This window comes from Sphingomonas sp. 22176 (genome assembly GCF_052045505.1).
In the GTDB taxonomy this organism is placed as follows: Bacteria; Pseudomonadota; Alphaproteobacteria; order Sphingomonadales; family Sphingomonadaceae; genus Sphingomonas.
Map to the genome: position 1 here is coordinate 786,111 of NZ_JBQEPL010000002.1, position 54,458 is coordinate 840,568.

59 protein-coding genes, 3 tRNA genes and 1 other annotated feature (2 of these 63 cut by a window edge) are annotated in these 54,458 nt (G+C 67.4%); of the genes, 32 read left to right on the forward strand and 30 right to left on the reverse strand.

What is annotated here, in order from left to right; translation table 11 throughout:
* From ACTJKY_RS11540 to pspA, 7 genes are all read right to left on the reverse strand, one after another.
* Positions 1-214: the 5' portion of a hypothetical protein gene (locus ACTJKY_RS11540; RefSeq protein WP_121078207.1), read on the reverse strand. The gene continues 65 nt to the left of window position 1, outside the view; 214 of the gene's 279 nt are visible here — the first part of the coding sequence; its start codon is at positions 212-214; its stop codon lies off the left edge, out of view.
* Positions 215-410: 196 nt separating this feature from the next.
* Complete coding sequence (locus tag ACTJKY_RS11545; RefSeq protein ID WP_313538314.1) at positions 411-677, reverse strand: hypothetical protein; 267 nt, start codon at positions 675-677, stop codon at positions 411-413.
* 13 nt (positions 678-690) lie between these two features.
* Complete coding sequence (locus tag ACTJKY_RS11550) at positions 691-1,017, reverse strand: hypothetical protein (protein WP_440846166.1); 327 nt, start codon at positions 1,015-1,017, stop codon at positions 691-693.
* A 12-nt stretch (positions 1,018-1,029) separates the two neighbouring features.
* Complete coding sequence (locus tag ACTJKY_RS11555) at positions 1,030-1,320, reverse strand: hypothetical protein (protein WP_440846168.1); 291 nt, start codon at positions 1,318-1,320, stop codon at positions 1,030-1,032.
* Positions 1,321-1,346: 26 nt separating this feature from the next.
* Positions 1,347-1,718 (reverse strand): envelope stress response membrane protein PspC, encoded by a 372-nt coding sequence (gene pspC, locus ACTJKY_RS11560; RefSeq protein WP_440846170.1) that lies wholly within the window; start codon positions 1,716-1,718, stop codon positions 1,347-1,349.
* Position 1,719: 1 nt separating this feature from the next.
* Complete coding sequence (gene pspB / locus ACTJKY_RS11565) at positions 1,720-1,992, reverse strand: envelope stress response membrane protein PspB (protein WP_440846172.1); 273 nt, start codon at positions 1,990-1,992, stop codon at positions 1,720-1,722.
* 3 nt (positions 1,993-1,995) lie between these two features.
* Positions 1,996-2,664: a phage shock protein PspA gene (gene pspA, locus ACTJKY_RS11570; RefSeq protein ID WP_440846173.1), complete on the reverse strand. Its 669-nt coding sequence runs from the start codon at positions 2,662-2,664 to the stop codon at positions 1,996-1,998.
* Between the two features lie 404 nt (positions 2,665-3,068).
* Between pspA and pspF the strand changes: the two genes are divergently transcribed.
* The gene (pspF, locus tag ACTJKY_RS11575) at positions 3,069-4,100 is read left to right on the forward strand and encodes a phage shock protein operon transcriptional activator (RefSeq protein ID WP_440846175.1); all 1,032 of its coding nucleotides are present in this window, start codon (positions 3,069-3,071) and stop codon (positions 4,098-4,100) included.
* A gap of 55 nt (positions 4,101-4,155) precedes the next feature.
* Here pspF and ACTJKY_RS11580 read toward each other — a convergent pair whose 3' ends face one another.
* On the reverse strand, positions 4,156-4,983 hold the full coding sequence (locus ACTJKY_RS11580) for an alpha/beta hydrolase family protein (protein ID WP_440846177.1): 828 nt from the start codon (positions 4,981-4,983) through the stop codon (positions 4,156-4,158).
* Between the two features lie 246 nt (positions 4,984-5,229).
* Between ACTJKY_RS11580 and ACTJKY_RS11585 the strand changes: the two genes are divergently transcribed.
* The gene (locus tag ACTJKY_RS11585) at positions 5,230-6,276 is read left to right on the forward strand and encodes an extracellular catalytic domain type 2 short-chain-length polyhydroxyalkanoate depolymerase (protein WP_440846179.1); all 1,047 of its coding nucleotides are present in this window, start codon (positions 5,230-5,232) and stop codon (positions 6,274-6,276) included.
* A gap of 9 nt (positions 6,277-6,285) precedes the next feature.
* Here the strand turns inward: ACTJKY_RS11585 and ACTJKY_RS11590 are convergent, their stop codons facing one another.
* Positions 6,286-6,678 (reverse strand): winged helix-turn-helix transcriptional regulator, encoded by a 393-nt coding sequence (locus ACTJKY_RS11590; protein ID WP_440846181.1) that lies wholly within the window; start codon positions 6,676-6,678, stop codon positions 6,286-6,288.
* 102 nt (positions 6,679-6,780) lie between these two features.
* On the opposite strand from ACTJKY_RS11590, the gene ACTJKY_RS11595 reads away from it, so the two are divergent.
* Positions 6,781-7,554, forward strand: coding sequence for an SDR family oxidoreductase (locus tag ACTJKY_RS11595; protein ID WP_440846183.1), 774 nt, complete (start codon positions 6,781-6,783; stop codon positions 7,552-7,554).
* A gap of 91 nt (positions 7,555-7,645) precedes the next feature.
* Here ACTJKY_RS11595 and ACTJKY_RS11600 read toward each other — a convergent pair whose 3' ends face one another.
* Both ACTJKY_RS11600 and ACTJKY_RS11605 read right to left on the reverse strand, forming a co-directional pair.
* Entirely contained in the window at positions 7,646-8,725 is a 1,080-nt protein-coding gene (locus ACTJKY_RS11600) for a 1,9-bis(guanidino)-5-aza-nonane synthase (RefSeq protein WP_121078186.1), read from the reverse strand.
* Between the two features lie 186 nt (positions 8,726-8,911).
* Positions 8,912-10,138: a type III PLP-dependent enzyme gene (locus tag ACTJKY_RS11605; protein WP_440846185.1), complete on the reverse strand. Its 1,227-nt coding sequence runs from the start codon at positions 10,136-10,138 to the stop codon at positions 8,912-8,914.
* Between the two features lie 154 nt (positions 10,139-10,292).
* Here ACTJKY_RS11605 and ACTJKY_RS11610 point away from each other — a divergent pair, with 154 nt between their 5' ends.
* The 4 genes from ACTJKY_RS11610 to ACTJKY_RS11625 all read left to right on the forward strand — a co-directional run bounded on the left by ACTJKY_RS11610 (position 10,293) and on the right by ACTJKY_RS11625 (position 12,648).
* Positions 10,293-11,261, forward strand: a complete 969-nt coding sequence (locus ACTJKY_RS11610; RefSeq protein WP_440846187.1) for a threonine ammonia-lyase — start codon at positions 10,293-10,295, stop codon at positions 11,259-11,261.
* Positions 11,233-11,445: a hypothetical protein gene (locus tag ACTJKY_RS11615; RefSeq protein WP_440846188.1), complete on the forward strand. Its 213-nt coding sequence runs from the start codon at positions 11,233-11,235 to the stop codon at positions 11,443-11,445. Before ACTJKY_RS11610 ends, ACTJKY_RS11615 begins: the two co-directional genes overlap by 29 nt.
* Complete coding sequence (locus ACTJKY_RS11620; protein ID WP_440846189.1) at positions 11,427-11,615, forward strand: hypothetical protein; 189 nt, start codon at positions 11,427-11,429, stop codon at positions 11,613-11,615. The genes ACTJKY_RS11615 and ACTJKY_RS11620 overlap by 19 nt, the downstream gene beginning before the upstream one ends.
* A 145-nt stretch (positions 11,616-11,760) precedes the next feature.
* Positions 11,761-12,648 (forward strand): alpha/beta hydrolase, encoded by an 888-nt coding sequence (locus tag ACTJKY_RS11625; RefSeq protein ID WP_440846190.1) that lies wholly within the window; start codon positions 11,761-11,763, stop codon positions 12,646-12,648.
* Positions 12,649-12,661: 13 nt separating this feature from the next.
* On the opposite strand, the gene ACTJKY_RS11630 is transcribed toward ACTJKY_RS11625, so the two are convergent.
* Positions 12,662-13,318 carry an alpha/beta hydrolase gene (locus ACTJKY_RS11630; protein WP_064313821.1) on the reverse strand — a complete coding sequence of 219 codons (657 nt, stop codon included), beginning with the start codon at positions 13,316-13,318 and terminating at the stop codon, positions 12,662-12,664.
* A 92-nt stretch (positions 13,319-13,410) separates the two neighbouring features.
* Here ACTJKY_RS11630 and ACTJKY_RS11635 point away from each other — a divergent pair, with 92 nt between their 5' ends.
* From ACTJKY_RS11635 to ACTJKY_RS11645, 3 genes are read left to right on the forward strand one after another with little or no spacing between them, the layout of a single operon-like run.
* A complete protein-coding gene (locus ACTJKY_RS11635) occupies positions 13,411-14,487 on the forward strand; it encodes a cysteine desulfurase family protein (protein ID WP_440846191.1) in 1,077 nt (358 codons plus the stop codon).
* Entirely contained in the window at positions 14,484-15,602 is a 1,119-nt protein-coding gene (locus ACTJKY_RS11640; protein WP_440846192.1) for a cysteine desulfurase family protein, read from the forward strand. The genes ACTJKY_RS11635 and ACTJKY_RS11640 overlap by 4 nt, the downstream gene beginning before the upstream one ends.
* Positions 15,599-15,931 carry a 2Fe-2S iron-sulfur cluster-binding protein gene (locus ACTJKY_RS11645; RefSeq protein WP_440846193.1) on the forward strand — a complete coding sequence of 111 codons (333 nt, stop codon included), beginning with the start codon at positions 15,599-15,601 and terminating at the stop codon, positions 15,929-15,931. Before ACTJKY_RS11640 ends, ACTJKY_RS11645 begins: the two co-directional genes overlap by 4 nt.
* Positions 15,932-15,934: 3 nt before the next feature.
* Here the strand turns inward: ACTJKY_RS11645 and ACTJKY_RS11650 are convergent, their stop codons facing one another.
* Complete coding sequence (locus ACTJKY_RS11650; RefSeq protein ID WP_440846195.1) at positions 15,935-16,126, reverse strand: hypothetical protein; 192 nt, start codon at positions 16,124-16,126, stop codon at positions 15,935-15,937.
* 73 nt (positions 16,127-16,199) lie between these two features.
* Here ACTJKY_RS11650 and ACTJKY_RS11655 point away from each other — a divergent pair, with 73 nt between their 5' ends.
* From ACTJKY_RS11655 to ACTJKY_RS11690, 8 genes are all read left to right on the forward strand, one after another.
* Positions 16,200-18,890 (forward strand): bifunctional [glutamine synthetase] adenylyltransferase/[glutamine synthetase]-adenylyl-L-tyrosine phosphorylase, encoded by a 2,691-nt coding sequence (locus tag ACTJKY_RS11655; RefSeq protein WP_440846197.1) that lies wholly within the window; start codon positions 16,200-16,202, stop codon positions 18,888-18,890.
* A gap of 10 nt (positions 18,891-18,900) precedes the next feature.
* Entirely contained in the window at positions 18,901-19,374 is a 474-nt protein-coding gene (locus tag ACTJKY_RS11660; protein ID WP_440846199.1) for a peroxiredoxin, read from the forward strand.
* A complete protein-coding gene (locus ACTJKY_RS11665; protein ID WP_440846201.1) occupies positions 19,371-20,174 on the forward strand; it encodes a ferritin-like domain-containing protein in 804 nt (267 codons plus the stop codon). The genes ACTJKY_RS11660 and ACTJKY_RS11665 overlap by 4 nt, the downstream gene beginning before the upstream one ends.
* Positions 20,175-20,297: 123 nt before the next feature.
* Positions 20,298-21,473: a M23 family metallopeptidase gene (locus ACTJKY_RS11670; RefSeq protein WP_440846203.1), complete on the forward strand. Its 1,176-nt coding sequence runs from the start codon at positions 20,298-20,300 to the stop codon at positions 21,471-21,473.
* 40 nt (positions 21,474-21,513) lie between these two features.
* Positions 21,514-21,858: an iron-sulfur cluster insertion protein ErpA gene (erpA, locus tag ACTJKY_RS11675; protein WP_440846205.1), complete on the forward strand. Its 345-nt coding sequence runs from the start codon at positions 21,514-21,516 to the stop codon at positions 21,856-21,858.
* 10 nt (positions 21,859-21,868) lie between these two features.
* Positions 21,869-22,639 carry an exodeoxyribonuclease III gene (gene xth / locus ACTJKY_RS11680; RefSeq protein WP_121078164.1) on the forward strand — a complete coding sequence of 257 codons (771 nt, stop codon included), beginning with the start codon at positions 21,869-21,871 and terminating at the stop codon, positions 22,637-22,639.
* 221 nt (positions 22,640-22,860) lie between these two features.
* On the forward strand, positions 22,861-23,139 hold the full coding sequence (locus ACTJKY_RS11685) for a hypothetical protein (protein ID WP_440846207.1): 279 nt from the start codon (positions 22,861-22,863) through the stop codon (positions 23,137-23,139).
* Positions 23,140-23,234: 95 nt separating this feature from the next.
* A complete protein-coding gene (locus ACTJKY_RS11690; RefSeq protein ID WP_440846208.1) occupies positions 23,235-23,498 on the forward strand; it encodes a hypothetical protein in 264 nt (87 codons plus the stop codon).
* 49 nt (positions 23,499-23,547) lie between these two features.
* Here ACTJKY_RS11690 and ACTJKY_RS11695 read toward each other — a convergent pair whose 3' ends face one another.
* On the reverse strand, positions 23,548-24,705 hold the full coding sequence (locus tag ACTJKY_RS11695) for an N-acetyltransferase (RefSeq protein ID WP_440846209.1): 1,158 nt from the start codon (positions 24,703-24,705) through the stop codon (positions 23,548-23,550).
* 151 nt (positions 24,706-24,856) lie between these two features.
* Between ACTJKY_RS11695 and ACTJKY_RS11700 the strand changes: the two genes are divergently transcribed.
* Together ACTJKY_RS11700 and ACTJKY_RS11705 are read left to right on the forward strand one after the other, a co-directional pair.
* Positions 24,857-25,963 (forward strand): fatty acid desaturase family protein, encoded by a 1,107-nt coding sequence (locus tag ACTJKY_RS11700; RefSeq protein WP_440846210.1) that lies wholly within the window; start codon positions 24,857-24,859, stop codon positions 25,961-25,963.
* Positions 25,964-26,089: 126 nt separating this feature from the next.
* Complete coding sequence (locus ACTJKY_RS11705; protein WP_440846211.1) at positions 26,090-26,875, forward strand: polysaccharide deacetylase family protein; 786 nt, start codon at positions 26,090-26,092, stop codon at positions 26,873-26,875.
* Positions 26,876-26,880: 5 nt separating this feature from the next.
* On the opposite strand, the gene ACTJKY_RS11710 is transcribed toward ACTJKY_RS11705, so the two are convergent.
* Genes ACTJKY_RS11710 through lptF form a run of 3 tightly spaced genes read right to left on the reverse strand, consistent with a single transcriptional unit; the run spans position 26,881 to position 30,317 of the window.
* Positions 26,881-27,975, reverse strand: a complete 1,095-nt coding sequence (locus ACTJKY_RS11710; protein ID WP_440846212.1) for a hypothetical protein — start codon at positions 27,973-27,975, stop codon at positions 26,881-26,883.
* Positions 27,976-28,008: 33 nt separating this feature from the next.
* Positions 28,009-29,106, reverse strand: a complete 1,098-nt coding sequence (gene lptG, locus ACTJKY_RS11715) for an LPS export ABC transporter permease LptG (RefSeq protein ID WP_440846213.1) — start codon at positions 29,104-29,106, stop codon at positions 28,009-28,011.
* Positions 29,103-30,317 (reverse strand): LPS export ABC transporter permease LptF, encoded by a 1,215-nt coding sequence (gene lptF, locus ACTJKY_RS11720; RefSeq protein WP_440846214.1) that lies wholly within the window; start codon positions 30,315-30,317, stop codon positions 29,103-29,105. Before lptF ends, lptG begins: the two co-directional genes overlap by 4 nt.
* Before the next feature lie 191 nt (positions 30,318-30,508).
* Here lptF and obgE point away from each other — a divergent pair, with 191 nt between their 5' ends.
* The 9 genes from obgE (at position 30,509) to ACTJKY_RS11765 (ending at position 41,238) form a co-directional block, all read left to right on the forward strand.
* Positions 30,509-31,564 carry a GTPase ObgE gene (obgE, locus tag ACTJKY_RS11725; RefSeq protein ID WP_440846216.1) on the forward strand — a complete coding sequence of 352 codons (1,056 nt, stop codon included), beginning with the start codon at positions 30,509-30,511 and terminating at the stop codon, positions 31,562-31,564.
* Between the two features lie 52 nt (positions 31,565-31,616).
* Positions 31,617-32,357: a hypothetical protein gene (locus tag ACTJKY_RS11730; RefSeq protein WP_440846218.1), complete on the forward strand. Its 741-nt coding sequence runs from the start codon at positions 31,617-31,619 to the stop codon at positions 32,355-32,357.
* A 42-nt stretch (positions 32,358-32,399) separates the two neighbouring features.
* Positions 32,400-33,545: a glutamate 5-kinase gene (proB, locus tag ACTJKY_RS11735; protein WP_440846219.1), complete on the forward strand. Its 1,146-nt coding sequence runs from the start codon at positions 32,400-32,402 to the stop codon at positions 33,543-33,545.
* Positions 33,542-34,447, forward strand: coding sequence for an NAD-dependent epimerase/dehydratase family protein (locus ACTJKY_RS11740; RefSeq protein ID WP_440846221.1), 906 nt, complete (start codon positions 33,542-33,544; stop codon positions 34,445-34,447). Before proB ends, ACTJKY_RS11740 begins: the two co-directional genes overlap by 4 nt.
* A gap of 35 nt (positions 34,448-34,482) precedes the next feature.
* Positions 34,483-36,036 (forward strand): hypothetical protein, encoded by a 1,554-nt coding sequence (locus tag ACTJKY_RS11745; protein WP_440846223.1) that lies wholly within the window; start codon positions 34,483-34,485, stop codon positions 36,034-36,036.
* An 83-nt stretch (positions 36,037-36,119) separates the two neighbouring features.
* Positions 36,120-36,362 (forward strand): acyl carrier protein, encoded by a 243-nt coding sequence (locus tag ACTJKY_RS11750; RefSeq protein ID WP_066720263.1) that lies wholly within the window; start codon positions 36,120-36,122, stop codon positions 36,360-36,362.
* Positions 36,363-36,367: 5 nt separating this feature from the next.
* A complete protein-coding gene (spt, locus tag ACTJKY_RS11755; protein ID WP_440846226.1) occupies positions 36,368-37,570 on the forward strand; it encodes a serine palmitoyltransferase in 1,203 nt (400 codons plus the stop codon).
* Between the two features lie 44 nt (positions 37,571-37,614).
* On the forward strand, positions 37,615-39,576 hold the full coding sequence (locus tag ACTJKY_RS11760; protein ID WP_440846228.1) for an ATP-binding protein: 1,962 nt from the start codon (positions 37,615-37,617) through the stop codon (positions 39,574-39,576).
* Positions 39,577-39,629: 53 nt separating this feature from the next.
* Positions 39,630-39,685 (forward strand) — a sequence feature (sul1 is cis-regulatory element that is thought to sense ions involved in sulfur or methionine metabolism; They are found in Alphaproteobacteria).
* Positions 39,686-39,741: 56 nt separating this feature from the next.
* Entirely contained in the window at positions 39,742-41,238 is a 1,497-nt protein-coding gene (locus ACTJKY_RS11765) for a SulP family inorganic anion transporter (protein ID WP_440846230.1), read from the forward strand.
* Between the two features lie 9 nt (positions 41,239-41,247).
* Here the strand turns inward: ACTJKY_RS11765 and ACTJKY_RS11770 are convergent, their stop codons facing one another.
* The 5 genes from ACTJKY_RS11770 to hspQ all read right to left on the reverse strand — a co-directional run bounded on the left by ACTJKY_RS11770 (position 41,248) and on the right by hspQ (position 43,774).
* Positions 41,248-41,835 carry a TetR/AcrR family transcriptional regulator gene (locus ACTJKY_RS11770; protein ID WP_440846232.1) on the reverse strand — a complete coding sequence of 196 codons (588 nt, stop codon included), beginning with the start codon at positions 41,833-41,835 and terminating at the stop codon, positions 41,248-41,250.
* 96 nt (positions 41,836-41,931) lie between these two features.
* Complete coding sequence (locus ACTJKY_RS11775) at positions 41,932-42,477, reverse strand: GNAT family N-acetyltransferase (RefSeq protein WP_440846233.1); 546 nt, start codon at positions 42,475-42,477, stop codon at positions 41,932-41,934.
* A 174-nt stretch (positions 42,478-42,651) separates the two neighbouring features.
* Positions 42,652-42,921, reverse strand: coding sequence for a 50S ribosomal protein L27 (gene rpmA, locus ACTJKY_RS11780; protein WP_064313800.1), 270 nt, complete (start codon positions 42,919-42,921; stop codon positions 42,652-42,654).
* 30 nt (positions 42,922-42,951) lie between these two features.
* Positions 42,952-43,257 (reverse strand): 50S ribosomal protein L21, encoded by a 306-nt coding sequence (gene rplU, locus ACTJKY_RS11785; protein ID WP_064313799.1) that lies wholly within the window; start codon positions 43,255-43,257, stop codon positions 42,952-42,954.
* A gap of 136 nt (positions 43,258-43,393) precedes the next feature.
* The gene (gene hspQ / locus ACTJKY_RS11790) at positions 43,394-43,774 is read right to left on the reverse strand and encodes a heat shock protein HspQ (RefSeq protein ID WP_093297460.1); all 381 of its coding nucleotides are present in this window, start codon (positions 43,772-43,774) and stop codon (positions 43,394-43,396) included.
* A gap of 215 nt (positions 43,775-43,989) precedes the next feature.
* Here hspQ and ACTJKY_RS11795 point away from each other — a divergent pair.
* Positions 43,990-44,079, forward strand: a tRNA-Ser gene (locus tag ACTJKY_RS11795).
* Positions 44,080-44,405: 326 nt separating this feature from the next.
* Positions 44,406-45,626: an NAD(P)/FAD-dependent oxidoreductase gene (locus ACTJKY_RS11800; protein ID WP_440846236.1), complete on the forward strand. Its 1,221-nt coding sequence runs from the start codon at positions 44,406-44,408 to the stop codon at positions 45,624-45,626.
* Between the two features lie 115 nt (positions 45,627-45,741).
* Here ACTJKY_RS11800 and ACTJKY_RS11805 read toward each other — a convergent pair whose 3' ends face one another.
* From ACTJKY_RS11805 to ACTJKY_RS11840, 8 genes are all read right to left on the reverse strand, one after another.
* On the reverse strand, positions 45,742-46,947 hold the full coding sequence (locus ACTJKY_RS11805; protein ID WP_440846238.1) for a DUF2252 family protein: 1,206 nt from the start codon (positions 46,945-46,947) through the stop codon (positions 45,742-45,744).
* Positions 46,948-47,087: 140 nt separating this feature from the next.
* Positions 47,088-47,163: transfer RNA gene (locus tag ACTJKY_RS11810), tRNA-Lys, on the reverse strand.
* A 30-nt stretch (positions 47,164-47,193) separates the two neighbouring features.
* Positions 47,194-47,269, reverse strand: a tRNA-Lys gene (locus ACTJKY_RS11815).
* A gap of 99 nt (positions 47,270-47,368) precedes the next feature.
* Positions 47,369-48,487 carry a rod shape-determining protein RodA gene (rodA, locus tag ACTJKY_RS11820; RefSeq protein WP_440846240.1) on the reverse strand — a complete coding sequence of 373 codons (1,119 nt, stop codon included), beginning with the start codon at positions 48,485-48,487 and terminating at the stop codon, positions 47,369-47,371.
* Positions 48,487-50,514, reverse strand: coding sequence for a penicillin-binding protein 2 (gene mrdA / locus ACTJKY_RS11825; RefSeq protein WP_440846242.1), 2,028 nt, complete (start codon positions 50,512-50,514; stop codon positions 48,487-48,489). The genes rodA and mrdA overlap by 1 nt, the downstream gene beginning before the upstream one ends.
* A 3-nt stretch (positions 50,515-50,517) precedes the next feature.
* Positions 50,518-51,027 carry a rod shape-determining protein MreD gene (gene mreD, locus ACTJKY_RS11830; RefSeq protein WP_440846244.1) on the reverse strand — a complete coding sequence of 170 codons (510 nt, stop codon included), beginning with the start codon at positions 51,025-51,027 and terminating at the stop codon, positions 50,518-50,520.
* A complete protein-coding gene (mreC, locus tag ACTJKY_RS11835) occupies positions 51,027-51,926 on the reverse strand; it encodes a rod shape-determining protein MreC (protein WP_440846246.1) in 900 nt (299 codons plus the stop codon). The genes mreD and mreC overlap by 1 nt, the downstream gene beginning before the upstream one ends.
* Positions 51,927-51,942: 16 nt before the next feature.
* Positions 51,943-52,983, reverse strand: coding sequence for a rod shape-determining protein (locus ACTJKY_RS11840; RefSeq protein WP_440846248.1), 1,041 nt, complete (start codon positions 52,981-52,983; stop codon positions 51,943-51,945).
* A gap of 152 nt (positions 52,984-53,135) precedes the next feature.
* Between ACTJKY_RS11840 and mutL the strand changes: the two genes are divergently transcribed.
* A protein-coding gene (gene mutL, locus ACTJKY_RS11845; RefSeq protein WP_440846250.1) for a DNA mismatch repair endonuclease MutL crosses the window boundary here: on the forward strand, positions 53,136-54,458 show its 5' portion. 519 nt of this gene lie beyond the right edge of the window; 1,323 of the gene's 1,842 nt are visible here — the first part of the coding sequence; it begins with the start codon at positions 53,136-53,138; its stop codon lies beyond the right edge, outside the window.

Genomic DNA, 54,458 nt, shown 5'->3' on the forward strand with positions numbered 1-54,458 from the left:
CGGTGATGACGCGCTCGAGCACCTGGACGCGCTCCTTGAGGGCGCGGATCTCGTCGCGGAGGCGGTCGGCCTCGAACTTCTCGGCGGGATCGCGGCTTGCCAGGCCTTCCATCCTGTCGCCCCGGCCCCCCTTGATCACGCCGTAGCGCGCCTGGAGAACCTTGCCGATCGTGATCACGACGATGATGGCCACGACCATTTCGAACGGGTTCATTGCACCTTACTCCCCTAACCGGCGCGCGTGGCGCCTTAATTCCCTGCTTGCGATGCCTGGGCGGCGCGGAGGGCGCGGCGGCGGGGGCGATCGCGGCTTTCAGCGAGGGCAATAGCTCCCCCGCACAGTGCGGCAAGCACTGCGAGCATGACAATCATCACAATTTCCTTGCTTAGAAGAAGGTGGAAAGGTTTCTTCAGTTCAGCGGCGCGTCGCGCAGCTTCTCGATTTCTTCGGAAAGACCCATGCCGCGATCGGTGATGATCCGTTCGAGGACCTGAACCCGCTGTTCGAGCCGAGCGGTCTGGGCGGCATATTGCGCGGCCTTTTCCGCGGTCATCTGGGCCTCGATTTCCATGCGGCGCTCCCAGAGCTTGAACAGCGGGCGGAAGAATACGCCGCCGATGATCGCCACGAGGCCGCAGCTGATGCCGAGGATCGGGATGAGAATGGGGGAAATCATGGGTCGGGCTCCTTCAGTTCGAGCGGCGCAGCGCGTCGATCTCGCGATCGAGCTGGTGGGCGCCGTCGGTCACGATGCGCTCGACATTGGCCAGGCGGTCCTTCACCGCGCCCAGCTCGGCGCGCAGCTGGCCGTTTTCCTGGCTGAGCAGCCTGACCCGCTCGATCGTCTCGTCGTTGCGCTGGGGATAGACCGACTTGCCCCAGGCATTTTCCAGCGGATAGCCGTGCTTGATGCGGAGCCACTGGTTGAAGATGGCCGCGGCGATCCCGAAGAACCCCAGCGAGATGCCCAAGAGGATGATCCAGGGCAGAAAAGGGGCGAGCGCTAGTTCGATCATCGGTCTTACTCCTCAGCGCAGCGCGTCGATGGCGCGGGCGGTCCGCTCGGCGGGATCGGTGGCGATCCGTTCGAGCACCGAAATCCGGTCTTCCAGCCGGCTGATCTGGCCTGCGAGCCGTTCGTTCTCGGCTGCGAGCAGGTCGATCTTGCGATTGGCGTCTGGGTGGACCCGGTGGATATTCTCGCCGTGATCGTCGCTGATCGAATAGCCATGCTTGGCGCGGATCCAGTTATTGGCGAGCCACCCGAAGGTGGAGAGCGCCATCAGCGCGATCACGAATTCGGGACCACCCCAGTTCATCGTCCTGCCTCCTTGTTGCCTGCGCCTCAGCGCAGGCTTTCGATCTCGTCGGCCAGCCGGGTGTTGCGGCTGGTGTAGAACATCTCGATGTCGGCGAGCCGGCGATCGATATCGCGGAACTTCGAGCGGACCTCAGCGGTGGAGCGCTTGGGGCTGGAGCGGACGCCCTGCCAGAAGCGCTCGTCCTCCGGCGTGTCGTACAGGCCCACCGGCTTGGGGTTGGCGAGCCAGGCGATCACGAAATAGCCCAGCGCGACCCAGCCCGTGGCGACGGTGAGCAGCACGGTGGCCACCCGCACCCAAGTCACGTCGATACCCGTGTAATCCGCCAGGCCGGCGCAGACGCCCATGAACTTGCGATTCTGGCGATCGAGATAGAATTTGGTGCGAGCGGACATCTCAGTTCCTCCGTGAAGGATCGTAGGGGGCCGGCTCAGCGCGCTGCGCCGAGTGCGGCCGATAGTCGGGGTTGTCGGCGGCGATGATGCGTTCGACCGTCATCAGCCGGTCTTCGAGCATGCGCGCCGTGCGGTAGAGGTCGTCGAGCAGGTTCTCGTCTTCCCGGGTGATGGTCCCGGCCTGCTTCCACTTGGTTACGTAGTGGAAGACGATCCAGGGCAGCCCGAGGAAGAGGATGGCACAGACGAAGACCGGGATGAGGAAGTCGTTCACGCGTCAGGCTCCCTTGTTGAGACGAGCCTTCAGCGCTTCGAGTTCGGCATCGACCTTTTCCGACGAGCGGAGTTCGGCGATTTCCTCTTCGAGCGTCTTCGGATTGCCGCCCAGGCCCATCGCATCGGCACGGCCTTCGGCCAGATCGACGCGGCGTTCCAGGATGTCGAAGCGCGAGAAAGCGTCCTGCATCTTCGACCCGTTGGTCATTTCCCGCAAGCGGGCGCGGTTGTTCGCGCTTTCCAGGCGGGCGACGACCGAGTTCTGGCGGACGCGGGCTTCGCGCAGCTTGTTCTGCAGCTTGTTGATGTCCTCTTCCGAAGCGCGGAGCGCCTCATCGAGCACGGCAATTTCCTGCTGCAGCTGGTCGCACATGTCGGCGGCCTTCTGGCGTTCGACCAGGGCGGCCTTGGCGAGGTCCTCGCGGTCCTTGGACAGGGCCAGCTCGGCCTTTTCGGTCCAGCTTTCCTGGAGCTTTTCCAGCTTCGCGATGTGGCGGCGCATTTCCTTCTGATCGGCGATCGTCCGAGCGGCGCTGGCGCGAACCTCGACCAGGGTTTCCTCCATCTCGAGGATGATCATGCGGATCATCTTCGCCGGATCTTCGGCCTTATCGAGCAGGTCGGTAACGTTGGCGGCGATGATGTCGCGGGTTCGCGAGAAGATACCCATGATATTGCGCTCCTTCGACTGTTCTTTGGGGGTGCCGCCGGAAGGGATGGGGGCCCTTCCGGCGGCCCCGGCACCTCCGAGGGAGGCGGTGCCGGGGAGACCTCGTGTGCCCGCTTCAGGCGATCGCCGGGGCCACCGCGCCGGCGGTGAGAACCACGCTGGCGAGGAAGGCGAAGGAAACCGCCACGAAGGCGTTGCGGAGGGTGTGGATCTGGTGGGTCATGATCGTGTTCCTGAACCTTGGTAGGTTGAAGTTGGTGCCCGTCATCGGGCTTGCCTCCATCTTTGCAGGAGGCGTGCCAGTTTTTGAAAACGGCAGAAAACCACCATTTCCTGTTTGACTACAAATGTAGTTTCGCAAATTGCACTTGCTAACAGTTGGGAAAATTCGCCAAGCTTGGGGAATGGAGCGGATCACCCAAGTTATCGGCCAGTCTTCGGCCTTTCTCGACGCGCTGGAACAGGCGAGCCGGGCTGCGGCGCTCGATCGCCCGGTGCTGGTGATCGGGGAGCGCGGCACCGGCAAGGAGCTGGTCGCCGAGCGTCTCCACCGCCTGAGCCCGCGCTGGGACCAGCCGCTCGTCACGATGAACTGTGCAGCACTGCCCGAGACGCTGATCGAAGCCGAATTGTTCGGCCACGAGGCGGGCGCCTTCACCGGCGCCACCAAGGCGCGCACCGGGCGCTTCGAGGAGGCCGATGGCGGTACCTTGTTCCTCGACGAACTGGGCACGCTCTCGATGGGCGCGCAGGAGCGGCTGCTGCGCGCAGTGGAATATGGCGAGATCACCCGGATCGGTTCCTCGCGCCCCGTGCGGGTCGACGTGCGCATCGTCGCGGCGACCAACGAGCATCTGCCGGACCGGGTGGAGAAGGGCACCTTCCGCGCCGACTTGCTCGATCGCCTGAGTTTCGAGGTGGTGACCTTGCCGCCGCTACGCCACCGCGGGGGTGACGTGGAGGTGCTCGCGGAGTTCTACGGCCGGCGCATGGCCTCAGAGCTGGGCTGGCAGGATTGGCCCGGCTGGGGGCCGCATGCGCTCGACGCGCTGCTTTCCTATGACTGGCCGGGCAATGTCCGCGAGCTGCGCAACGTGGTCGAGCGCGGGGTCTATCGCTGGGATCGCGGCGGGCCGATCGACCGGATCGAGATCGACCCGTTCGCTTCGCCCTATCGGCCTCGTCCGATGGCATCCTCGATGAGCCCGGTGGAGAAGCCGGCCGAGCCCGCCGCGCCGCCGCCCGCGCCGTCGACACCCCCGGATCTCGGCGGCGACTTCAAGACGCGGGTTTCGCGGTTCGAAAAGCAGCTTCTGTCGCAGGCGCTGGCCGAGCATCGCTTCAACCAGCGCGCGACCGCCGAGGCGCTGGGGCTGACCTATGACCAGCTGCGCCACGCCTTGCGACGGCACGATCTGCTGGGGGCAGGGGGGTGATTATTGCGAACCGCTCGCGATATTGTTGCGAGCGGTTAGCGATAAGGCGGCGCTATCAGTCGCCAAACGCCTGCGCCGCGATGAAATCCGCCACCTGCTTCCCCTGCGGCGTATCGGGCAGAAGGACGTTGCGGTGATCCGCCCCGCCGGGGGCGAGCTTCACCACCGTGTCGCCCGAGGCGAGCGCCGCCTGCACATAGGGCGCCATCTGCGCGGCCAACGCACCGACGACGATCAACTGGTGGACGCCGAGCGGCAGATGGTCCTGCGGACTGGCGAGCGCATAGGCGGCCGGCTTTTCCGCCGGCGTGCCGCCCATGAAGCGAACCACTGCCGGGCCGCCGCAAAGCGTCGCATCGGCGTCAGGGAGCGGCGCCAGCGTACCCGGGCCGTCGATCGCCACCGCCGTCACCGGATTGACCGCCATCCTGCCGGCGATCGGACCCCCGAGCTTCGGCCGGGCGGCGATCCACAGCGCCAGCTGCGCGCCCACGTCATGTCCCACCACGGCGACATGGCCGAGGTCGAGCGGCTGGGTTCGGGCGAGTACCGCCAGATAATCGGTTGCGGCGGCCATGTCCTCGAAGGTGCCCGGCCAGCCGCCGCCGGGATTACCGGTGCGGCGATAGTCGATGTTCCAGGTCGCGATTCCGCGCGCCGCCAGCGCTGCGGCGAGCGGCGCGGTGTCGCGCAGGTCGCCCTGTGTCGCGCTCCAGCAGCCGCCATGGACCAGCACCGCGACGGGGAAGGGTCCCTTGCCCTGCGGCAGTCGCAGCTCGCCCCGCTGTAGCGGATCAGCGCCATAGCGGGCGACCAGCGTCGGTGCGGACGCCTCCCCCAGTCGTTCGGGGACTTCGCCTTGCGCGCGTGCAGGAGCTGCCATGGTTAACAGCAGCAGCGGAAGCAACGGGCGAAGCATCGGGGGATCCTGTTCTTGGCGGTTGCGTCGGAACCGCGGGGAGGCTCTATAGCGCCGCACCGGGCGGCTGGCGAGCGGCGCGTCTGCAGGGCCCTTTTGACTTCGCGGCTGCAGCGGATCATGATACAAGCAGGCCAGGTCGCACCTGTGTCCAGCGATAGCCGGGGAGCCGTCGCGGCGCGGATCATCATAGTCACCGGGGGGTGAAAGATGCGCGCCTTTTCCTTGCTGCTTTCGCTGCTTGCCTTGTGCTGGGGCCCTTTTGTCACCGCCCAGGAACTACCGGCGCTGGGGGCCGATCGCACCCAAGTCTCCGTCTCGGGACTTTCCTCGGGCGGCTTCATGGCGGTGCAATATTCGGTCGCCTGGTCCAGCGAGGTGATGGGCGTCGGCGTAGTGGCGGGCGGGCTGTACAATTGCGGCGCGCGGTTCGCCGGGTTGGGCGCTCCGGCCGTGATTGCCAACTGCATGGATCGGGCGTGGTCCGCGGAGGATAGTTGGCGCGCGGTAACCGGCTTCGCACGCGATCGGGTGATCGACCCAGTGTCCAACATCGCCCGTCAACGCGTTTATCTGTTCAGCGGCAGCCATGACTCGGTCGTCGTGCCCGCAGTGGTGCGTTCCGTGTTCGACTTCTACAGGCTTGCCCGAGTGCCTGGTTCGGCGCTGCGCTATGTCGACTCGCTGCCGGCAAGCCATGCCTTCGTCTCTGCGACGGTGGGCGGACCCTGCGAGCAGAAAACGTCGATCTATGTCGTGCAATGTGTCGACAACGGCCGGAATTACGACCAACCCTTTGAGATATTGAACCATATCTATGGACTGAGGGGCGCGCCCGCCGCGCCGCTTTCGGCCCGCCCGATCGCGTTCGACCAGCGCCTATATGGCAGCGGCTTCGCAGCGATGGCGAACACGGGCTATGCCTATGTCCCCGAGGAGTGTCGCCGCCGATCCGGCTGCCGGGTGCATGTGGTCTTCCATGGCTGCGTGCAGAGCGTCGATTCGCTGGGCGGCAGCGACGTCATCTATGCGCAGCTCGGCTATAACCGCTGGGCCGACAACAACCGGATTATCCTGCTCTACCCGCAGGTCGACAAGTCGCCGACCTGGGCGGGCATGCCACTGACCTGGCAGGTCAATCCCTTCGGCTGCTGGGACTGGTGGGGCTATAGCCAGACCTTCGGCTTCCAGCTGCGCCACGGGCTGCAGATCGACTCGGTGCGGCGAATGGTCGCAAGGCTCGAGCAGCAGCCCTGACCGGGAAGGTCACGCCTTGGCGGCGCGCGCGTCGAACGCCGCCCGTGCGGCCTCGATCCGATCCAGATTGGCCGCGGCCCAGAGCCACACGCCGCAGAATGCCTCGGCCAGCGTGCCGCCCAGATCGGTGAGGCGACAGTCGACGCGCGGTGGGATGACGGCATGGATGGTGCGGGTCACCAGCCCGTCGCGCTCCATCTGGCGCAGCGTTTGGGTGAGCATCTTCTGGCTGATGCCGGGCACCGCCTTGCCGATCTGGGTGAAGCGCAACTCGCCCTGCTCGATCAGCGTCTCCAGGATCAGCATCGTCCACTTGTCGGCAACACGGCCGATCACCTCGGTGACCAGCGCTTCGACGCGCGGATCGACGTCGGCATGGGGCGTGGGGGCGGGGGCGGACATCACGTCACTCTCTTTCGGGTGCGTATAAATCTTTCGGGTGCCTTCTTTCGTTGGGAGCCTAGCGGCGTACATCGCCGCCAGCAATCAGCACTGGAGGCTATGATGAAGACCAGCGGCAACACGATCCTGATCACCGGCGGCGGCTCGGGCATCGGCGAAGCGCTCGCGCGCCGGTTCCACGACGCGGGCAACACGGTGATCGTTGCAGGGCGGCGGCTAGAGGCGCTGCAGGCGGCGTGCGAGGGGCGGGCGAACCTGCATGCGATGACGCTCGACGTGGAAAGCGCGGAGGGCGTTGCGGACTTTGCCGGCCGGCTGCTCGCGGCGCATCCGGGGCTCAACGTGCTGATCAACAATGCCGGGATCATGCGGTTCGAGGCGCTCGACGCGAAGCGCGACCTCGCCGGCGCAGAGGCGACGATCACCACCAATTTGCTCGGCCCCATCCGGCTGATCGACGCGCTGGTCGAGCATCTGGCGGCAACGCCCGACGCGGCGATCGTCAACGTCACCTCGGGGCTGGCCTTCGTGCCGCTGGTGACCACGCCGACCTACAACGCCACCAAGGCGGCGATGCACAGCTACACCGTCTCGCTGCGCGCGGTGCTGGAAGGCAAGGTCGAGGTGATCGAACTGGCGCCGCCGGCAGTGCAGACCGAGCTTACCCCGGGCCAGAGCCAGCGCCCGGGCTACCAGCCGCTCGACGACTTCGCCGACGAGGTGATGGCGCTGTTCGGTCAGGTGCCGACCCCGAAGGAAGTGCTGGTCGAACGGGTAAAGGGTCTGCGTTTCGCCCAGCGCGAGGACCGGTTCGACGAGGCGCTGGCGCAGCTGACCGCGATGGCGAAGGCGGCGCGGGAAGCGGTGGAGGGGTGATCCCTAAGATCCTCCCCGTGCCGGGGAGGATCGCATAGCAAAACGGCCGGGGATCGCTCCCCGGCCGTTTCGTTTGTTGGTCCCGAAAGGCTCAGGCGAACAGCTTCGCCCAGCCGCGCTTGGCGCGGTCCTTCCAGTAGCCGCGGTGGTACGCGTCAGATGCCAGCAGCGGCATCACCGAACCGGCTTCCGCGAACACCATCTGCTCGATGCCGGTGTTCACCTTGCCCCAGCTGGCGGCTTCCTGCAGCGTCGAGGACGAGCAGGCGCCGTCGCGCACGTCGGCAACGGTGATCTGCACCGCGTACTTGTGCACTTCCACATCCTCGTGGCCGAGGATCTCGGCGCAGACCACGGTGTCCTGGATGAAGTTCTTCGGCACACCGCCGCCGATCATCAGCAGGCCGGTGGTGCCCGCCTGGATCTTGATCTCGGTCAGCTCGCGGAAGTCTGCGACGGCGTCGATCATCAGGTACGGCTTGCCCGCCTTCATCTGGTCGACCTGGTGCTTGACTAGGCCGAAGCCGGCCGAGCTGTCGACGAACGCCGGGCAGAAGATCGGCACGTCATGCTCATAGGCGAGCTTGACGAGGCTGTTTTCCTTCTTGCCGTGCTCCGACAGATACTTGCCCATCTCGCGGATGAAGGCGCGGCTCGAATAGGCACGCGGCTCCAGCTCGTTCGCGATCTTGTTGATCGTGAAGTCGCAGTCCTGGAGCTGCTCCTCGTCGATGTACGTGTCGTAGATGCGGTCGATGTAGAGCGAGCGCAGCGTGTCGTCGTCGGGGATCTCGAGCGCCTGATAGTGCTTGTGGCCCAGGCCCTCGAAGAAATCCATGTCGACGATGGTCGCGCCGGTGGCGACGATCACGTCGACCATGTTGTTGCGCACCAGGTCCGCATAGAGATCCATGCAGCCGCCGGCCGAGGTCGAGCCCGCGATGACGAGGCAGACCGTGCAGTCCTTGTCGGCCAGCATGTCGTTGTAGATCTTGGTCGCGCGGCCGAGGTCGCGGCTGGTGAAGCTCATATCGGCCATCGCATCGACGATCGGACGCGCGTCGAAGCTCTTGATGTCGATGTGCTTGACCTGCTTGGAAAGCAGCTCGGCCTTGCGGTTGTCGTTGATCGGGGCGTTGGCCGCCGCGGTCTTGGTGAGGCTGTCGGACATGGGAACTCCCATTTTCACATGGCCGCCGTCATTCAAAGGGGACGCGGAAACCCATCAATTCCCCTTCCGCTTGCGGGAGGGGTTAGGGGAGGGGCTGTTCGGCCGCTCCCAACCTGGAATACGCCATGCCCTCCCCCGACCCCTCCCGCAAGCGGGAGGGGAGCGAGGTCGGATAGGCCGTGTAGATTACAGCTTGACGACGTTCGAGGAAACCTCGGCGGCCTCGTCTTCGCCGGTGTAGAGCGAGACCATCGGCTCGTCGTCGACGATCACCGTGTCGCCGGCGGTGAAGCCGTTGAAGCCGGTACGCATCGCCGCACCATAGGCGCCGAGCATGCCGATCTCGATATAGTCGCCTGCCTGCATGTCGGCCGGCAGCTCGAACGGGCCCGCCATGCGATCCATGTCGTCGCAGGTGGGGCCGTAGAAGCTGAAGCCCATGTCCTTGGCATTCGAATCCGGCTCGCGAAGGAGACGGACCGGGAAGCGCCAGCCGATATGCGCCGCATCGAACAGCGCGCCGTACGCGCCGTCGTTGATGTACAGCTCATCGCCGCGACGACGCTCGACGCGCACGATCAGCGAGCTGTATTCGGCGCACAGCGCACGGCCCGGCTCGGCCCACAGCTCTGCCGAATAGGAAATCGGCAGGCTTTCGAAGGCGCGGTGGATTGTCGCGAAATAGCGCTCGAGCGGCGGCGGCTCCATGCCGGGATAGCTGGACGGGAACCCGCCGCCGACATCGACGACGTCCACGGTAACGCCGGCCTCGACGATGGCGGCGCGGGCGCGCTCCATCGCATTGGCATAGGCTTCCGGCGACATCGCCTGGCTGCCGACATGGAAGCAGATGCCCAGGGCATCCGCCACCTGGCGAACCGCGATCAGCAGGTCCTTGCTCTCGCCCGGGCCGACGCCGAACTTCGACGCGAGGCTCAGCTTCGAGTGATCCGACGAAACGCGGAGGCGTACGCACAGCGTGAGATCGGTGGCGCCCTTGGTGGCGCGGACGATCTTGTCCAGCTCTTCCATGCTGTCCAGGCTGAAGACGCGAACACCGTACTCGAAATACGCCTCGGCGATGGCTTCCTCAGCCTTTACCGGGTGCATGAAGCACAGGGTTGCTTCCGGCGCGACACCGGCGACGAGGCGAACCTCGGCGATCGATGCGACGTCGAAATGCGTGATTCCGCTCTCCCACAGGATCTGGATCAGATCCGGCGAGGGATTGGCCTTCACGGCATACATCGAGCGACCCGGAAACTTCTCGGCGAAGAAACGGGCCGCACGCGATGCGGCGTGCGGGCGGACGAGCGTTACCGGTTGGACCGGACGAAGCTTAGCGATGTCGGCAACACGGGCGGTGCCGATCTGGGTGGTCGCTAACCCCAGCGCGCGATGATGCTTGTGCAACTCAAGGGACCTCCAAATGCCGCGAGGCAAACATTGACGAAAAGCTGCCTTGCGGTTGGAAGTCCCATGGGGCAGCGGAGGAGCGCACATATGCGCGTCGGACCCCCGTGTAAAGTGATTCCAGGGTCCGTTTTTTCACGGTGAGGGATACCCTGTGACGATTCTGCGACAGCCTACCCGTGCAGGAGTCCGCGATGCCGCCGCCAAGGTGGCTGCGATCCTGCCGCCGACGCCTTTGCTGGTGCAGGAGGTGCGCGGCGTGCCCGTGGCGTTCAAGGCGGAAAGCCTGCAGCCGATCGGCGCGTTCAAGATCCGCGGCGCCTGGCACCGGCTGACCGCACTCGACGAACGGGTGCGTGACAAGGGCGTGGTCGCCTTCTCTTCGGGCAACCATGCCCAGGGCGTGGCCTGGGCGGCGAAGCGGCTGGGCATACCGGCGGTGATCGTGATGCCGGCCGACGCGCCCAAGGTGAAGCTGGAGGCGACGCTGGCGCTGGGGGCTGAGGTTGTTCGCTATGATCGCAAGACCGAAAGCCGCGAGAAGATCGCCGAGCAGCTCGCGCATGCCCGCGGCGCGGCGCTGGTGCCGAGCTTCGACGACCCCTGGATCATCGAGGGGCAGGGGAGCGCCGGGATCGAGGCGGCCAGGCAGATGGCCGAGGCGGGTCTGGACGGCCCGGCGCGGGTGCTGGTGCCCTGCGGCGGCGGCGGGCTCTCCTCCGGAATCGCGCTGGCGCTGCCGGAGGCCGAGATCTTCCCGGTGGAGCCCGAGGGCTGGGACGACATGCGCCGAAGTCTCGAAGCCGGTTGGATCGAACCGGTCGGAGACAATCCGCCGCCTACGGCGTGCGATTCGCTACAGACGCAGCGGGTTTCTTCACTTACCTTCGAGGTGCTTGCGCGGCGCGGTGCCACCGGCATCGCAGTCAGTGAGCGGGAGATCAGAACAGCACAGCGCTGGGCAGCGGCAAAGTTGCGCCTGGTGGTGGAGCCGGGGGGCGCAGCGGGAATCGCCGCGCTGCTCGCAGGCAAGATCGCGGCGGAACCCGGCACCCTGGTGGTCGTTTCGGGCGGGAACGTCGACCAGGAGGATTATGCGCGCGCGCTCGGGGGAACGGAATGACCGCGGCAACCCACTCGGCGGGGCGATTGCTCTGGTCGCCAGCATCGGTACGCTCGCGCTCGGCCATTTCCTCTGGTTCGCGCTGCGCATCGTCTATCGCAGCGATCCCAAGCTGGCGGCGGCCGCGGCCTGCTGCTGCGTCTGCCTCGTCACCGGCGTGACCGTATGGGCAGTAGTAACCTGAACGGACTTTCCGGCTTCTATCCGCTGACGATGGGCATCGCCATGCTGGCAGTGCTGGCGCTCGCCTGGGGCGGCGTGACCGTGCTCCGTCGCGGCGACCGGCAGCGCGGCGTGCTGATGCTGGTCGCCGCGCTGGTGATTTTGGGCAATGTGCTGATCTGGACGATATAGGGCGCGGCCTCCCAAGCTGCGCTCTCCTCCCGCTTGCGGGAGGGGAGCTCTCACTGTCGCGAGATCGTTACATCTTGCGACCTATTTCGAGTCGCCGGCGCTTGCCCATCTGCGATATCCTGCCGCCCGCAGCAGGAGAGCCAGGATGCGCGCGATCGGGTGGGTGGTAGCCGGACTGTTCCTCGCGGGTCCGCCCGTGCTCGCCCAGCAGCAGGTCGAGCCGGCGGCGCCCTCGGCCTTCGCGCCGAAGCGCAACCTCGCTTATGGCACCGCGCCCGAGCAGAAGCTCGATTACTACCCGCCGACCGTCTTCACCCGTAGCGCGCCGCCGTTGGTCGTCTTCGTCCACGGCGGCGGCTGGGAGCATGGCTCCAAGGACAATGCGACGGGCGCAGCCAAGATCCGGCATTTCACCGGCAACGGCTATGCCTTCGCCACGATAGACTATCGGCTCGTGCCCGGCGCTACCGTCGAGCAGCAGGCGCAGGACGTGGCCGCATCGCTCGCCTTGCTGGTGGCGCATGCCCGCGAACTCGGCTTCAACCCGAACCGCATGGTGCTGATGGGGCATAGCGCCGGCGCGCATCTCGCCGCGCTGGTCGCCACCGATCCGCGCTACATGCATGCGCAGGACCTGATGCTGGACCAGCTGCGTGGCGTGGTGCTGCTCGACGGCGCGGCCTATGACGTGCCCGCGCAGATAGCCGAGGCCGGGCGTTTCATGCGGCCGATCTATACCGAGGCGTTCGGCACCGATCCGACACGACAGCGCGCCTTGTCGCCGATCGCGCATACCAAGGGGCCGAACGTGCTGTCGTTCCTGATCCTCCACGTCCAGCGCGAGGACGGCACGCGCCAGTCCGAAGCGCTCGCCAAGGCGCTGCGTGCGGAAGGATCGAAGGTGCGGGTGGAGAGCATCGAGGGGCAGGGGCTGCGCGGGCATGTTGCGCTGAACCGCCGACTGGGCGAGGCAGACTATCCTGCCACCGCCATTGTGGACCGCTGGCTCGGCGACACCTTAATGGGCCGCTGAGCCAGCGTCGATCTCAGCGGATCGGGCAGTTGGGGTCGAGCCGCATGTCGAGATAGCGGTCAACCGAGCCCATCAGCTGATCCATCTCGTGCTCGAAGAAATGGTTCGCGCCCGGGATGGTGTCGTGGTGGATGGTGATGTGCTTCTGGGTGCGCAGCTTGTCGACCAGCTTCTGCACCGCTCCGGGGGTGACCACCTCGTCCTGCTCGCCCTGGATGATGATGCCCGAGCTGGGGCAGGGCGCGAGGAAGGTGAAGTCGAACATGTTCGCCGGCGGCGCGACCGAGATGAAGCCGCGGATTTCCGGGCGGCGCATCAGCAGCTGCATGCCGATCCAGGCGCCGAAGCCGAAGCCGGCGACCCAGGTGGACGAGGCCTCGGGGTGGAAGCTCTGCACCCAGTCGAGCGCGCTGGCGGCGTCCGAGAGCTCGCCGATGCCGTTGTCGAAGGTGCCCTGGCTCTTGCCGACGCCGCGGAAGTTGAAGCGCAGCGTCGCGAAGCCGCGGCGCTGGAAGGTCTTGTAGAGATCCTGGACGATGCGGTTGTTCATCGTGCCGCCCGCATTGGGATGCGGGTGGAGGATCATCGCAACCGGGGCGCGCGGGCGCGGGGCGGGGGCGAAGCGGCCCTCGAGGCGGCCTTCGGGTCCGGGGAAAATGACTTCGGGCAAGGCGGATCCTGTTCAATAGGGAGATGCGCGGTGGAGCGCAGGAACATGGTCGCTATATAGGCAGCGGGTCCCTTCACGCAATTGGAACGCCATTGGCCGCTAGACTCTATCTGGATCACGCCGCGACGACCCCGATGCTGCCGGAAGCGGTGGCGGCGGTGATGGAGGGTATGACGCGCTGGGCAAACCCCTCGTCCCCGCATGGCGACGGGCGCGCGGCGCGGGCTGCGCTGGAGGATGCGCGGCGGCGGATCGCCGCAGCCTATGGCTGGGCGCACGAATTGCTGCTGACCAGCGGGGCCAGCGAATCGCTGGCGATTGCGATGGGCCGTAGCGTTGCCGCGCGGCGGCTGATCACCGCTGTGGAGCACGATGCGGTGCTGCGGCTGGGCGAGGGCGCGGCGGTGCTGCCGGTGACGGCGGGCGGCGTGCTGAACCCGGAAGCGCTGGCGGCCGCGCTGCAGGGCGAGGGCCGGACGCTGGTGTGCGTACAATGGGCGAACAGCGAGACCGGGGTGCGCCAGCCGATCGCGGCGATCGCCGACATCGTCCAAGGCGCGGGCGGGCTGCTGCTGGTCGACGCCGCCCAGATGCCGGCGCATGCCGATGTCGACGTGCTGCGCCATGCCGATCTGGTCGCGGTCTCCGCCCACAAGCGCGGCGGGCCGCCGGGGATCGGGGCGCTGCTGGTGCGCGATCTGGGCGTGTTGCTGCCGACCGGCGGGCAGGAAAAGGGCTATCGCGCAGGTACCGAGAACCTGCCCGGCGCGCTCGGCTATGCCGCTGCGGTGGCGGTGCCCGAGGATCTCGCGGCGATGGCGCGGCTTCGGGCGCGGCTGGAAGCGGCGATCCTTGCGGCTGGCGGCGAAGTGGTGGGGGCGGAGAGCCCGCGCAGCCCGCTGATCGGCGCCTATCGGATGCCGCGCGTGTCTTCGGCAGCGCAGCTGATCCGCTTCGATCTGGCGGGTGTCGCGGTGTCGGCGGGCAGCGCCTGTTCCTCGGGCAGCATGCGGCCCAGCCATGTACTGACCGCCATGGGCTGGGCCGAGCCTGCGCTGCGCGAAGTGGTGCGGGTGAGCTTCGGGCGGAGCACCACGGAGGCCGATGTCAACCGTTTCGCCGAGCTGTGGCGCGCGACCTTCGAGGACGCGCGGGCGCGGGCGGCATGATCTATCTCGACTATCAGGCGACCACGCCGCTTGCCCCCGAGGCCCTGGCCGCGATGCTGCCCTGGCTGGAGTCGCAGCACGCCAATCCGCATTCGCCTCATGCGCCAGGCCGGGCGGCGCGGGCGGCGGTAGAGGTCGCGCGGGCGCAGGTGGGGGCGCTGCTGCCAGCGCGGGGAAGCCTCGCCTTCACCAGCGGCGCGACCGAGGCGCTCAACTGGGCGATCAAGGGCACCAGCGGACCTATCGCCACGCTGGCCACCGAACATGCGGCGGTGCTGGACACGGTGGCGGCGAGCGGGCGGCCGGCGACGGTGCTGCCGGTGGGCGCCGACGGGCTGGTGGATCTGGAGGCCGCCCGGGTGGCGATCTTGCCGGGCACCGGGCTGGTGGCGGCGATGTTGGTCAACAACGAGATCGGCGTGGTCCAGCCGATCGCCGAACTGGCCGAGATCGCCGATCAAGCAGGCGCGCTGTTCCTGTGCGATGCGGTGCAGGGCTATGGCCGGGTCTCGATCCCGGTGGTCTGCGATCTGGTCGCGATCTCCGCGCACAAGATCCATGGGCCTAAGGGCATCGGTGCGCTGTGGGTGCGCGAAGGGGTGACGCTGGCACCGCTGCTCCATGGCGGGGGGCAGGAAGCGCTCGGGCGCTCGGGGACGCTGTCGCCGGCACTGTGTGCCGGGTTCGGGGCTGCGGCGAAGATCGCGGCGATGCGAACCGAGGCCGACGCAGCCCATGTCGCCCGTTTGTTCGCACTGGCCGCCGAGCGCCTCCAACTATCCCCTCTACCTCCCGCAAGCGGGAGGGGGAATTTAGGCTGGACCCTCAACGGCTCCGCCACCCACCGCTACCACGGCAATCTCAACCTCCGCCGCGAGGGCCTCGACGTCGCGCGGCTGATGTCCGACCTGCGCGACATCGCCTTTTCTGCCGGCTCGGCCTGCGCCAGCGGCTCGGGCCGGCCGAGTCATGTGCTGCGCGCGCTGGGCCTTTCGGACGCCCAGGCGCGTTCCAGTATCCGTATCGGCTTCGGCCGAATGACCACCGAGGAGGAATTGATGACCGCACTCGACCGCATTTGCGCCGCCGCCGACGCCCAGCGGGTCGCCGCATGATCCGGGTGCGGTTCGAGGCGGCGAGCGGTGCGGCGCAGGAAGTGCAGGCGCCGCCCGGCGCCCGGCTGCTCGAAGTGGCGCAGAATGCCGGTCAGCCGCTGGAAGGCACCTGCGAGGGGCAGATGGCATGCTCGACCTGCCACGTGATTGTCGCGCCGGGCGATTTCGAGCGGCTGCCGCCGGCGAGCGAGTCGGAAGAGGATATGCTCGATCTCGCGATGGGCGCGGTGCGTACCAGCCGGCTGGCCTGCCAGATCCTGCTTACCGAGTCGCTGGACGGGCTGACCGTGCGCATGCCGCGCGCGCACCGGGACATGCAGGGGCGGTGACGCCTACCAGGTGCAGCGGGGATCGCGGTCGTTCAGCTTGGCGAGCAGCACTGCCATGTCCTGCGGCAGACCGAGGTCGCGCGCATAGGCATTGGCGATCGCCCGACCGATCCCGTCACATGCACGCGGCGGCTCGATGCGACAGGGAGTCGCTGAGTCTGCCGCCTGGGCCTTGGAGGGGATTGTATGAACCACGCTGCCCCAACGGCCCTGGGGCGCTTTCGTTGCTTGCCATAGTTGCGTTTCATCGCAGATTTACGGTTTTTGGATGATAGATTTCCGCGTGACAGATTCCGATATCTCCGCTGCGCTGGCGCGTATTGCCGAGCATTCTCCGTTTCTTGGCCTGGTGGCGGGACGCGAGCACGATATCGTAGAGGCACCCGGCCCGGCGCTCGCCGACCCGATTGGTGTCTCGGCCGTCCCGACCCAGGACATGGCCGAGCCGCGGGCGCTGCGCATCCACCGGCGGCGGTTGGCGCTGATCGCGGCGATCGGCGATCTTTCCGGTGCCTATGATTTCGGCCGCACCACGCGCCTGCTCAGCGATTTTGCCGACAATGCACTCGACCGCGCCATCCGCGCCGCGATCCGCGAGCGTACCCCGGATGCCGAACCGCAGGGCTTCGCCGCGATCGCGCTCGGCAAGCAGGGCAGCCGCGAGCTCAATTACTCGTCGGACATCGACCCCATCCTGATCTTCGATCCCGTGACGCTGCCCTGCCGTCCGCGCGAAGTGCCCGAGGAAGCAGCGGTGCGGATCGCCCGCCGGGTATTGGAGATCCTCCAGTCGCGCGACGGCGACGGCTATGTGCTGCGTGTCGACCTGCGGCTGCGGCCCTCGCCCGAGGTGACGCCGATCGCGCTGCCGGTGGAGGCGGCGATCAGCTATTATGAAAGCCAGGCGCTGCCCTGGGAGCGGGCCGCCTTCATCCGCGCACGCGTCGCGGGAGGCGATGTCGCGCTCGGCGAAAGCTTCCTCGATGCGATCCGTCCCTTCGTGTGGCGGCGCGCGCTCGACTATGGCACGATCCGCGAGATCCAGGAGATTTCGCGTCGCATCCGCGATCATTATCAGCAGGGCCAGCGCTTTGGTCCGGGCTACGACCTCAAGCGGGGCAGGGGCGGCATCCGCGAGGTCGAGTTCTTCGCGCAGATCCACCAGCTGATCCATGGCGGCCGTGATCCGGCGCTGCGCGTGGCCGCCACCCGCGACGCGCTCGCGGCGCTGGCGGCGGCGGGGCGGATCGATGCGGGGGAGGCGGCGGCGCTCGACGAGGCCTATGTCCTGCTCCGCACGATCGAGCATCGCCTGCAGATGATCGACGATCGCCAGACGCATACGCTGCCGAGCGATCCTGCCGCGCTCGACCATGTCGCGCGGCTGCACGGGCTGAACGATGGCCCTGCGCTGATCACGCTGCTTCAGCCGCATGTCGAGCGGGTCGGCCGCATCTATGACGCGCTGGCCGAGGCGGGCGGCAGCGGCTTGCCGAGCGATCCCGATACGCTGGGCGAGCGACTCGCAGAGGCGGGGTTTCCCGACGCCGAAATCGCCCGCCGCGTGGTGGAGGGCTGGCGGGGCGCCACTTATCCGGCGCTGCGCAGCCCGGCGGCGCAGAGCGCGCTCGAGGCGGTGCTGCCGACGCTGATGACCGGCTTCGGCGGCGCGCCCGATCCGCAGCATGCGATCACGCGTTTCGACGCGATGCTCAAGCGGCTGCCCAGCGCGGTGAACATCTTCCGCCTGCTGGAGGCGCAGCCGGCGCTCACCCGGCTGCTCAGCGCGATCCTCAGCCATGCGCCGACACTGGCCGAGCAGCTCGGCCGCCGCGCGGAACTGCTCGACGGGTTGATCGACGCCAGCGCGCTGGCGCCGGTGGGGGACGTGCCCGAGCTGGTGAAGACGATGGCGGCGGCCGAGCGCGGGGCGGATTATCAGTGGCGGCTCGAACATGTCCGCCGCATCGTCAATGAGAAGCGCTTTGCGCTGGGCGCGCAGATCGTCGCCGGGGCAAGCGACCCGCTCGACGTATCAGCCGGCTATGCCCGCGTCGCCGAGGCGGCAATCGAGGTGCTGACGGCCGCCACGATAGAGGAGTTCGCCAGCCAGCATGGCCGGGTGCCGGGCAGCGAGCTGGTGATCCTCGCGCTCGGGCGGATGGGCGGCGGTGCGCTCACCCATGCCTCGGACCTCGACTTGATCTACCTGTTCAGCGGCGACTATGCGGCGGAATCGGACGGGCGACGGCCGCTCGGCGCGGTGACCTATTACAACCGGCTGGCGCAGCGGGTGACGGCCGCGCTTTCGGTGCCTACCGCCGCCGGTCCGCTTTACGAAGTTGATACCCGGCTGCGCCCCTCGGGCACCCAGGGGCCCTTGTCGGTGTCGCTGGAAGGCTTTGCGAACTATCAGGAAAAGGACGCCTGGACCTGGGAGCATATGGCGCTCACCCGCGCACGGCCGGTGTTCGGCTCTGCGGAGGCGCGGGCGCAGGTGCAGGCGATCATTACCCGCGTTCTCCGAGGCGCCCGGCCTGAGCGCGACATCCTCGCCGATGCCGCCAAGATGCGCGCCGACATGGCCGCGCACAAGCCGCCGGCGGGGCCGCTCGATGCCAAGCTGCTCGACGGCGGGCTGGTCGACCTGGAGTTCGCGGTGCACGTCCAGCAGCTGTGCCACCGTACCGGCTTCGATCCGCAGCTGGGCAAGGCGATCGAAGCGCTGGCGGGGCAGGGGATCGTGCCTCCGGCGCTGCGCCCGGCGCATGACTTCCTCACCCGGCTGCTCGTGACGCTGCGGCTGGTCGCCCCCGATGCGCAGCCGCCGGGCGAGCGCACCCGCGCGCTGATCGCCCGCGCGCTCGGCCTGCCCGATTGGGAAGCGGTGGTTGCGACGCTCGATGCAACGCGGCAGGAGGTGCGCGACTGCTGGGCCAGCATCCAGGCCGGCAACTGACGGAGACCAGATGATGAGCATCGAGCAGGGCGACGCGCTCCCCAAGAACGCACTGGTAGCGGCGGACGGCAGCGCGCTGGCGCTTCCCGAATGGGGCGCAGGCGCACCGTTCGTTCTCTATTTCTATCCCAAGGACGACACCTCGGGCTGCACCCGCGAGGCGCAGGACTTCACCGCGCTGATGCCGGAGTTCGACGCGCTCGGCGTGAAGCTCCTCGGCATCTCGAAGGACCCGCCCGCCAAGCACCAGAAGTTCACCGCCAAATACGACCTCACCGTGCCGCTCGCCACCGACGAGAACGGCGCGCTGATGGAGGCGCTGGGGGTGTGGGTCGAGAAGTCGATGTACGGGAAGAAGTATATGGGCATCGAGCGCTCGACCTTCCTGTTCGACGCCGCGGGCACGCTGGTCCGCGCCTGGCGCAAGGTGAAGGTGCCCGGCCATGCCGCCGAGGTGCTGGAAGCCGCAAAGGCGCTCGGGTGAGCGAAAAGCGCAGCGTGGGCGCGGCGGTGCGGGCGGTGCTCGACGCCGCCGATCCGACCGACAAGGTGATGCGGGCCCGTGCCGCCGCGCGCGACTGGCGGCTGGGCCGTCTCGACTTCCGCTTCGACGTCGCGATGCCCGATCGCCCCGCGCGCCCGGACGCGCCCGAGCTGCTGCCGCCCAACCGCATGCCCAAGCGCGGGCGGGGCGGCTCCGAAAGGGGCCGGATCGCGCTGATCCACGCGCTCGCGCATATCGAATTCGTCGCGATCGACCTGGCCTTCGACCTGATCGGCCGGTTCGGCGCGCTATTCCCGACCGGCTTCACCGACGACTGGATGCGCGTCGGTGCCGACGAGGCGATGCATTTCGCGCTGCTCGACCGGCGGCTGCGCAGCCTCGGTAGCCATTATGGTGCGCTGCCCGCGCATGATGGTCTGTGGGATGCCGCCAGCGAAACCGCACACGATGTCAATGCACGTTTGGCGGTTGTGCCAATGGTGCTAGAAGCGCGCGGACTGGATGTCACGCCGGCCACGATCGAGCGGTTCGACGCGGCCGGCGACACGGTCACATCGAAGATTCTGACCCGCATCGTCACCGATGAGGTACGTCACGTAAGGGCTGGTACGGAGTGGTTTGAGTCGGCCTGCAAGGCCGCTGGTTGCACCCCCGAAACGACCTGGCACGCGCTGGTCCGTACCCATTTTCGCGGGGCCGTTAAGCCTCCGTTCAACGACTCGGCGCGCGAAGCAGCCGGTCTGACGCGGGATTACTATCAAGCGCTTGCCGCTGGCTGATTATTCTCCAAAAGAGTCCCCAAGCGGGACGGCGAGGTCAGGGGCTGCCCAATCCGTCCGCATCATCCTGAAGTAGAGTGTCGGATCGGTCCGACTTCGCTTCCATGAATGCGCCGGGGACTCATGGCTGTACCGTCTGAACGCAAGAACGACGATTTCGCACGCAAGTTCCGGGACTTCTTCACCACCCGCGATGTGATTCTCCACGAAGGCGGCAAGCTGCGCCGCTTCAGCGTCGGCGGCCGTTCGCAGGCGCTGTTCGCCACCGCCGCAACGCTGACCGTGCTCTTCTCCGGCTATGGCATGTCGCAGGCGATGGCGGGCGCGATCGCCTATACCGCGCCGGTTGCCGGTTCGCCCGAGGCACAGGTCGCCGCGATGCGCGCCGAGGTTGCCCGGATGCGCGCCGAAGTCGCGGCCGCCAAGGATGCCGCCAAGCTCCAGGCCGCCAAGATCGAGCAGCGCCAGGCGGTGCTGAACGCGGTCGTCTCGGGCAAGGCCGATCGTTCGGTGCTCGAAGCCGATCTCAAGGCCGTGCCGCAGCAGACCAGCGCGCTGACCGACGAGATCGTCGCACCGCTGCGCAAGGTCGAGGCGCGCCAGGTCGCGCTGGCGGCGCAGGCCCAGAAGGCCGGCGAGGCGCGGGTACGCCAGGCCTCCGCCCACATCCAGCATCTCGGCCTCGCGCCCAATCGCTTCGTCAAGGTCAATGCCGCGATGGGCGGCCCGTACGAACCGGTCAGCGACGAGGACGCCGCTGCGGCAACCAGCGCCGATGCCGACGCGCAGTTCCGCTCGTTGTTCGAGACCTGGAAGAAGCTCGACTCGATCGAATCGAGCACCATCTCGATCCCGTCGATGCAGCCGGTGCAGCATGTCAGCTTCACCTCGCATTACGGCGTCCGCTCGGATCCGTTCCGCGGCACCGCGGCGATGCATGCCGGAGTCGACATTCCCGGCCAGATGGGCACTCCGATCTACGCAACTGCGGACGGCGTCGTCTCGCACGCCGGTCGCCAGGGCGGCTATGGCAATATGGTCGAGATCAACCACGGCCATGGCATGGAAACCCGCTACGGCCATCTTTCCAAGATCCTGGTGGCGGACAACACCCGCGTTCATCGCGGCCAGATCATCGGCCTGATGGGCTCGACCGGCCGCTCGACCGGCACGCACCTCCATTACGAGGTCCGTCTCGACGGCCGCGCGATCAACCCGATCCCGTTCATCCAGTCGGGCGAGTATATCGCCCAGGCGCCGGTCGCCGGCGGCGTCGGCGGTCCGCGCGGCCAGCGCTGAGCGCATTGCCGGACGGGCATGGGCGCATTATCTGACGCCCATGACGACGACCATCGACCAGCCCACCATCGCGTTGACGCCCGCCGCTGCGGCGCGCGTCGCCGCGATCGCCGCCAAGCAGGCCAAGCCCGCCATCCTGCGGCTTTCGGTGGAAGGCGGCGGCTGTTCGGGCTTCCAGTATCGCTTCGGCATGGCCGAGGGGGTGGAAGCCGATGACAGCGTCGCCGAGGTGGATGGCGTGAAGCTGGTGGTCGACTCGGTCAGCCTCGACCTGGTCCGCGGCGCGCAGGTGGATTTCATCGACAATCTCGGCGGCGCGCATTTCGCGGTGACCAACCCCAACGCGGCATCCGGTTGCGGCTGCGGCACCAGCTTCTCGATCTGAGCGCAGCCCTTTGAAAATCGTCAGCTACAACGTCAACGGCATCAAGGCGCGCATTGACCGCCTGGTCGAGTATCTCACCGAGCAGCAGCCGGACATCGTGTGCCTGCAGGAGCTGAAGAGCTCCGACGACACGCTGCCGGTGGCTGCCATCGAAGCCGCCGGGTACGGCGCGGTATGGCACGGGCAGAAGGGCTTCAACGGCGTCGCCATCCTCGCCAAAGGCCAGCAGCCGGTCGAGCGCCAGCGTGGTCTCGCGGGCGATCCCGAGGATGCCCATAGCCGCTATATTGAGGCCGAGGTCGGCGATCTGATCGTCGGCGGGCTGTATCTGCCCAACGGCAATCCGCAGCCCGGGCCGAAGTTCGACTATAAGCTGCGCTGGATGGACCGCCTGTACGACCGCGCGGCGCAGCTGCTCGCCGAGGAGCGTCCGGCGATTCTCGCGGGAGACTTCAACGTCATTCCGAACGACGACGACACCTTCTCGGTACGCGCCATGGCCGAGGATGCGCTGATGCAGCCGGAATCGCGCGAGCGCTATCGCATGCTGCTGGCGCAAGGCTGGACCGACGCGCTGCGCACCCGCTTCCCGAAGGGCGGCGTGTGGACCTTCTGGGACTATCAGGCGGGCGCCTGGCAGCGCGACGCGGGCTTCCGCATCGATCATCTGCTGCTCAGCCCGCAGGCCGCCGACCGCTTCACCGGCGCCGGCGTCGACAAGGACTATCGCGGCCGTGAAAAGGCCAGCGATCACGCGCCGACCTGGGTGACGCTGCGCTAGGCGCAGCGCGACTGCATTATTTTTGCGAAGTTGGCGCAATGGTTGGCGCGACGCGCCAACTCTCGGCTGAAAATGCTGTATTGTGGCGTTATGACACTTCAGCGAATTTAGCTAAGTCATTGAAATTACAGGCCAGTGAAAACTGGCACGGGTCCTGCAATACTTCGAGGTACCGGCGAAAGCGAAGGAGCGTCGGCCCTTAAAGCAGACAGGAACCTGACATGAGCGCAATTCGCACACCCAAAATCCTCGGCCTGATACCGGCCGCCGTGCTGCTCGCCACGACCCTGACCGCTGCTGCGTCGGCCCAGGCCGCAGCGGAGCCGGAGCAGACCCAGGCGGCCGCGAAGAAGGATCTTCGCACGCTGGACCCGATCGCCCGACGCCTCGTCTGGTGCGTCGAGCGCAAGGCGGCCGACGGCACCGACAAGAAGATCAAGCAGTGCAAGACTCGCGAGGCGTGGATCCGCGAAGGCAACGACCCCTTCCGCGAATACTGATCGCCCGCAACCCCCTCTGGCATTTCACGAAGCGTACCAACCCCCGCATCGCGTGCGGCGGAACGATCCCGCACGCTTTTTTCAGGAGAAGAGACATGACCAACTTCGCTCGTACTGCTCGCATCGGCGCCACCCTGTTCGGCGCGTGCGCCCTGGTCGCTGTCGCCGCCGTTCCGGCCAGCGCCGCATCCGAGAAGGAAAAGCGCGTCGCAAGTGCCGCAAAGACGGAAGCCGGATCGGTCCGGGTGTGCGTGCAGTACGAAGCACCGACCGGCAGCCGCATCGCGCCGCGCCGCCAGTGCAAGACCCGCGATCAGTGGATCCAGGAAACCGGCATCGATCCCCTGGCGACCCGCTAAGCCGTCGGCCGGCAGCGGGCGGGGGGACCGTCCGCTGCCACCGCCGACCTTACAGCGGCTTCTGGTAGATCAGATATTCGCGGTTGATCTTGCTGTCGATCGCATCGGCGATCGCGATCATCCCCTGGTTGTCGTCGAGGATCCAGCCGATCTCGCCCCGGCTCGCGCCATAGTTGGCCACCGACGCGCGGCGGATATATTCGATCATCATGAAGGCCAGCTGGCTCGCCATGCGCGAGCTCTGCAGCCGCTTTACCACGCCCATCAGCGGCACGCGCATCGTCCGTGCCTTGGGGCGACGCAGCCACAGCAGCAGCTTGACCCAGCCGAACGGCAGCAGCGATCCCTTGAGCGGCTTCAGCGGCTCGTTGAGGTCGGGCAGGGTGACCATGAACGCCACCGGCTCGCCGTCATATTCGGCGATGCGGATCAGGTCGTTGAACACCAGCGGCTTCAGCTTCTTGCCGACATCGTCCACCTCGGGCTGGGTGAGCGGCACGAAGCCCCAATTGTCTCCCCAGGCATCGTTGAGGATGGCGAGAATGATCGCCGCTTCCTCGGCGAACTTGGCCTTGTTCACCTCACGGATGCGGATGCGGGCATTCTTCTCGCCGGCGGCGACGATGCGCTGCACGATCGGCGGGAATTCCTTGCTGATATCCAGCTCGTAGGTGACCAGCTTTTTGGCGGGGCCATAGCCCTGCGCCTCGATCCAGCCCTGGTAGCGCACGGGATGGTGGCCCATCAGCACGGTTGGCGAATGGTCGTGACCCTTCACCAGCAGGCCGGGCTCTTCCCAGATCGACAGGCTCACCGGGCCCAGTGCCTTGGTCATCCCCTTGGCGCGCAGCCACTCCTCGGCCTGCGCGATCACCGCCGCGGCGACCTGGGCGTCTTCCGCCTCGAACAGCCCCCAGAAGCCGGTGCCGGGGCCGAAGCCCTGCTCGGGCGGCATCTGCAGCGCCAGCGTGTCGATATGCGCCGAGATGCGGCCGACGACCTTGCCGCCCCGCTCGGCGAGGAACAGCTGGCCTTCGGCATGGCTGAACCAGCCATTCTTCTTCGGGCTGATCGTTCCCGCCACTTCGTCGCGGAGCGGTGCGACCCAATTGGGATCGTCGCCGTTCAGGCGGTAGGCGAGTTCGATGAACGCCTTGGTGTCGGCCTTGCCCGAAACGGGCCGGACCTTGAGATCGGCACTAGCCACGCGGAGTCCCCCAGAAATTCTTGACACGGCGCAATGCAGTCTTGCGTCCGAAGGCGCCTGTCAAGCCATAGGCGGCAGTGCAGCGGCTTGCCCCTTTCGGTGCCCTGTAATGCCACCATGTAGCCACTATCTAAGGCCAATGGCACTACCTATGACCCAATCGCTAGCCTTCGATCATCCGGACGCCCCGGACGCCGAAATCTCGGCGACGATCGCGCGTATCCGGCTGTCGGGCGTTCCGGACGACCGCGCCATGCTGCGCGCCGCCGCGGAGCTTACCCGCGATCTCCACACGCCGAGCAAGGCGATGTACTGGACCGACTGCTTCCTTTCGGCGGCGATCGGCTATGCCGGCATGGCGACCGCGATGTTCGCGGCCTCGCCTTGGGTGGCGGTGATCGGCGGCATCGTCGCGGTGCTCGCGCTGTACCGCGCCGAGCTGTTCATCCACGAAATCACCCATCTCAAGCATTCGCTGCTGCCGGGCTTCCGAACCGCGTGGAACATGTTCGTCGGCGTGCCGCTGCTGCTGCCGTCGTTCATGTATGAGGGCATCCACACGATTCACCATGCCCGTACCCGCTACGGCACCGATCAGGATCCGGAATATCTGCCGCTGGCGCTGATGAAGCCGTGGACGCTGCCGCTGTTCCTGCTCGTCTCGGTGCTGATGCCGATCGGGCTGCTGCTCCGCTTCGCGGTGCTGGCGCCGCTGTCGCTCTTCTCGCCGAAGCTGCGCCGCCTGGTCGTGGCGCGCTATTCGGGGCTGCAGATCAACCCGAAGTTCGAGCGCCGCGCACCCGAGGGCGAATTCCGCCGCCAGTGGTTCTGGCAGGAACTGGGCGCGAGCCTGTTCGCCATGACCCTGATCGGCATTACCGTGGCGGGCATCCTGCCGCTGCGCGCCTTCTTGGTGTACATCGCGATCGTGGCCTGCTCGGCGGTGATCAACCAGGTCCGAACGCTGGTCGCGCACCTGTGGGAGAATGAAGGCGAGCCGCTGACCGTGACCGCCCAGTATCTCGACAGCGTCAACGTGCCGGAGCCGGGCATCCTGCCATATCTCTGGGCGCCGGTAGGCCTGCGCTACCACGCGCTGCACCACCTGCTTCCGGCGGTGCCGTACCATGCGCTGGGCACGGCGCATCGCCGCCTGGTTGCCGCGCTGTCCACCGACTCGGTCTATCACCAGGCCAATTACCCGACGCTCTCGGGGCTGGTGGTGAAGCTGGCGCAGGGCACGCTGCGCCAGCGCTGATCGGCGCGGGCGACGAACGAGGGGCCGGGCACCAGACGGTGCGCCGGCCCTTTTCGTTTTCAGGCGTCGTCCCTTGCCTGTGCATCGCGCAAGGCTAGGCTGGCGCCGGGATCACAGGAGAGGATGATGCGGCGGCTTTTCGCAGCGGCGGTGCTTTGCGCGTGGATGGTGGTGCCGGCAGCGGCGCAGACGCGCTGGCCGAACGGCGCCAAGGCAGCGGTGGTGCTCACCTATGACGATGCGCTGGATTCACAGCTGGATCACGCCGTGCCGGCGCTCGATGCCGCGGGGCTGAAAGGCACCTTCTTCCTCGCCAATGTGAAGGAAGCCGATGTCGATCGCTGGCGCGCCGTGGCTCGGCAGGGCCATGAGCTCGCCAATCACACGATCTTCCATCCCTGCACGCACGACGTGTACCCCGCCGATCCGCGCTATGTGAGCGAGGCCTATACGAGCGCCAGCATGCTCCGCGAGATCGCGCAGCAGAACGTGCTGCTCCGCGCGCTGGACGGCAAGGATCGCCACGGCTTCGCCACGCCCTGTGGCCAAAGCCTGGCGGGCGGCAAGGACTATCTGGAGGATCTGCGCAAGGCCGGGCTCGTCACCTATGTGCGGGGTGCCGTCGACACGCCCGCCGACGCCCGTGCCGATGTCGCCAAGGCCGATCCGATGCACGTTCCCTCGCGGCCGTTCGGCGAGGGCGCCACGGCGGAGAAGATGATCGCCTATGTCCGCCAGGCCGAGCAGGGCGGCGGCTGGGCGGTGTTCCTGTTCCACGGTGTCGGCGGGGATTATTCGGCCGTCCTCGATGCCGAGCATCGCGCCTTCATCGCCTGGCTGGCGCAGCATCGCGGCGAGCTATGGGTGACGACGCTGCAGGGCGCGCTCGATTGGGCCAAGGCGCACCCCTGAGCGCGCTAGGGGCGTTCGCCCGGCTTCAGCCCTAGCGCGGGCCAGGGGAGGATCGCCCAGTCGGGTGCGTCGCAGGCACGCTGGACGCGGGCGAAATAGGCGCCGAGCCACAGGCCCTTTTCGGAGAGCGCCCAGCCGGGGAAGTCCCACACCTCGGGATCCGAATAGTCGCAGCCATCCTCGTCCCCCTCGGCCGGCTTCGCCATCTCCGCGGGATGGTAGCGTTTGAGCAGCGCCACCACGGCCGGCGCGAAGCGCTTGCTGCGATAGCTGTACCAGGCGTCGCTGTCTTCCGCAGGCACCGGTGTCGATCCGAAATGGAGCAGCGCGTCGAGCGTGAGTTCCCGGCCGGTCCGCATATCGAAGCTGTACCCGGTGGTGCCGAAGTCCGGATGCGCAGCGCCGGCGCAGCTCCAGCTCGCATTCCAGACATAGCTCACATGGTTCGCACCCAGCCAGGGCTTCTGCGCTTCGGCGGTGTCGATGCCGGGCCCGCCCTCATAGCCGGTGCAGGCGAACCAGGCCGACACGTCCTGCCACTGGTTGCGGGCGAGCGCGTGGTTGACTGCCGCCATCGCCGGCGCCGCATAGCCGCTCTCGATGCGGAACAGGCGGATGCCGGACAGCGGCTCGCGATACCAGCGGATCGTCTTGCCGCCGATCGTCTCCGCCTGCTGCTGGGTGAACTGGAGGCCGGCGAGGTGCCAGCGCTCATAGGCGCTCAGCTTGGGCGGGAGATCGGCAGGGAGCCCTTCCGGCGCGCCCGCGGGGCGCAGGCTTACCGGCAGGCGCTTCGCCTTGGCGGTGGTCAGCGTGCCGCTGAGCGTCGCGCCGCTGCGGGTCAGATGCAGCTTGTCGCCGGTCACCCGCGATTCGAGATCGAGCGTCTCGCCGCGAACGCTCCCCGAAAGGTCAATATCGAGCCGCGACGTGCGATAGAAATATTGGCCCGAGACCTCGGCTTTGTCCTCGCTGAGCGTCATCACGATCCGCGCCGTGCCGACGGTGCCCGCATATAGCTGCTCCGGCGCCGCCCGGGCGGTTGCAGGGGCAAGCGCCAAGACGGTGGCGAGGAAGCGGGCAGTGAAGCGGTGCATCATAGCGGCCTCAGGCGGGTGTCGCTGCCGGATAGCCTATTCCTCGGTCCGCAGCATCACCGCCTCGCCGATCATCAGGAACAGGAGGAAGGGCGCCCAAGCGGCGAGGAAGGGCGGGTAGGCGCCCAGATTGCCCATCGCCAGCGCGAAATTATCCGCGACGAAGTAGAGGAAGCCCAGCGCCATCCCGATCACCACGCGCACGAACAGCTTGCCCGAGCGCGCCAGGCCGAACGCCGATACGCCGCCGAGCAGCGGCATCAGGAACGCCGAGAGCGGGCCGGACAGCTTGTGCCACAGCGATCCCTCGAGCGCCTTGGTCGGGCGGCCGGCGGCCTTCAGCTCGCCGATGGCGACGCTCAGATCGGCGAAGGAATTGGAGTCCGGATCGACATGGGCGAGCGTGAACTGGTCCGGCCGCACGCCCTGCGCGATGATCGTGTCACCGATCGGAGTCAGCGTGGCGCTCGCGACGTCGAAGCGCTTGACCCCGTCCACGCGCCAGCCGTCACCCGCGCGCACGCCGTGCTTGGCCGTTAGGATCGAGGCGAGCGAACCCTTTTCGCGCTGATAGACGGTGATGTCGTACAGATGGGCGGCCGGGCCCTTGCCCTTGATCTGCTGGACGTTGATCAGATTGCCGTTCGCCTGCACCCACACATTGGCGCGGTCGCCCCGATCGACGGGCAGGGGCGCGAATTCCACCTTCTTCCACTGCTCCAGCGTCGCGGTGGCGCGGCTGACGATGCGGTCGTTGAACGCGAAGGACAGCCCGGCGACGATCAGGCCCGAGACCATCAGCGGCGCAAGCACCTGGTGCGCCGAAAGCCCACCCGACTTGAGCGCGATGATCTCGCTGTTCTGGTTGAGCTGGGCCAGCGTGAAGATTGCGCCGCCCAGCACCGAATAGGGCAGGAAGGTGGAGATGATCTGCGGTACGCGCAGCGTGACGTAGCGCAGGATCTCGGCATTGCCGTTGCCGGGATGCGCGAGGATCGCCGCGCTTTCGGTCAGCAGGTCGAGCGAGGTCAGCACCAGCACCAGCGCGCCGAGCAGCGCGAAGGTCCGCAGCACGAACAGCCGCGCCATGTACAGCGAGATGGTGGGCGAGGGGAACAGCGCGCGCAGGCTCATCGTGCGGCCTCCGCGGCGCGGCGGCGGCGCCGGCGGCTACCGGGTATCAGCCGGCCGATCAGCTTGCCGATCTTGGCGAAGACGCGTTCCAGCGCGCCGATCGGCTGCCCGCCGGGCACATAGGCGACGGTATAGTACATCCAGACGGTAAGCCCCGCGAAGATCGAGAACGGCACCCATAGCGCAATGATCGGATCGATCAGCCCCAGGCTGCCCACGCCCTGCGCATATTCGTTCACCTTGTGATAGGTGACGATCATCAGGATCGACAGGAACACGCCGAGCATCGAGGTGGAGCGCTTGGGCGGGATCGCCAGCGCCACCGCCAGCATCGGCAGCAGGAACATCGTCGTCACTTCCGCCATGCGATAGTGGAAGGCCGATCGGCTGGTCTCGCGGTCGATCTCGGGCGCGGATCGGCTGTGGCCGATCACCGCCAGCTCGGGCAGGGTCCGCTCGATATTGCTGTCGCCGCGCTTGCGGAACTGCTCATATTTGGGGAGCGGAATCGGAAGATTGTGGGTGGTGAAGGTCAGCACCCGCGGCACCGGCGAGCTCTTGTCGTAGTGGATGAGCGTGCCGTTGGTGAGCCGGAAGATGATCGTGTCGGGATCGTCGGCGCGAAGGAACTGCCCCTTCTGCGCGGTCACCGCGAGCGGGGTACCGTCCTTGTTGGTCATCTCGACGAAGATGCCGCGCAGGTCGCGGCCCTCGTCCTGGCTCGATTCGATCCGCAGCGTCATCTTCGAGCCGAAGCTGGTGAACTCGCCGACCTTGATCGAGGCACCGAGCGCGCCCGAGCGCAGCTCGAAGCGGAGCTGCTCGTAATTGTAGCGCGAGGTCGGCTGGATGAAGCCGACGATCGCGAAGTTGGCCGCTGCCAGCACGATCGCGTACATGTACGGCACGCGCAGCAGGCGGGTGTAGCTGACGCCCACCGCGCGCAGCACGTCCAGCTCGGACGAAGTGGCGAGCCGGCGGAAGGCGAGCAGCACGCCCAGCATCAGCCCGATCGGAATGCCGAGGCCGAGATATTCGGGCAGCAGGTTGGCGAGCATGCGCCACACCACGCTCACCGGACCGCCCTCGGTCGCGACGAACTGGAACAGCCGCAGCATGCGATCGAGCACGAGCAGCATCGCGGAGATGATCAGGGTGGAGATCAGCGGCACCGCGATCAGCCGCGCCATGTAGCGATCGATCGAATTCATGCTGTTCGCTGAGCGTCCTTCAGAGCTTGGATCTTTGCGCCCCTGAAACGGAAAACGGGCGGAAACGATCCGGTCGCGTATAGCCGTGCTGAACGCCGATGCCACCCGGAAAGTGTCATGGCGTTCGCCGCATTGCCCGAAGGCGCGCTGCCGGGGGTGACGAAATTGCGCCGAACGTATATGGGCCCGCGATGCATTTCCTCGATCAAGCCAAGATTTTCGTCCGCTCGGGTGCCGGCGGCCCCGGTGCCGTGAGCTTCCGCCGCGAAAAGTTCATCGAATATGGCGGCCCCGACGGCGGCAACGGCGGCAAGGGCGGTGACATCATCTTCGAAGCCGTCGCCGGCCTGAACACGCTGATCGACTTCCGCTACACCCAGCATTTCCGCGCGCCCCGCGGCAGCGGCGGTTCCGGCTCGAACCGCACCGGTCCCGGTGGCGACGATCTGGTCATCAAGGTGCCGATCGGCACGCAGATCCTCGCCGACGACGACGAGCGCACGCTGCTGGCCGACCTCACCAAGGAAGGCGAGCGCATCGTCTTCCTGCGGGGCGGCGACGGCGGCCGCGGCAATGCAACCTATAAAACCTCGACCAACCGCGCGCCCCGCCAGCACGGCACCGGCTGGCCGAGCGAGGAAGCCTGGGTCTGGCTGCGGCTCAAGCTGCTCGCCGATGCGGGGCTGGTCGGGCTGCCCAACGCGGGCAAGTCGACCTTCATCAATGCGGTGACCAATGCGCAGGCCAAGGTGGGCGAATATGCCTTCACCACCACGCGCCCCCAGCTTGGCGTGGTGCGCCACAAGCAGCGCGAGTTCGTGATCGCCGACATTCCCGGCCTGATCGAAGGTGCTGCGGAAGGCGCCGGCATCGGCGACCGTTTCCTCGGCCATATCGAGCGCTGCCGGGTGCTGCTCCACCTGATCGACGCCAATGACGAGGACGTGGCGACCAGCTACCGCATCGTTCGCGACGAGCTGGAGGCCTATGGCGCCGGCTTGTCCGAAAAGCCGGTGGTGATCGCGCTCAACAAGATCGACACGCTCGACGACGAGCTGATCGCCGCACTCTCCGCCGAGCTCGAAGAAGCCAGCGGCGCGCACGTCATTCCGCTGTCGGGCGCGGCCGGCACCGGCGTCGACTGGGTGCTCGATCAGTTGCTCGAAATCATCGGCCCGAACGAGAACCGGGCGGCCGACGAAACAGTGGAAGATGGTGAAGAACCGGTTCAATGGTCGCCGGTCTGACGCATTTCTAGGGCAACCCTTCCCGACTGATTCCTTCCTGGGAGAGACGCGGATGGGTGCGTTCGGCTGGTTGCGTGGGCTGTTTGGTGCGAAGGCGCAGGCGGTTAGCCGACCCGAGCCACACCGAATCGCCAGCGTCGCCGAGCGTTCGGCCGAGGCGCGCGGGCTGTTCTGGTCCGCGCTGGGGCCGGCGAGCGATCGCATCCTTTCGTCCGCCCCGGCCGGCTCGCTCTGGCCGGGCGGGCACGAGGCGTACCGGCTGATCCACCGCGGCAGCGCGATCCTGCTCGCGACCGATGGTCTCTCCGATCCGTTCGACGACAGCGCCACGGCCAATGGTTTCGAGATCGAGCTGTTCGTCGAAGGGCCGGGCGAGGGGGCGCCCGCGAAGGTGGCGGGCGATGGCTGGATGCTTGAGGTGCTGCGCCGGGTGGCGGCGATCGTCGCCGAGGAGCAGGGCATCCTTCGCCCGCTCGAACGCCATGGCCCGATCCCGCTCGAACTCACCAACGTCTCCAGCTCGGCGGCGATCGCCGCGCGGCTGCCGGCGCATTTCCTCACCGCCGACGACGTGCTCGGCGTGATGATCGGCGGGCCGGATCCCGATTTCGAGACTCGGATCGAGGACATGCCGCTCTCCCCGGTCCGTGCGGTGCCGGTGGTGCTGCTCACCGCAGCCGAGCTGGGCGAGATCCGCGCCGGCGACAGCGACACCCGCGACGCGGTGATCGCGCGCCTCCAGGCGACCGGCGTCGGCCATTGCAGCGACCTGCAGCGCGAATCGATCGTCTGATCGGCTTGGCAGATGCCGAACCGCACCGCTAAGAGCGCGACCATGTCTGCGACTGCCCGCCATGCCAACGCCATCGGCTTCAGCCCCTCGACCTGCGGCCGGCTGGTCGTGAAGGTGGGGTCCTCGCTGCTCGTCGATCGCGAGGGGCAGATCCGCCGCGACTGGCTGGCGGCGCTGGTCGCCGATCTGGGCACGCGGGCACGCGAGGGGCAGCAGCTCGTCATCGTCTCCTCGGGCGCGATCGCGCTGGGTGCACGGCGGCTCAAGCTGCCCAAGGGCGGTCGGGCGAGCCTGGAAGATGCGCAGGCGGCGGCGGCGACCGGCCAGATCGCGCTGTCGAGCATCTGGGCCGAACTGCTCCACGACCAGGGGATTACCGCCGCGCAGATCCTGGTGACGCTCGACGATCTCGAGGACAGGCGCCGCTACCTCAACGTCTCGGCAACGCTCGACCGGCTGCTGCGCCTCGGCGTGGTGCCCGTGATCAACGAGAATGATTCGGTGGCCACCGAGGAAATCCGCTTCGGCGACAATGATCGACTCGCCGCCCGCGTGGCGAGCGCCGCCAATGCCGAAGGCGTGGTGCTGCTGTCGGACGTCGACGGGCTCTATACCGCCAACCCCAACACCAACCCCGATGCGCAGCTGATCGCGCTGGTCGACGTGATCGACGAGCGGATCGAGGCGATGGCCGATCGCGGCTCGGCCTCGGGCATGGGATCGGGCGGCATGGTTTCGAAGATCGAGGCGGCGCGGATCGCGACCAGCGCCGGCGCGCATCTCGCCATCGCCGATGGCCGGGTCGAGCATCCGCTGACGCGGCTGGCAATGACGCGGCGCGGCACCTTGTTCCTGGGCCAGAAGGGCGCGGCGGCACGCAAGGCCTGGCTGCGCGGCGGGCTGACCGCCAAGGGGGCGATTCATATCGACGAGGGTGCCGCGCAGGCGCTCAAGGAAGGCCGCAGCCTGCTCTCCGCGGGAGCGACGCGAGTCGAGGGGCGGTTCGCCCGCGGTGACCTCGTCGTGGTGGTCGGGCCCGATGGCAAGCATCTGGCGCGCGGTCTCGCCGAATATGGCCATGTCGATGCCTCGCGCATCGTCGGGCGGCGGAGCGAGGAACTGGTCGATATCCTCGGCTATGCGCCCCGCTCCGCGCTGGTCCACCGCAGTCACATGGCGCTGCTGTGAGCGTGTTCGCCATCACCGGCGGCACCGGCTTCGTCGGATCGCGATTGATCGCGCTCGCCCTGCAGGCCGGGCATCAGGTGCGTGCGCTCACCCGCCGGGAGCAACCCGCGCGCGACGGCGTGACCTGGGTCCGCGGCGATCTCGATGCGACGGCGGCGCTCACCGAGCTGTGCACCGGCGCCGACGCGGTGATCCATGTCGCCGGGGTGGTCAACGCGCCCGATCGCGAGGGATTCGCGCACGGCAACATCACCGGCACCGGCAACATGCTTGCCGCCACAAAGAGCGCAGGTGTGCGCCGCTACATCCATGTCTCCTCGCTCGCCAGCCGTGAGCCCGAGCTGTCGGCCTATGGCTGGTCCAAGGGCGAGGCGGACAAGCTGGTCCGCGCATCGGGACTCGACTGGACGATCGTCCGTCCGCCCGCGATCTATGGGCCGGGCGATCTGGAGATGCTGGAGCTGTTCCGCGTCGCTCGCTTCGGGCTGGCGCTGCTGCCCCCGGGGGGGCGGATCTCGGTCATCGAAGTCAGCGATCTCGGCCGCCTGCTGCTCGCGCTCGCCGCAGCCGATCGCTTCCCCGGCGAGATTGACCCCGATGACGGCCGGGCAGGGGGCTGGACCCATCCGGAATTCGCCCGCGCGATCGGTCGCGCCGTGGGGCGGAAGGTATTGGCATTGTCGCTGCCCAAGGCGGTGCTGATGGGTGGCGCCTATGTCGACCGGGCGCTGCGCGGCAAGCGGGCCAAGCTGACGCCCGATCGCGTCTCCTACTTCTGCCATCCCGACTGGGTGGCGGACCCGGCCAACCGCGCGCCCGCAAATCTCTGGACACCGCAGGTCGAGACCGAGGCCGGGCTGGTGGAGACCGCGCGCTGGTACCGGGCTAAGGGTCTGCTCTGAGCCCGGACGGGGCTTAACCATTCTATAAAGGGGGCATGTGGAACGCCCCGATCAAGCTCATCCTCTGGGACCTCGACGACACGCTGTGGCGGGGGACGCTCGCCGATGGCGATGCGGTGGCGCTGTTCGAGCAGCGTGCCGAGATGGTCCGCGCCTTCAACGCGCGCGGCGTGGTCTCCTCGCTCTGCTCGAAGAACGATTTCGATGCGGCGAAGGCGCAGCTGGAGGCATTCGGGCTGTGGGACGAATTCGTTTTCCCGCACATCGCCTTCACCCCCAAGGCCGAGGCGATCCGCGGCATCATCGCCGACATGCAGCTGCGTGCGGTCAACGTCCTCTTCATCGACGATAATCCCCACAATCTCGCCGAAGTGCGCCACGCGCTGCCTGAGATCCAGACGCTGGACGCGACCGCCGTCGATGCCGACGAACAGCTCGCCGGCCTGCTCGCGCTGCAGACCGGCACGCGCAGCCGCGTCGCCGACTATCGCATCCTCGAAGCCAAGAAGCGCGACCGCGGCGCCGTGGCGGGCCAGTCCAACGAGGCGTTCCTGCGCGCCTCGGGCCTGTGCGCCTGCGCGCCGTTCATCATGGACAATCTCGAGTTCGTGCCGCGCATCGCCGAGCTGATCAACCGCGCCAACCAGCTCAACTACACCCAGTCGCGCGTCGATGCCGCCCAGCTCGAAGCGGACATCATCAACGTCACCCGGCACGACAGCTGGTCGATCTTCGCCTGGGACAAATATGGCCGCTACGGGCTGGTCGGCTTCGTGATGTACGACCGGGTCGACCAGCAGCTGGTGCACTTCACCTTCTCGTGCCGCGCGATGCACATGGGGCTGGAGGAATATGCGCTGAACAAGATCCGGGTGAACTGGCCCGAGGCCGATTTCAGCGCACTCGATGGACGCTTCAGCCGGGTGCCGCCCGACTGGGTCGAGGACCATGGCTTCGACGAACCCGAGGTGCGTGCGGCGATTCGCGCCGAGCTGTCCACCCACAGCGCGGGCGAGGCGGGCATCCGCATCATGTTCGACTGCCAGTCCGGCGGCATCGCGCATTACAGCCAATACCGTCCGGCGATCGACTTCGACAACAATCCGCGCCTGTTCGCGCTGCGGATGATGGACGACGACAGCTACAAGGATCAGGCATTCCCGCCCTTCCTCGTCTACGGCGCGACCATCGACTATCTGGACAATCGCTGGCCGGGCAAGTGGCACCTGCTGGAACGCGGCGTCTACCAGAAGTGCGTGCTGCGGCTGTGCATCCATTTGATCGAGAACGACCTGCGCATGCTGGTGGTGTTGCCCCCCGAAGACGCGCCGATCGAGAAATACCGCCTGGGCCTCAACCATTCGCCTGAGCGCTGCCGGCTGTTCAACGCGATCTGGCGGCAGATGGCGCGCGAGAATCCCGGCCGCATCTTCATCCTCGAAATGGCGGACCTGCTCGACAGCCAGGACGAGATGGCGGACGTGACCCATTTCCACCCCGGCCTGCTCCAGAAGATCGCCGGGCAGATGGACCTGTGGGTCCACGGGGTGCTCACCGCGGGCAGCGCGGATGCGGCGGCAGCGGCCTGACCTTTCGGGCACTGCCCCGCCACGGGCCCGGTTTCGCCGCATTCGCTTGGCACCTGCGACCGATCAATCTAAGGACCGGCCGCATGACTGACCGTGCAGAAATCTTCGACATCGTCGCCGCGCAGATCGAACCCTTCAACAAGAAGGGCGTCGCGCTTTCCGAAACCACCACCTTTGCCGGCGATCTCGAATGGGACAGCCTGACGGTGATGGATTTCGTCGCCGCGATCGAGGACGAGTTCGACATCGTCATCACCATGAACATGCAGGCCGAGATCGAGAATGTCGGCCAGCTGGTCGACGCCGTGCAGAAGCTCAAGGGCTGACCGCCATGACCGACCTGATGAACAAGTTCGACGGCCTGATCGCCGAGCGGCAGGCGCTGCTCGACAGCGGCGTGATCGATCCGTTCGCGATCGTGATGGAGCAGGTCAAGTCGCCCACCGAGGCGGTGATCAAGGGCAGGGACACGATCCTGCTCGGCACCTACAACTATATGGGCATGACGTTCGATCCGGACGTCATCCAGGCCGGCAAGGATGCGCTCGACCAGTTCGGCTCGGGCACCAATGGCAGCCGGATGCTCAACGGTACCTTCCGCGACCATATGGAAGTCGAGCAGGCGCTGCGCGACTTCTACGACGTGTCGGGCGCGATCGTCTTCTCCACCGGCTACATGGCCAATCTGGGCATGATCTCGACGCTGGCGGGCAAGGGCGAGTACATCATCCTCGACGCCGACAGCCATGCCTCGATCTATGACGGCTGCAAGCAGGGCAATGCCGAGGTCGTCCGCTTCCGCCACAATGACGTGACCGACCTGGACAAGCGCCTTGGCCGCCTGCCGGCCGAAGCGGGCAAGCTGGTGGTGCTGGAGGGCGTCTATTCGATGCTCGGTGACATCGCGCCGCTGAAGGAGATGGTCGCCGTCGCCAAGAAGCATGGCGCGATGGTGCTGGTCGACGAAGCGCATTCGATGGGCTTTTTCGGACCCAACGGCCGCGGCGTGTACGAGGACCAGGGGCTGGAAGCGGACGTCGACTTCGTCGTCGGCACCTTCTCCAAGTCGGTCGGCACCGTCGGCGGCTTCTGCATCTCGAACCACCCGAAGTTCGAAGCCATTCGTCTGGCCTGCCGCCCCTATATCTTCACCGCATCGCTGCCGCCCAGCGTGGTGGCGACCGCGGCGACCTCGATCCGCAAGCTGATGTTTGCCCACAATAAGCGTGCGCATCTTTGGGAGAATGCCCGGAAACTGCACGGCGGTTTGAAGGAAATGGGCTTCAAGCTCGGCACGGAAACGGCGGAAAGCGCGATCGTCGCGGTGATCCTGGAGGACCAGGAGCAGGCGGTGGTGATGTGGCAGGCGCTGCTGGAGAACGGCCTGTACGTCAACATGGCGCGCCCGCCGGCGACTCCGGCCGGCACCTTCCTGCTGCGCTGTTCGCTGTGCGCCGAGCATCGCCCCGAGCAGATCGAGCGCGTGCTGGGCATGTTTCGCGCGGCCGGCCAGGCCGTCGGGGTCATCGCCTAACCGGCCTTTTCACTTTCGATCCAAACGCCTAGAGTCGGGCCCGGATGAGCGATGCGATCCCGTCTCTGGAGCGTTCGGTTCACGCAAAGAACTGGCGCCTGGTCCTGCTGGGTGCCCTGGCGGTGGCCGGGGTGCTCGTGCTCGGCGCGCTTATCCTGATCCAGCAGCGCTCCGATCTCGAGCGCGACCGGGCGATCGCGCTCCAGCAGCACAGCTTCGAAGTGATCCTGCGCGCCAACCAGCTCTCCGGCGGCATCGCCTCGGCGGAGGCGGCGCTGGGGCGCTATGTTGTCAGCGCCGATCGCAATCTTGGCCAGCAATATAGCGATCAATGGGGCAAGGCCGGCGAACAGCTCCAGCGGCTGCGCCAGCTGACCGGCGACAACCCGACGTTGTTCGCGCAGGTCCGCCAGCTCCAGCGTGTGTTCGCCGAGCGCGGCAAGGAACTGGACGCGACCGCGCTCTACACCACCTTCAAGCGCAACAGCGACGCATTCGGCGCCTATTACCAGGTCCGCGAGAGCCCGGCGCGCAAACAGGTGGAGGCGATCCTCGACGACATCGTCGAGCAGGAGCGGCAGCGGCTGCGCGATCGCACCCGCGCGGCGGCGCAGCTGATCGAGAACAGCAGCTATGCCTCGCGCGTGCTCAGCGGCTTCGGCCTGGTGATCGCGCTGGGTGCGGTGGTGTTCGGCTGGCTCGCGATCGAGGCGCAGGGCGACCGCGCGCTTGCCGATGCCGACGCCGCCTGGGAGCGCGAGCGGACAGGGCAACTGCGCGAAGCCGTCGCTGCCGCCACCGCCCAGCTGCGCGAGGAAGCGCGCGAGCGCGAGGTCGCAGAGGCCAAGCTTCGCCAGGCGCAGAAGATGGACGCGGTTGGCCAGCTCACCGGCGGCATCGCACATGATTTCAATAACATGCTGGCGGTTGTGCTGGGCGGGGTGGAACTGGCGCGGCGCCAGATCGAGAGCGATCCCCGTGAGGCTGCGCGCCACCTCGACAACGCGATGGAGGGCGCCCACCGCGCCGCCGCACTCACCCGCCAGCTGCTCGCCTTCTCGCGCTCGGAGTCGCTCGCGCCCGAGCCGGTCGATGCCGGCGCGCTGATCCGCGGCATGCGCGACCTGCTCGATCGCACGCTGGGCGATGCGATCCGGGTCGAGGCGCAGGATCGTGGCCTCGGCTGGCGGATCTGGGTTGATCGCCACCAGCTCGAAAATGCGGTGCTCAACCTCGCGGTCAATGCACGCGATGCGATGAACGGGCGCGGCTCGCTGGTGATCACCACCGGCGAATCACGACTCGCTGCAAACGAGGTCGGGCATTGCGCGGCGGGCGACTATGTCTCGGTTGCGGTGCGCGACGATGGCTGCGGCATGACGCCTGAGGTGCTGGAGCGCGTGTTCGAACCCTTCTTCACCACCAAGCCGGTGGGCAAGGGCACCGGCTTGGGGCTCAGCCAGATCTTCGGCTTCGTCCGCCAGTCGGGCGGCGGCATCGCGATCGAGACCGCGCCCGATGCGGGCACCACGGTTACGCTGTACCTGCCGCGCTACAAGGGCGCGCTGACCGGCAGCGCCATGGCCCCCGTCGCGATCGAGCCTGCCGAGGAAAAGGGCGACAGCTACGACATCCTCGTCGTCGAGGACGATCCGCGCGTGCTGGCCGCCACCCTGGCCGCGCTGCGCGAGCTGGGCCACCGCGCGGTGGGCTGCGCCGACCCGCTGCACGCGCCGACCGCGATCGAAGCGATGGCCTCGCTCGACCTGGTGATGACCGACGTGCTGATGCCGGGCCAGACCGGCCCGGAGATGATCGCCGGGATCGAGGCGAGGTTGGCGGGGGTCGCCGTGCTGTTCGTCACCGGCTTCACCGGGGAAGCGAGTGCCGAGCAACTCCGCGACCGCCCGGTGCTGCGCAAGCCGTTCACCGTCGCGGCGCTATCCCGTGCGGTGCGCGAGGCGGTGGCGGGCGAGGCGCAGCGGATGGGGCAGGCGGCGGAGTAGGGGCTGCGGCAACTTGCCGTCACGATGGCGAACCGCTACATGGGCTCCATTCGCAAGGACCCGGTGCAATTCCGGGTGGCTATTCCGGCCGCCGATCCGCCGGACAACAACACGCACCGAAGCTGACGCGCCGCCTGGCGCCACGTGCCCTGTTGTGGATTTTCAATGACCTTCGATTTTTCTGCTTATCTGCGCCAATGGCGCACGGACGGTGCCGGCGCGCGCCGTGACATCCTGGCCGGCATCGTCGTCGCGCTGGCGCTGATCCCCGAGGCGATCGGCTTTTCGATCATTGCCGGCGTCGATCCGCGCGTGGGACTCTACGCCTCGGTCGCTATCGCCATGACGATCGCGCTGATAGGCGGCCGACCAGGCATGGTCTCCGCCGCCACCGCCGCGGTTGCGGTGCTGGTCGGCCCGCTGGTGCGGGCACACGGCGTCGAGTATCTGTTCGCCGCGACCATCCTGATGGGGCTGATCCAGATCGCCGCCGGGCTACTGCGGGTGCATCTGGTGATGCAGTTCGTCTCGCGCTCGGTGATCACCGGGTTCGTCAACGCGCTCGCCATCCTGATCTTCCTGGCGCAGCTGCCCCAGCTCACCCATGTCGGCTGGCAGACCTATGCCATGGTCGCGGCCGGCCTGGCGATCATCTACGGCTTTCCCCGGCTGACCAGGGCGGTTCCGTCGCCGCTGGTCGCCATCCTCGTGCTCAGCGCGATCAGCATCGGGCTGGGCCTGCAGGTCCATACCGTGGGGGACATGGGCAAACTGCCCGAGGGGCTGCCCAGCTTCGCGCTGCCGCAGGTGCCGCTGACGCTGGAGACGCTGCGAATCATCTTCCCCACCGCGCTCACCATGGCGGCGGTCGGACTGCTCGAATCGCTGCTCACCGCGCAGATCGTCGATGACATGACCGATACGGACAGCGACAAGCGCCAGGAATGTGCAGGCCAGGGCGGCGCCAACATCGTCGCCGCGCTGTTCGGCGGCATGGGCGGGTGTGCGATGATCGGCCAGTCGGTGATCAACGTCACCTCGGGCGGGCGCAGCCGGCTGTCGACCTTCGTCGCCGGCGCCTTCCTGCTGTTCCTGCTGGCGGTGCTGGGCCCCTGGGTCGGCCGGGTGCCGATGCCGGCGTTGGTCGCGGTGATGATCATGGTCTCGATCGGCACGTTCAGCTGGAATTCGATCGCCAATCTGCGCCGCCATCCGCCTACCTCGTCTGCGGTGATGCTGGCGACGGTGGTGGTCGTCGTGGCGACTCGCGACCTGTCGTTGGGCGTGCTGGCGGGCGTGCTGCTCTCGGGCATCTTCTTCGCCGGCAAGGTGCAGCGGATGTTCGCGGTCGAGCGAGATCTTTCCGCCGATGGCAGCGTGGCGACCTACCGGGTGGCGGGCGAGATCTTCTTCGCCTCGGTCGAGCGCTTCACCCGCGCCTTCCAGGCAGAGCGAGTCGCGGAGGCGGTGCGGATCGACGTGTCCGCGGCGCATTTCTGGGACATCTCCGGCGTGGCGGCGCTCGACAAGATCGTCGCGCGGCTGCGGCGCGAGGGGCGGACGGTCGAGGTGGTCGGCTATAACCGCGCCAGTGCCGACATCGTCGATCGATTCGCGTTGCACGACAAGACCGGCGTTGAGCTGGGCGTGGTGCCGCACTAGCCGCGGCGGCTAGTCGGTCGCCTCGATCCGCGCGCGCAGCATGGCCGCCGCCAGCTCGCGCGCCTTGTCGCGGGGGAGGCCCAGCGCGCGGGCCATGGGGGCGCCGAGCAGCGCGTCCCCCAGCGCCATCAAAGTCAGCTGCAGCGTTTCCTCGCGCAGCGGCGCGCGGGCGTCCTCGCCCTCGCTGATTCGGTCGACCAGCCGGTGGATCGCCTCCAGAATGGGGTCGAGCGCATCCTGATTGCCGGTGAGCAGCATCCAGCTCGCGAGTGCGCCGGCGCCTTCGCGGCCGAACGCGTCGAAGGTGAGGGCCACCACTTCGCGCAGGTCATGGTCGGTGGTGCGGGCGCGCAGCACCGCCTCGCCGATCTTGGCGGTGACGGCATCGGCCATGCTCGCCGCGAGTGCCTTTTGCAGCCCCGCCGCCGAGCCGAAATGGTGGAGCAGATTGGCGTGCGTACGGCCGATCCGCGCGGCGACCGCCTTGAGCGTCACCGCCTGCGGGCCGTCCTCGATCAGCAGGGTGCGCGCCGCCTCCAGTGCAGCGTCGCGCGATTCTTCAGGGGAGAGGCGCCGGCGCACCACCTTGGTCGTCAAACTGCTGGCCTCGTGTCCATAGTTTGCCGGCTTAGTCGAGCTTGTGCGCGGGGGGAAGCGGCCTCCCCGGTGGTGGCGGAGAGGCCGAAGGTAACCTTAGGCCGCCAGGCGCGGTTGCGGCCCCAATCGACAGTCGTCGGCGTCGAGATCGAGCTCGAAGCCAGCGCACGCCATCTCGCAGCCGCGACCCTTGGACCAGATCGGCTCGACGTGCCCGGTCGGCTGGAAGCCCAGCTTGCGCAGCACGCGGCCGGAGGCGGGGTTGTCGACGGCGTGGCGCGACGTCACCCGCCGGATGCCCGACGCGCGCGCTGCGGCGAGCACGCCGCGGGCCGCTTCGGTGGCATAGCCCTTGCCCCAGGCGGACGGCGTGTACCAATAGCCGAGCTCATGCCGCTCGTCCCCGGCGCTGTCGATGCCGACGCAGCCGATCAGCGTCACGCGGCCGCCCTGGTGCTCGAACACCAGGAAACGCGTGTCGGTCCAATGCGCAAGGAAGGTCTCGGCCGCTTCGATCGAATAGGGCCAGGGCGCGCGCGACAGGTTGCGCACGACGGCCTCATGGTCGATCGCCCGGGCCAGGGCAGGGGCGTCCTCGGGCCATCCGGGACGTAACGTCAATCTCTGGGTCCGCACGAACATGACCACCACTCCTCGGTCCTGCAGCTCCCCACGCCGTTTCCATGGCGCGTAGGTGTTGCGCTGCGATTGCAGGGAGCATGAAAAAAGGGAGACCGGGGCGACCCGTCTCCCTTTTTCGGTTGGTTCATCCGAACCCGGGTCGCCCTGGTGGGCAACCCGTGCGGTCACCCGATGTTATTCGGCTGCCTCGGCAATCATGTCTACGGAGCAGAACTTGCGACCAAGCTTGCCTTCCTTGAACGACACGCGGCCTTCGACGAGCGCGAAAAGGGTATGGTCCTTGCCCATGCCCACGTTCACGCCCGGGTAAAATTTGGTGCCGCGCTGACGCACGAGGATGTTGCCGGCGAGAACCGTCTCGCCGCCGAACTTCTTCACGCCAAGACGGCGGCCAGCAGAGTCGCGACCGTTGCGGGACGAGCCGCCTGCCTTCTTATGTGCCATTGTCTATACTCCTCGTGTCTCGTCAGTCGCTTACTTGGCCGCGCCGATAGCAGTGATCTTGAGGATCGTGTGCTGCTGGCGATGACCGTTCTTGCGGCGATAGTTGTGACGACGACGCTTCTTGAAGACGATGACCTTCTCGCCCTTCGCCTGCGCGACGATTTCGGCAGAAACGGTCAGGCCGTCGGTAGCCTTCAGCTCGCCGCCTTCGCCGGCCAGCAGGACATCGCCCAGCGTCACCGACGAACCGGCTTCGCCATCGAGCTTCTCGACGACGATCTTGTCTCCTGCGGCAACGCGATACTGCTTGCCGCCCGTGCGCACGATAGCGAACATCGGTCTCTTCTCTGGTTCAAATGCATGTGCCCGCCAAGGTTGCACCTCGGCAGGAGGAAGGGCGCAACTATGCGAGGGGGGCAGGAATGTCAACCGTTCCGCAAGACGAAACTGCGATTTTCCGAGTCACGCGCGCTTAATGGCGGTGGTTCGGCTTCAGCCGGTAGCGACCGGCGTCGAAGCTGTCGAAAAGCCCGCTGATTCCGGGATGGTCGACCGGCTCGTCGCTATCGTCCGCCACGAGATTCTGCTGGCTGACATAGGCGATATAGGTCGAATCGGCGTTCTCGGCGAGCAGATGGTAGAAGGGTTGGTCCTTGGCCGGCCGCATGTCGACGGGAATCGAATCATACCATTCGTCGCTGTTCGCGAAGACCGGGTCGACATCGAAGATCACGCCGCGGAAATCGAGCAGCCGGTGGCGGACCACGTCGCCGATGGCGAAGCGCGCGCTGGCGATCGGCGGCATCGGCGTGCCCGAGTCGATGGAAAGAAGCGAACCATTGGTTTCTGACATGGCACCAATCTAGGGTTGCGGAGGCGCAACGGCAACGGTGGCGCGGCGGTGCGTTCCCGATGCGGGAAGGGGCAGGGAGAGGCGGCGGTTTCCGCATTCGCGAAAAAACATGAAAGACCCTGCTTGCGGGCCCCAAAACTTTGCGCTAGTGGCCGCGCCTCACAGCGACCGGTACGCGGGTCGGGTCCTTCCCGAACATGCGTATCCTCCCTAGCGGAGAGGTGCCGGAGTGGTCGATCGGGGCAGTCTCGAAAACTGTTGAGCTCGTAAGGGTTCCGAGGGTTCGAATCCCTCCCTCTCCGCCATAGGGCCATTCCAAGCACGCTTGAACGATACCGAGAGGCGCTGATTTCAGCGCCTTTTTTGCGTTCTGCTTCTGCGCGGCGGTGCGCGGCAGCTTCGGACGGTTCGGGCAGGCAGCGCGCCCCCAGGCTACGCGGATGGTGGTCCCGCATCGCCCGCCTTGCCGTAACGACGAGGCTGGACATGCGCCGCACCGTACGCCACCCATTTCCGCAGTCCCGAAAATCCGCGCTTCCCGGGGAGCGCGGTGCGCCCGGCCGTGTCCCCTGCAGCATGGGTCCGGCGGCGACGGGGCGCCTGTAGAGCGAGCATGTTGGGGAGAGCTGGGTTGGAGCGATTTGATGTCCTGATCGTCGGCAGCGGGCACGGGGGTGCGCAATGCGCGGTCGAATTGCGGCAGGCGGGGTTTGCCGGCACGCTGGCGGTGATCGGCGAGGATCCCGAACTGCCCTATGAGCGGCCGCCGCTCTCCAAGGACTATCTCAACGGCGACAAGAGCTTCGAGCGTATCCTGATCCGCCAGCCGAGCTTCTGGGACGAGCGGCAGGTGACGATGCTGTGCGGCCGGCGCATCGTCGCGGTGGATCCTGCCGCGAAGACCGTGACCGATGCCCAAGGGGCGCAGATCGGCTATGGATCGCTGATCTGGTCGGCGGGCGGCAGCGCGCGCCGGCTGACCTGCAGCGGGCATGACCTGACCGGCGTGCACACGATCCGCAGCCGGCGCGATGTCGACCAGCTGCTCGCCGAACTGCCCGCAACGCAGCGCGTCGTGGTAATCGGCGGCGGCTATATCGGGCTCGAGGCAGCCGCCGTGCTGGCCAAGGCCGACAAGCAGGTCGTGGTACTGGAAGCGATGGACCGGGTGCTTGCCCGTGTCGCCGGCGAACCGCTGTCGCGCTTCTACGAGGCCGAGCACCGCGCGCACGGCGTCGAGATCCGAACCGGCGCGCTGGTCGACTGCCTCGAAGGGCAGGACGGCCGCGTCTGCGGTGTGCGGCTGGCGGACGGGGAGGTGCTGCCCGCGGACATGGTGATCGTCGGTATCGGCATCGTTCCCGAAGTCGCACCGCTGCTGGAGGCGGGGGCGGCCGGCGGCAATGGCGTGCGGGTGGACGCGCAGTGCCGCACCAGCCTGCCCGACGTCTATGCGATCGGCGACTGCGCGCTGCATGTGAACGCCTATGCCGACGGTGCCGAGATCCGACTGGAATCGGTGCAGAATGCCAGCGATCAGGCCCGTGTCGCCGCCCAGGTGCTGACCGGGCACGACGCGCAGTATGAAGCGGTGCCGTGGTTCTGGTCGAGCCAGTACGACCTGCGCCTGCAGACCGTCGGGCTCTCGACGGGCCATGATGCGACCGTGGTACGCGGCGATCCCGCGACGCGCGCCTTCTCGCTGATCTATCTGAAGCAGGGGCGGGTGATCGCGCTCGACAGCGTCAACGCGACCCGCGACTATGTGCAGGGCCGGCGCCTGGTGACCGAGCGCATGACGGTCGATCTTGCGCTGCTCGCCGATCCGGCCACGGTGCTGAAGGCGCTTTGAGCCAGACGATCGGGGCTTGCACCTGCATCCGGCCGTGCAAGCCCTGTGGTCGGCCGCGGGGGCGCCGTCTAGCGCCTGGGAGCGGTATCGTATCGAGCGTGGCGGGGCTGCGCCGTCAGGCGGCGACGGCGTAGCGCCGGCAATGCTCCAGATAGCCGACCTCGTGCCGACCGGCGAGCGAGACCACGCTCTCCCACAGCCAGGACGGCGTATCGAGATTGCTGCGGCGATCCGCGGCGAGGATCTCCAGCCAGGCTTCGCGTGCATCGGTGTGCATCTGTCGGGCATGCGCCTTGCCGACGACGAAGGCGAGGTAGCGGGCTGACTTCACCGCCTCGGCGCGGCTGAACTGGTCGATCTCCAGCTTCAGATCCTGCGGCGCCAGTTCGCGGACGAACAGCGAGCGACCGAGCATCCGCACCGGCGCCATGCGGTGGCCGAGATGCGGGGACAAGGCGCGGGCGGCGGCAACCACGCGTTCGGCATTGTCCTTGGGCAGGTCGGCGCCGGGGGCGGCGGGGGCAATCGGGTCGATCGCCTCTTTCAGGTCGATCAGCGCATAGTCCGGCCGGCCCTTGTGGTCGGGCACCGCGATGATGGCGGCATAGCGCAGCAGCCCCAGCGAGCTGCATCCCTTCATCCAATAGGCAGCGTCGACCAGGCGAATCGCGCGTGCCGCATCGGCATCGTCCGCGCCGAGCACGGTGCCCAGTATCGCGGGCTTGGCGAGCGCGGCTTCCAGCGCGGCGCGCTCCTTGCCCTCGATCGGCCAGAAGCGCTTGCCGAGCGGGATCTGCGGCTCCACCGCGTCGAGCCGCTCCTTGGCGAGGTGGCGCCACCGCCGGCCGAGCGCGCGGCGCTTGACGCTCTGCACCACCTCGGGCTCGACGCCGGGATCGCCGCTGGTGGGATCGTGGATGGCGGCAACATAGCCCTCCATCATCTCCTCCAGCATCTGGGCGGTGACGACGCCGGGCAGGTCGGCACCGCGCGCGGCGGTGGCGAGCGACAGGCCAAGGCGGATGATGTCGTGCGCGGGATTGCCGATCACCGCCTGGTCCATGTCGCGGATCTGCACCTCGACGCGGCCGACGCCGTTGGAGAGCGGCCCGAGATTGCCGACATGGCAGTCGCCGCAGATCCAGATCGACGGCCCCTGCGGCACGCGCGCGGAAACCGGCGAGCTTTCCAGCCAGTCATAGAATTTGGCGGTGTTGCCGCGCACATAGGCGTGCGCCGAGCGCGCCATTTTTAGCGTGCGGTTGGCTTCGAGGATAGCGTTGCGTTCGGCGGCGGAGGGCAGTGCGGGTTTCTTGGCCATGGCGCGCTCAACGCACGAGATCGGCAAATGTGACGAACTGTTGCTCGGCGACGCTCGCGACGCACACGGGCGTCGAAGCGCATGCTTCCTTGCCGTCTGCCGCTCGCGATGAAGCAGGCCTGCAATCTGTCAGGGGGAAGTGGTGGACACACTTGGGCTCGAACCAAGGACCCGCTGATTAAGAGTCAGCTGCTCTACCAACTGAGCTATGTGTCCATACCGGAAGGCGTCTGGGCAGAAGGAAGATGGTGGACACACTTGGGCTCGAACCAAGGACCCGCTGATTAAGAGTCAGCTGCTCTACCAACTGAGCTATGTGTCCATCCGGCTTCTGCATGGCGCCCTTGGTGGGGCACCGCCGCTTCGGAGGCGCGCCTTTAGCGTCGCGTCTCGGCGCTTGTAAACCCCAAAAATGAAAAAATCACCAGCGCGTCTTGGTGCGGCCGTCACGGTCGATCGAGAGCAGCACGCCCAGGCACAGCATGAAGGTCATCACCGCGGTGCCGCCGAAGCTGATCAGCGGCAGCGGCACGCCCACCACCGGCGCCAGGCCGATCACCATCGCCATATTGATCGAGCAATAGAGGAACATCGTGCCGGAGAGCCCCGCCGCCGTGAGCCGCCCGAAGCGGGTCTTGGCGCGCATGCCTACGCCGATGCCCCACGCAATCAAGGTGCCGAAGGCGAGGATCAGGAACACGCCGCCGGCAAGGCCCCATTCCTCCATCATCGTCGCCAGCGCGAAATCGGTCTGGCCCTCGGGGAGATAGTCGAGATGGCTCTGCGTGCCCTGCAGGAAACCCTTGCCGAAGATGCCGCCCGAACCGATCGCGATCTTCGACTGGGTGATGTGATAGCCGGTGCCCAGCGGATCGCGCTCGGGATCGAGGAAGATCAGCACGCGGTTGCGCTGGTAATCGTGCAGCACGAAGTTGAAGGCGAGGGGGGCGGCCACGGCCACCGCCAGCGCGCCCGCGATGAACAGCCGCAGCGGCACCCCCGCCAGGAACATCACCATGACGCCGCAGCCGGTGATCATCAGCCCGGTGCCGAGATCCGGCTGCATGATGACGAGCAGCGCCGGCACCCCGATCAGCACGCAGGCGGGCCAGATCGCCACGAACTTGCGCGTCTCGCTGGCCGGCAGCATCTCGTAGAAGCGGGCGAGCGCGAGCACGATCATCGGCTTCATCAGCTCGGACGGCTGGAACTGGAAGCCGCCCAGGCTGATCCAGCGCTGGCTGCCCCCTGCCACCTTGCCCAGCGCCTCCACGCCGAGCAGCGCGACCACCAGCCCACCATAGATGGGCAGCGACCATTGCGACAGGACGCGTACCGGAATCCGCGACATGCCGATCGCCACCGCGAGAAACAGGAATAAGCGGGTGCCCTGGTTGAGTGCCCAGGGGCGAATGTTGCCGTTCGCCGCCGAATAGAGCACGATCAGCCCGAAGCCGCCGATCGCCAGAACCAGGAAGAGCACCTTCCAGGGAAGCTGCGCCACCTGGACGGGAACGATGCCGTTGCCGGGCCGCGCCATCAATCGCCCTCCACGCTGCCGGTAGGCGCCACGTCGCGCTTGGTCGAATCGGCGGTGCTGTTGGCGGCCTGGTCGGCCAGGCTGCTTGCGGCCTCCTCGGTATCTTCCGGCGGAGGCGGGGGCGGGGTGGCCTGCGCGGCGCGGAACGCGGCGCCTTGCGCGGCCATCCGCGTCGTATAATCGCCGCCCCAGGTCGGTTCGGCTTCCGCAAGCGTCTTCATCGCCAGGTCGCGATCGAACAGATAGGTCATGATGTCCCGGCCGATCATCGGCGCGTCGAGGTTGCGGATCGTGTGGCCGTTATGCTCCAGCACGATCGCCGCGGCATATTTCGGATTGTCGTGCGGTGCGAAGCACACCAGCAGCGCGTGGTCGCGCATCTTGAAGGGCAGCGATCCGTTCTTGAGCACGCCGGTGCGGCGCTCGGCCATGGTGATGCGGCGCACCTGCGCGGTGCCGGTCTTCGCCGCCAGCGCGACGCCCGGCACGTACATGCGCGCCGCGCCGCCGGTGCCCCCGGCATTGACCACGCCGTACATCGCATCGCGGACGATCGCGAGATCCTCGGCGCTTACCGGCAGCGGCTGGGCGCCCGAGGGTCCGTTGGAAAGCAGGCGCGGCAGCAGGATCTTGCCCGAGGCGAGCCGGCTGGCCATCACCGCCAGCTGCAGCGGGTTGGCGAGCACATAGCCCTGGCCGATCGAGGCGTTCAGCGAATCCGCCACGGTCCAGGGATGATGGTATTTCTTCAGCTTCCAGGCGCTGTCCGGCACGGTGCCGTAGCGCTGGGTGGTGAAGGGCATGTCGAATTTCTGGCCCATGCCCAGCATCCGCGCCATCGGCGCGATCGCATCATAGCCAACGCGGCGGACCATCTCGTAGAAATAGATGTCGCAGCTCTGCATGATCGCGTTCTTGAGGTCGAGCGGCCCGTGCCCGCCTTTCTTGTGGCAGTGGAACACGCCGTTGCCCACGCGCAGCGCGCCCGAGCAGACCACGCGGTCGTGCGGGCTCACCCCCGCCGCCATCAGCGCCAGGCCGTTCATCGGCTTGACGGTGGAGCCGGGCGGATAGAGGCCCTGCAGCACCTTGTTCATCAAGGGGACATGGTCGTCCTCGGACAGCATCTTCCATTCGAGCTGGCTGATGCCGTCTGAAAAGCTGTTGGGATCGTACGCGGGCATCGACACCATCGAGAGGATGTCGCCCGACGCCACGTCGATGACGATCGCCGAGCCCGAATTGGTGCCCAGCCGCCGCGCGACATATTCCTGCAGCCCGGCGTCGATGGTGAGCTTGATGCTCTCGCCAGGCGTGTCGGCGCGCGTTTCCAGTTCGCGGACCGGGCGGCCATGGGCGGTCACCTCGACGCGCTTGGCGCCGGGCTTGCCGCGCAGCCGGTGGTCGAGCGTCTTTTCCAGCCCGTCCTTGCCCAGCTTGAAGCCGGGGGTGACGAGCAGCGGATCCTTGTCGGCCTTGAACTGCTCGGCCGAGGCGGTGCCGACATAGCCGATCAGATGGCCGACGCCGGCGCCGAGCGGATAGTGCCGCGCATAGCCGCGGGTGGGGGCCACGCCGGGTAGTTCGGGTTGGCGGACCAGCACCGCGGCGAAGCGGTCCCAGTCGAGATTTTCCGCCACCTGCACCGGGCGGAAGCCGCCGGCGCGCTTGAGGTCGGTCTCAATCCGGGCGAGGTCCTCGGGGGCGAGGTTGAGCAGCCGGGTCAGCTCGGCGAGCAGCTTGTCCTTGTCGACGATGCGATCGGGGATCAGGTCGACGCGGAAATCGGTGCGGTTGCTGGCGAGCGGCTTGCCGCTGCGATCGAGCAGCCAGCCGCGGCGCGGCGGGATCAGCGTGTTGTTGACGCGGTTGCTCTCGGCCTTGAGCTTGTACTGCTCGTTCTCCACGACCGACAGCCAGGCCATGCGGCCCGCAAGCACCATGCCGACGCCGCCCTGGGCAGCGCCGAGCACCACCGCGCGGCGGGAGAAGCTGTAGGTCTGGGCGGCTTCGGTGATCCGCACCATGGCTCAGGCCTTCACCACGTCACGGTCGAGCCAGGCGCACAGCCGCGAGGCGAGCGGGAACAGCATCGCCGAGGCCCCCGTCTGGAGCAGCAGCGCGGCATCGACCTTCGCCGAGATGGGCGAGGCAAGAAAGCGCCCCGCGATCAGCACGAAGGCGGTCGCGCCTGCGGCAATCAGCCAGTCCTGCCAGAAGTTTCGCCACACGATGCGCGTCTCTAGCACGTCGATGATCAACATGCATGCCATCCACAGGAACATTGCCGAGCCGAAGGGCTGGCCGCTGAGCAGATCGTCGAACAGGCCCAGCGGGGCGGCGACCCAGACACGCAGCGCATCGGGCCGCAGCAGTCGCCAGCCGAGCAGCATCAGCAGGCCGAAGGGCGGCAGGAAGGGCACAGTGGCGACCACTGGCAGGATCGTCACCAGCGAGGCAAGCGCGATCGACAGCGGTGCAAGCCAGCGCGCCCGGGGGCGCGGCGAGGGCACTCCCAGCGGCTGGAGATCGAGCGCCATCACTTGGCCTTGGGCGTCGCGGCGGGGGACGGGAAGGCTTGGGGCGGCGGTGCCGGCTCCGGCAGGAAGACGCGCAGCACCATCACGAAATCGGCCATGTCGGGGTTGCTCGCCGGGGTGACGACCGAGGAATCGCGGCCGATTGCGCTCACCTTGCCGAGCGGAATGTTGGGCGGAAACACGCCGCCGGTGCCCGAGGTGACGAGCAGGTCGCCGGGCCGGAAGGGATTGGCGGCGGCATTGGCGGCGCGCACGTCGAGCGTGCCGTCGCCCTTGCCGGTGACGATCGCGGGCAGGCCGTCGCTCGCGCGGCGGACGGGGATGGTGCTGTCCGGATCGGTGATCAGCAGCACGCGCGATGCGTTCGGCCCGGCCTCGACCACCTGGCCGATCAGCCCGTCGCCGTCGCGCACCGGCTGGCCCTGGCCGACCCGCTGCCAGCTGCCGGCGTTCAGCGTAGCATAGCGGCGGGTGCTGGATGCGGAGGAGTTGACCAGCCGGGCGACGACGATCGTCTCCGGCGTGGCATCGCGCGCCTTGAGCAGCAGGCGCAGCCGCTGGTTCTCCCGCTCCAGGCCCAGCGCGCGCTGGAGCGCGGCATGCTCGGCGTCGATCTGGCGCTTGAGCCGGACATTCTCGCCGCGCACGCCGAAATAGCTGCCGATTGCCGTCGGCACGCTGCCAATGCCGCGCCGCACCGTATCGAGGCCCGAAGAAACCGGTGTGGTCACCTCGGCGACGGTGCTGCGCAGCACGGCGAACAGATGTGGGTTATAGCGCGAGACGAGCACCAGCCCTCCGCCGATCAGCAACAGGCCGATCGCCGCCACATAGCTGAAGAACAGCCCATATTGCGCCCGTCGCGAAAACCCCGGGCGCCGATTCCGTGGCGGCGCCATCGCCGTTGGCCTTTCGTCAGACCTGGAGGAGAACGCCGCGGAACATCGGGTCTTCCAGCGCACGGCCGGTGCCGAGCGCCACGCAGGTCAGCGGATCGTCGGCAACGGTGACCGGCAGGCCGGTCTCGTCGCGCAGCACTTCGTCCAGCCCGTGCAGCAGCGCACCGCCGCCGGTGAGCACGATGCCCTGGTCGACGATGTCGGCGGCCAGTTCCGGTGCGGTGTTTTCCAGCGCGATGCGGACGCCCTCGACGATCGTGTTGACCGGCTCGGACAGCGCCTCGGCGATCTGGCCCTGGTTGATCTGGATTTCCTTGGGGACGCCGTTGACGAGGTCGCGACCCTTGATGTGGATCGTCTTGCCGATGCCGTCGGCCGGCGGCTTGGCGACGCCGACTTCCTGCTTGATCCGCTCGGCCGTGGCTTCGCCGATCAGCAGATTGTGGTTGCGGCGGACATACGAGACGATCGCCTCGTCCATCTTGTCGCCGCCGACGCGAACCGAGGTCGAGTAGGCCAGACCGCGCAGGCTGAGCACCGCGACTTCGGTGGTGCCGCCGCCGATATCGACGACCATCGAGCCGATCGGCTCGGTGACCGGCATGTCGGCGCCGATCGCGGCTGCCATCGGCTCCTCGATCAGCCACACCTGGCTGGCGCCGGCGTTTGACGCGGCGTCGCGGATCGCGCGGCGCTCGACCGAGGTGGAGCCCGACGGCACGCAGATCACGATCTCCGGCCAGCGCATGAAGCGGCGCTGCCCGTGCACCTTGCGGATGAAGTGCTTGATCATCTCTTCGGCGACATCGATGTCGGCGATCACGCCGTCGCGCAGAGGGCGAATCGCCTCGATCGAGCCCGGCGTCTTGCCCATCATCAGCTTGGCGTCGTCACCGACTGCCTTGACCTTCTTCACGCCGTTCAGCGTCTCGACCGCCACAACCGACGGCTCGTTCAGCACGATGCCGCGTCCGCGCAGGTAAACGACGGTATTCGCAGTACCCAGATCGATCGCCATGTCATGCGACATGAATTTGAAAATGCGGGAGAAAGCCATCTATTGATCCGTCCTGCCGGGTTGGGCGCCCCCCGTCCGGCTGCTCGCACAAATTGTTTGGCCCGAACCCGTTCCGGGACGAAGTTGCCTCCGGCCTGGTGTATTGCGGATGCGGGTCGCGGGAGGCCGTCGCTTGGGCTACAGCGGATGGCATGTCAATACGCCGCCTGCCCGAACATCTCGTCAATCGTATCGCTGCCGGCGAGGTGGTCGAACGCCCTGCCAGCGCCTTGAAGGAACTCGTTGAAAACGCAATCGACGCAGGCGCTACACGGGTCACCGTGAAGCTGGCCGGCGGGGGCATCGAATTGATCGAGGTGATCGACGACGGCTGCGGCATGGCGCCTGCCGAAATGGCCCTCGCACTGGAGCGCCACGCCACCTCCAAGCTGCCTACCGACGATATCGAGCACGTCGCGACGTTGGGATTTCGCGGCGAGGCGCTGCCCTCGATCGCCAGCGTTGCGCAGCTGACGCTGGAAAGCCGCGTGCGCGGCGCCGAAGGCTGGTCGCTGACCGTGGACAATGGCGCGCGCGTCGCCGAGGGACCGGCCGCGTTGCCGCCCGGCACGCGGGTGCGGGTGGAGGCGCTGTTCGGCCGCGTGCCGGCGCGGCGCAAGTTCCTGCGCTCGACCCGCGCCGAATATGCCGCCTGCCTCGACGGCATGAAGCGGCTCGCCATGGCGCGGCCGGACATCGCCTTTACGGTCGAGCATGATGGCCGCCGCGCGCTGAGCGTGCAGGGCGGCGAGAGCCGGCCGGCGCGGGTCGCGGCGCTCACCGATCGCGCGCTGCAGGAGAACAGCGTCGCGATCGACTTCGAGCGCGAAGGGCTGGTGCTGGGCGGGGTGGCGAGCATCCCCACCTTCAACCGCGGCGTGGCCGATCACCAATATCTGTTCGTCAATGGCCGCCCGGTGAAGGACCGGCTGCTCGTCGGCGCGGTACGCGGCGCCTATGCCGAGATGCTGGCGCGTGATCGGCATCCGGTGGTGGCGCTGTTCCTCGACGTGCCGCCCGAAGTGGTCGACGTGAACGCCCACCCCGCCAAGACGGAAGTGCGCTTCCGCGATCCGGCGCTGGCGCGGGGGCTGATCGTCAGCGGGTTGCGGCGGGCGCTGGATGCGGCCGGGCATCGCAGCGTGCAGCGGCCGAGCGAGGCGGCGCTGGGGCTGTGGCAGCCGGGAGGCGGGGCTGGAAATCCTAGCCCCTCTCCTTCAGGGGAGGGGTTGGGGTGGGGCAGTGTCTCACCGAGACCAAGCTATGATCCGGACTCCCTTCATACCAACTTCTCCTCCCAGGAGGAGGGGCTTAGGCATTATTCCGGCGCCGTCCGCGATTCCGGCACCTTCTTCGCCGCCGCCCCCTTGGCCCGCGCCGAACCCGCGCGGCACGAAGCCCCGCTCGCCACCGACTTCCCGCTGGGCGTCGCCCGCGGCCAGGTCGCCAAGACCTATATCGTCGCGGAGGCGCAG

Bases quoted from the DNA above. Each gene is read 5' to 3' on its own strand.
- rplU (WP_064313799.1), bottom strand. From the start codon at position 43,257: ATGTTCGCTATCGTGCGCACGGGCGGCAAGCAGTATCGCGTTGCCGCA.
- ACTJKY_RS11710 (WP_440846212.1), bottom strand. From the start codon at position 27,975: ATGATGCACCGCTTCACTGCCCGCTTCCTCGCCACCGTCTTGGCGCTT.
- ACTJKY_RS11550 (WP_440846166.1), bottom strand. From the start codon at position 1,017: ATGATCGAACTAGCGCTCGCCCCTTTTCTGCCCTGGATCATCCTCTTG.
- ACTJKY_RS11625 (WP_440846190.1), top strand. From the start codon at position 11,761: ATGCGCGCGATCGGGTGGGTGGTAGCCGGACTGTTCCTCGCGGGTCCG.
- ACTJKY_RS11700 (WP_440846210.1), top strand. From the start codon at position 24,857: ATGACCCAATCGCTAGCCTTCGATCATCCGGACGCCCCGGACGCCGAA.
- ACTJKY_RS11750 (WP_066720263.1), top strand. From the start codon at position 36,120: ATGACTGACCGTGCAGAAATCTTCGACATCGTCGCCGCGCAGATCGAA.
- ACTJKY_RS11765 (WP_440846230.1), top strand. From the start codon at position 39,742: ATGACCTTCGATTTTTCTGCTTATCTGCGCCAATGGCGCACGGACGGT.
- lptF (WP_440846214.1), bottom strand. From the start codon at position 30,317: ATGAATTCGATCGATCGCTACATGGCGCGGCTGATCGCGGTGCCGCTG.
- ACTJKY_RS11775 (WP_440846233.1), bottom strand. From the start codon at position 42,477: ATGTTCGTGCGGACCCAGAGATTGACGTTACGTCCCGGATGGCCCGAG.
- ACTJKY_RS11595 (WP_440846183.1), top strand. From the start codon at position 6,781: ATGAAGACCAGCGGCAACACGATCCTGATCACCGGCGGCGGCTCGGGC.
- proB (WP_440846219.1), top strand. From the start codon at position 32,400: ATGTCTGCGACTGCCCGCCATGCCAACGCCATCGGCTTCAGCCCCTCG.
- ACTJKY_RS11730 (WP_440846218.1), top strand. From the start codon at position 31,617: ATGGGTGCGTTCGGCTGGTTGCGTGGGCTGTTTGGTGCGAAGGCGCAG.
- ACTJKY_RS11670 (WP_440846203.1), top strand. From the start codon at position 20,298: ATGGCTGTACCGTCTGAACGCAAGAACGACGATTTCGCACGCAAGTTC.
- mreD (WP_440846244.1), bottom strand. From the start codon at position 51,027: ATGGCGCTCGATCTCCAGCCGCTGGGAGTGCCCTCGCCGCGCCCCCGG.
- ACTJKY_RS11745 (WP_440846223.1), top strand. From the start codon at position 34,483: ATGTGGAACGCCCCGATCAAGCTCATCCTCTGGGACCTCGACGACACG.
- mrdA (WP_440846242.1), bottom strand. From the start codon at position 50,514: ATGGTGCGGATCACCGAAGCCGCCCAGACCTACAGCTTCTCCCGCCGC.
- ACTJKY_RS11655 (WP_440846197.1), top strand. From the start codon at position 16,200: ATGATAGATTTCCGCGTGACAGATTCCGATATCTCCGCTGCGCTGGCG.
- ACTJKY_RS11555 (WP_440846168.1), bottom strand. From the start codon at position 1,320: ATGAACTGGGGTGGTCCCGAATTCGTGATCGCGCTGATGGCGCTCTCC.
- pspA (WP_440846173.1), bottom strand. From the start codon at position 2,664: ATGGGTATCTTCTCGCGAACCCGCGACATCATCGCCGCCAACGTTACC.
- spt (WP_440846226.1), top strand. From the start codon at position 36,368: ATGACCGACCTGATGAACAAGTTCGACGGCCTGATCGCCGAGCGGCAG.
- rpmA (WP_064313800.1), bottom strand. From the start codon at position 42,921: ATGGCACATAAGAAGGCAGGCGGCTCGTCCCGCAACGGTCGCGACTCT.
- pspC (WP_440846170.1), bottom strand. From the start codon at position 1,718: ATGTCCGCTCGCACCAAATTCTATCTCGATCGCCAGAATCGCAAGTTC.
- ACTJKY_RS11585 (WP_440846179.1), top strand. From the start codon at position 5,230: ATGCGCGCCTTTTCCTTGCTGCTTTCGCTGCTTGCCTTGTGCTGGGGC.
- ACTJKY_RS11600 (WP_121078186.1), bottom strand. From the start codon at position 8,725: ATGTCCGACAGCCTCACCAAGACCGCGGCGGCCAACGCCCCGATCAAC.
- mreC (WP_440846246.1), bottom strand. From the start codon at position 51,926: ATGGCGCCGCCACGGAATCGGCGCCCGGGGTTTTCGCGACGGGCGCAA.
- hspQ (WP_093297460.1), bottom strand. From the start codon at position 43,774: ATGTCAGAAACCAATGGTTCGCTTCTTTCCATCGACTCGGGCACGCCG.
- lptG (WP_440846213.1), bottom strand. From the start codon at position 29,106: ATGAGCCTGCGCGCGCTGTTCCCCTCGCCCACCATCTCGCTGTACATG.
- ACTJKY_RS11615 (WP_440846188.1), top strand. From the start codon at position 11,233: ATGCGCGCGCGCTCGGGGGAACGGAATGACCGCGGCAACCCACTCGGC.
- ACTJKY_RS11805 (WP_440846238.1), bottom strand. From the start codon at position 46,947: ATGGCCAAGAAACCCGCACTGCCCTCCGCCGCCGAACGCAACGCTATC.
- rodA (WP_440846240.1), bottom strand. From the start codon at position 48,487: ATGGCGCGGCCCGGCAACGGCATCGTTCCCGTCCAGGTGGCGCAGCTT.
- ACTJKY_RS11660 (WP_440846199.1), top strand. From the start codon at position 18,901: ATGATGAGCATCGAGCAGGGCGACGCGCTCCCCAAGAACGCACTGGTA.
- ACTJKY_RS11590 (WP_440846181.1), bottom strand. From the start codon at position 6,678: ATGTCCGCCCCCGCCCCCACGCCCCATGCCGACGTCGATCCGCGCGTC.
- ACTJKY_RS11580 (WP_440846177.1), bottom strand. From the start codon at position 4,983: ATGGCAGCTCCTGCACGCGCGCAAGGCGAAGTCCCCGAACGACTGGGG.
- ACTJKY_RS11705 (WP_440846211.1), top strand. From the start codon at position 26,090: ATGCGGCGGCTTTTCGCAGCGGCGGTGCTTTGCGCGTGGATGGTGGTG.
- ACTJKY_RS11640 (WP_440846192.1), top strand. From the start codon at position 14,484: ATGATCTATCTCGACTATCAGGCGACCACGCCGCTTGCCCCCGAGGCC.
- ACTJKY_RS11760 (WP_440846228.1), top strand. From the start codon at position 37,615: ATGAGCGATGCGATCCCGTCTCTGGAGCGTTCGGTTCACGCAAAGAAC.
- erpA (WP_440846205.1), top strand. From the start codon at position 21,514: ATGACGACGACCATCGACCAGCCCACCATCGCGTTGACGCCCGCCGCT.
- ACTJKY_RS11545 (WP_313538314.1), bottom strand. From the start codon at position 677: ATGATTTCCCCCATTCTCATCCCGATCCTCGGCATCAGCTGCGGCCTC.
- ACTJKY_RS11645 (WP_440846193.1), top strand. From the start codon at position 15,599: ATGATCCGGGTGCGGTTCGAGGCGGCGAGCGGTGCGGCGCAGGAAGTG.
- pspF (WP_440846175.1), top strand. From the start codon at position 3,069: ATGGAGCGGATCACCCAAGTTATCGGCCAGTCTTCGGCCTTTCTCGAC.
- ACTJKY_RS11840 (WP_440846248.1), bottom strand. From the start codon at position 52,983: ATGGCTTTCTCCCGCATTTTCAAATTCATGTCGCATGACATGGCGATC.
- ACTJKY_RS11685 (WP_440846207.1), top strand. From the start codon at position 22,861: ATGAGCGCAATTCGCACACCCAAAATCCTCGGCCTGATACCGGCCGCC.
- ACTJKY_RS11620 (WP_440846189.1), top strand. From the start codon at position 11,427: ATGGGCAGTAGTAACCTGAACGGACTTTCCGGCTTCTATCCGCTGACG.
- ACTJKY_RS11690 (WP_440846208.1), top strand. From the start codon at position 23,235: ATGACCAACTTCGCTCGTACTGCTCGCATCGGCGCCACCCTGTTCGGC.
- obgE (WP_440846216.1), top strand. From the start codon at position 30,509: ATGCATTTCCTCGATCAAGCCAAGATTTTCGTCCGCTCGGGTGCCGGC.